56 protein-coding genes and 2 tRNA genes (2 of these 58 cut by a window edge) are annotated in these 57,671 nt (G+C 36.7%); 38 read left to right on the top strand and 20 right to left on the bottom strand.

The genetic code is table 11. The annotated features are described in order from the left end of the window. The 5 genes in view from holA to AWW83_RS02665 are tightly spaced (at most 55 nt apart) and all read right to left on the bottom strand, a layout consistent with a single transcriptional unit that may run on beyond the window. A protein-coding gene (gene holA / locus AWW83_RS02685) for a DNA polymerase III subunit delta (RefSeq protein ID WP_159421084.1) crosses the window boundary here: on the bottom strand, positions 1-46 show its 5' end (the start). 374 nt of this gene lie to the left of the window's left edge; the window shows 46 of its 420 coding nt (coding positions 1-46); it begins with the start codon at positions 44-46; the stop codon falls past the left edge of the window. Continuing rightward, a complete protein-coding gene (locus tag AWW83_RS02680; protein WP_092348134.1) occupies positions 46-1,482 on the bottom strand; it encodes an APC family permease in 1,437 nt (478 codons plus the stop codon). Before AWW83_RS02680 ends, holA begins: the two co-directional genes overlap by 1 nt. A gap of 20 nt (positions 1,483-1,502) precedes the next feature. Then, positions 1,503-2,036, bottom strand: coding sequence for a peptidylprolyl isomerase (locus AWW83_RS02675; protein WP_420021876.1), 534 nt, complete (start codon positions 2,034-2,036; stop codon positions 1,503-1,505). Positions 2,037-2,091: 55 nt separating this feature from the next. After that, positions 2,092-2,904 carry an undecaprenyl-diphosphatase UppP gene (gene uppP / locus AWW83_RS02670; RefSeq protein WP_092348058.1) on the bottom strand — a complete coding sequence of 271 codons (813 nt, stop codon included), beginning with the start codon at positions 2,902-2,904 and terminating at the stop codon, positions 2,092-2,094. A gap of 18 nt (positions 2,905-2,922) precedes the next feature. After that, positions 2,923-3,609, bottom strand: coding sequence for a hypothetical protein (locus tag AWW83_RS02665; RefSeq protein WP_143713866.1), 687 nt, complete (start codon positions 3,607-3,609; stop codon positions 2,923-2,925). A gap of 138 nt (positions 3,610-3,747) precedes the next feature. On the opposite strand from AWW83_RS02665, the gene AWW83_RS02660 reads away from it, so the two are divergent. The 11 genes from AWW83_RS02660 (at position 3,748) to AWW83_RS02610 (ending at position 12,267) form a co-directional block, all read left to right on the top strand. After that, positions 3,748-3,837: transfer RNA gene (locus tag AWW83_RS02660), tRNA-Ser, on the top strand. A 137-nt stretch (positions 3,838-3,974) separates the two neighbouring features. Continuing rightward, positions 3,975-4,718, top strand: a complete 744-nt coding sequence (locus tag AWW83_RS02655; RefSeq protein WP_092348052.1) for a hypothetical protein — start codon at positions 3,975-3,977, stop codon at positions 4,716-4,718. Between the two features lie 7 nt (positions 4,719-4,725). Then, positions 4,726-5,850 carry a DNA adenine methylase gene (locus AWW83_RS02650; RefSeq protein ID WP_234697228.1) on the top strand — a complete coding sequence of 375 codons (1,125 nt, stop codon included), beginning with the start codon at positions 4,726-4,728 and terminating at the stop codon, positions 5,848-5,850. Between the two features lie 22 nt (positions 5,851-5,872). Further along, positions 5,873-6,421, top strand: coding sequence for a thioredoxin-dependent thiol peroxidase (gene bcp / locus AWW83_RS02645; protein WP_092348049.1), 549 nt, complete (start codon positions 5,873-5,875; stop codon positions 6,419-6,421). An 11-nt stretch (positions 6,422-6,432) separates the two neighbouring features. Beyond that, positions 6,433-7,635 (top strand): small ribosomal subunit Rsm22 family protein, encoded by a 1,203-nt coding sequence (locus AWW83_RS02640; RefSeq protein WP_143713865.1) that lies wholly within the window; start codon positions 6,433-6,435, stop codon positions 7,633-7,635. 28 nt (positions 7,636-7,663) lie between these two features. Continuing rightward, complete coding sequence (locus tag AWW83_RS02635; protein WP_092348042.1) at positions 7,664-8,305, top strand: MotA/TolQ/ExbB proton channel family protein; 642 nt, start codon at positions 7,664-7,666, stop codon at positions 8,303-8,305. After that, complete coding sequence (locus tag AWW83_RS02630) at positions 8,302-8,700, top strand: ExbD/TolR family protein (RefSeq protein ID WP_092348039.1); 399 nt, start codon at positions 8,302-8,304, stop codon at positions 8,698-8,700. Before AWW83_RS02635 ends, AWW83_RS02630 begins: the two co-directional genes overlap by 4 nt. Before the next feature lie 3 nt (positions 8,701-8,703). Next, entirely contained in the window at positions 8,704-9,459 is a 756-nt protein-coding gene (locus AWW83_RS02625; RefSeq protein ID WP_092348036.1) for an energy transducer TonB family protein, read from the top strand. A gap of 30 nt (positions 9,460-9,489) precedes the next feature. Beyond that, positions 9,490-10,968 carry a DUF92 domain-containing protein gene (locus AWW83_RS02620; protein WP_092348033.1) on the top strand — a complete coding sequence of 493 codons (1,479 nt, stop codon included), beginning with the start codon at positions 9,490-9,492 and terminating at the stop codon, positions 10,966-10,968. Next, positions 10,965-11,405 carry an archease gene (locus AWW83_RS02615; RefSeq protein WP_143713864.1) on the top strand — a complete coding sequence of 147 codons (441 nt, stop codon included), beginning with the start codon at positions 10,965-10,967 and terminating at the stop codon, positions 11,403-11,405. Before AWW83_RS02620 ends, AWW83_RS02615 begins: the two co-directional genes overlap by 4 nt. Before the next feature lie 64 nt (positions 11,406-11,469). Further along, positions 11,470-12,267 (top strand): enoyl-ACP reductase FabI, encoded by a 798-nt coding sequence (locus tag AWW83_RS02610; protein WP_092348026.1) that lies wholly within the window; start codon positions 11,470-11,472, stop codon positions 12,265-12,267. 35 nt (positions 12,268-12,302) lie between these two features. On the opposite strand, the gene AWW83_RS02605 is transcribed toward AWW83_RS02610, so the two are convergent. The 6 genes from AWW83_RS02605 to AWW83_RS02580 are packed head-to-tail and all read right to left on the bottom strand — an operon-like array spanning position 12,303 to position 18,709. Further along, positions 12,303-12,596 carry a PG0541 family transporter-associated protein gene (locus AWW83_RS02605; RefSeq protein ID WP_092348023.1) on the bottom strand — a complete coding sequence of 98 codons (294 nt, stop codon included), beginning with the start codon at positions 12,594-12,596 and terminating at the stop codon, positions 12,303-12,305. Beyond that, entirely contained in the window at positions 12,593-14,914 is a 2,322-nt protein-coding gene (locus tag AWW83_RS02600; RefSeq protein WP_268761443.1) for an efflux RND transporter permease subunit, read from the bottom strand. The genes AWW83_RS02605 and AWW83_RS02600 overlap by 4 nt, the downstream gene beginning before the upstream one ends. Positions 14,915-14,928: 14 nt before the next feature. Then, entirely contained in the window at positions 14,929-15,690 is a 762-nt protein-coding gene (locus AWW83_RS10105) for an efflux RND transporter permease subunit (RefSeq protein WP_092348017.1), read from the bottom strand. 20 nt (positions 15,691-15,710) lie between these two features. Then, positions 15,711-16,751 carry an efflux RND transporter periplasmic adaptor subunit gene (locus AWW83_RS02590; protein WP_092348014.1) on the bottom strand — a complete coding sequence of 347 codons (1,041 nt, stop codon included), beginning with the start codon at positions 16,749-16,751 and terminating at the stop codon, positions 15,711-15,713. Between the two features lie 12 nt (positions 16,752-16,763). After that, complete coding sequence (locus AWW83_RS02585) at positions 16,764-18,077, bottom strand: TolC family protein (RefSeq protein ID WP_092348010.1); 1,314 nt, start codon at positions 18,075-18,077, stop codon at positions 16,764-16,766. After that, complete coding sequence (locus AWW83_RS02580; RefSeq protein WP_092348006.1) at positions 18,074-18,709, bottom strand: TetR/AcrR family transcriptional regulator; 636 nt, start codon at positions 18,707-18,709, stop codon at positions 18,074-18,076. Before AWW83_RS02580 ends, AWW83_RS02585 begins: the two co-directional genes overlap by 4 nt. Before the next feature lie 151 nt (positions 18,710-18,860). On the opposite strand from AWW83_RS02580, the gene mnmE reads away from it, so the two are divergent. The 5 genes from mnmE to mfd all read left to right on the top strand — a co-directional run bounded on the left by mnmE (position 18,861) and on the right by mfd (position 27,210). Next, positions 18,861-20,255: a tRNA uridine-5-carboxymethylaminomethyl(34) synthesis GTPase MnmE gene (mnmE, locus tag AWW83_RS02575; RefSeq protein WP_092348003.1), complete on the top strand. Its 1,395-nt coding sequence runs from the start codon at positions 18,861-18,863 to the stop codon at positions 20,253-20,255. 51 nt (positions 20,256-20,306) lie between these two features. Further along, on the top strand, positions 20,307-22,196 hold the full coding sequence (gene mnmG / locus AWW83_RS02570) for a tRNA uridine-5-carboxymethylaminomethyl(34) synthesis enzyme MnmG (protein ID WP_092347999.1): 1,890 nt from the start codon (positions 20,307-20,309) through the stop codon (positions 22,194-22,196). 68 nt (positions 22,197-22,264) lie between these two features. Then, positions 22,265-22,987, top strand: coding sequence for a 16S rRNA (guanine(527)-N(7))-methyltransferase RsmG (gene rsmG / locus AWW83_RS02565; RefSeq protein WP_092347996.1), 723 nt, complete (start codon positions 22,265-22,267; stop codon positions 22,985-22,987). Position 22,988: 1 nt separating this feature from the next. Then, positions 22,989-23,924: an N-acetylmuramic acid 6-phosphate etherase gene (gene murQ, locus AWW83_RS02560; RefSeq protein WP_092347993.1), complete on the top strand. Its 936-nt coding sequence runs from the start codon at positions 22,989-22,991 to the stop codon at positions 23,922-23,924. A gap of 10 nt (positions 23,925-23,934) precedes the next feature. Next, entirely contained in the window at positions 23,935-27,210 is a 3,276-nt protein-coding gene (gene mfd, locus AWW83_RS02555) for a transcription-repair coupling factor (RefSeq protein WP_092347990.1), read from the top strand. Here the strand turns inward: mfd and lexA are convergent. Next, positions 27,160-27,792, bottom strand: coding sequence for a transcriptional repressor LexA (lexA, locus tag AWW83_RS02550; RefSeq protein WP_159421083.1), 633 nt, complete (start codon positions 27,790-27,792; stop codon positions 27,160-27,162). The two genes, mfd and lexA, sit on opposite strands and share 51 nt — an antisense overlap. Positions 27,793-28,014: 222 nt before the next feature. Here lexA and mraZ point away from each other — a divergent pair, with 222 nt between their 5' ends. From mraZ to AWW83_RS02460, 18 genes are all read left to right on the top strand, one after another. Next, entirely contained in the window at positions 28,015-28,461 is a 447-nt protein-coding gene (gene mraZ / locus AWW83_RS02545) for a division/cell wall cluster transcriptional repressor MraZ (protein ID WP_092347984.1), read from the top strand. Next, complete coding sequence (rsmH, locus tag AWW83_RS02540; RefSeq protein WP_092347982.1) at positions 28,461-29,393, top strand: 16S rRNA (cytosine(1402)-N(4))-methyltransferase RsmH; 933 nt, start codon at positions 28,461-28,463, stop codon at positions 29,391-29,393. Before mraZ ends, rsmH begins: the two co-directional genes overlap by 1 nt. Then, the gene (locus AWW83_RS02535; protein ID WP_092347979.1) at positions 29,390-29,677 is read left to right on the top strand and encodes an FtsL-like putative cell division protein; all 288 of its coding nucleotides are present in this window, start codon (positions 29,390-29,392) and stop codon (positions 29,675-29,677) included. Before rsmH ends, AWW83_RS02535 begins: the two co-directional genes overlap by 4 nt. After that, positions 29,674-31,722 (top strand): penicillin-binding protein, encoded by a 2,049-nt coding sequence (locus AWW83_RS02530; RefSeq protein ID WP_092347976.1) that lies wholly within the window; start codon positions 29,674-29,676, stop codon positions 31,720-31,722. The genes AWW83_RS02535 and AWW83_RS02530 overlap by 4 nt, the downstream gene beginning before the upstream one ends. Next, positions 31,719-33,215 (top strand): UDP-N-acetylmuramoyl-L-alanyl-D-glutamate--2,6-diaminopimelate ligase, encoded by a 1,497-nt coding sequence (locus tag AWW83_RS02525; protein WP_092347973.1) that lies wholly within the window; start codon positions 31,719-31,721, stop codon positions 33,213-33,215. The genes AWW83_RS02530 and AWW83_RS02525 overlap by 4 nt, the downstream gene beginning before the upstream one ends. Continuing rightward, positions 33,212-34,609 carry a UDP-N-acetylmuramoyl-tripeptide--D-alanyl-D-alanine ligase gene (locus tag AWW83_RS02520; RefSeq protein ID WP_092347970.1) on the top strand — a complete coding sequence of 466 codons (1,398 nt, stop codon included), beginning with the start codon at positions 33,212-33,214 and terminating at the stop codon, positions 34,607-34,609. The genes AWW83_RS02525 and AWW83_RS02520 overlap by 4 nt, the downstream gene beginning before the upstream one ends. After that, positions 34,609-35,724 (top strand): phospho-N-acetylmuramoyl-pentapeptide-transferase, encoded by a 1,116-nt coding sequence (gene mraY / locus AWW83_RS02515; RefSeq protein WP_092347966.1) that lies wholly within the window; start codon positions 34,609-34,611, stop codon positions 35,722-35,724. Before AWW83_RS02520 ends, mraY begins: the two co-directional genes overlap by 1 nt. Positions 35,725-35,732: 8 nt before the next feature. Continuing rightward, on the top strand, positions 35,733-37,094 hold the full coding sequence (gene murD, locus AWW83_RS02510) for a UDP-N-acetylmuramoyl-L-alanine--D-glutamate ligase (protein ID WP_092348128.1): 1,362 nt from the start codon (positions 35,733-35,735) through the stop codon (positions 37,092-37,094). Next, complete coding sequence (gene ftsW / locus AWW83_RS02505; protein ID WP_092347963.1) at positions 37,094-38,185, top strand: putative lipid II flippase FtsW; 1,092 nt, start codon at positions 37,094-37,096, stop codon at positions 38,183-38,185. Before murD ends, ftsW begins: the two co-directional genes overlap by 1 nt. Before the next feature lies 1 nt (position 38,186). Beyond that, positions 38,187-39,284 (top strand): undecaprenyldiphospho-muramoylpentapeptide beta-N-acetylglucosaminyltransferase, encoded by a 1,098-nt coding sequence (gene murG / locus AWW83_RS02500; RefSeq protein WP_092347960.1) that lies wholly within the window; start codon positions 38,187-38,189, stop codon positions 39,282-39,284. Then, positions 39,277-40,668, top strand: a complete 1,392-nt coding sequence (gene murC, locus AWW83_RS02495; protein WP_092347957.1) for a UDP-N-acetylmuramate--L-alanine ligase — start codon at positions 39,277-39,279, stop codon at positions 40,666-40,668. Before murG ends, murC begins: the two co-directional genes overlap by 8 nt. Next, positions 40,661-41,578 (top strand): UDP-N-acetylmuramate dehydrogenase, encoded by a 918-nt coding sequence (gene murB, locus AWW83_RS02490; RefSeq protein WP_092347954.1) that lies wholly within the window; start codon positions 40,661-40,663, stop codon positions 41,576-41,578. Before murC ends, murB begins: the two co-directional genes overlap by 8 nt. 3 nt (positions 41,579-41,581) lie before the next feature. Then, entirely contained in the window at positions 41,582-42,310 is a 729-nt protein-coding gene (locus AWW83_RS02485) for a cell division protein FtsQ/DivIB (RefSeq protein WP_092347950.1), read from the top strand. 8 nt (positions 42,311-42,318) lie between these two features. Beyond that, positions 42,319-43,563 (top strand): cell division protein FtsA, encoded by a 1,245-nt coding sequence (gene ftsA, locus AWW83_RS02480; RefSeq protein ID WP_092347947.1) that lies wholly within the window; start codon positions 42,319-42,321, stop codon positions 43,561-43,563. A gap of 23 nt (positions 43,564-43,586) precedes the next feature. Next, entirely contained in the window at positions 43,587-44,771 is a 1,185-nt protein-coding gene (gene ftsZ, locus AWW83_RS02475) for a cell division protein FtsZ (protein ID WP_092347944.1), read from the top strand. A 19-nt stretch (positions 44,772-44,790) separates the two neighbouring features. Beyond that, positions 44,791-45,069, top strand: a complete 279-nt coding sequence (locus AWW83_RS02470; protein WP_092347941.1) for a 4a-hydroxytetrahydrobiopterin dehydratase — start codon at positions 44,791-44,793, stop codon at positions 45,067-45,069. Between the two features lie 39 nt (positions 45,070-45,108). Next, positions 45,109-45,190, top strand: a tRNA-Leu gene (locus tag AWW83_RS02465). 127 nt (positions 45,191-45,317) lie between these two features. Continuing rightward, positions 45,318-48,068, top strand: a complete 2,751-nt coding sequence (locus tag AWW83_RS02460; RefSeq protein WP_159421081.1) for a TonB-dependent receptor — start codon at positions 45,318-45,320, stop codon at positions 48,066-48,068. Between the two features lie 56 nt (positions 48,069-48,124). Here AWW83_RS02460 and AWW83_RS02455 read toward each other — a convergent pair whose 3' ends face one another. The 6 genes from AWW83_RS02455 to rplU are packed head-to-tail and all read right to left on the bottom strand — an operon-like array spanning position 48,125 to position 51,652. Then, positions 48,125-48,868 carry a TapB family protein gene (locus tag AWW83_RS02455; RefSeq protein ID WP_092347935.1) on the bottom strand — a complete coding sequence of 248 codons (744 nt, stop codon included), beginning with the start codon at positions 48,866-48,868 and terminating at the stop codon, positions 48,125-48,127. Between the two features lie 3 nt (positions 48,869-48,871). Beyond that, positions 48,872-49,798: a malate dehydrogenase gene (mdh, locus tag AWW83_RS02450; RefSeq protein WP_092347932.1), complete on the bottom strand. Its 927-nt coding sequence runs from the start codon at positions 49,796-49,798 to the stop codon at positions 48,872-48,874. A gap of 35 nt (positions 49,799-49,833) precedes the next feature. Further along, complete coding sequence (gene rpmA / locus AWW83_RS02445; protein WP_092347929.1) at positions 49,834-50,103, bottom strand: 50S ribosomal protein L27; 270 nt, start codon at positions 50,101-50,103, stop codon at positions 49,834-49,836. 26 nt (positions 50,104-50,129) lie between these two features. Further along, positions 50,130-50,945, bottom strand: a complete 816-nt coding sequence (locus AWW83_RS02440; RefSeq protein WP_092347926.1) for a coiled-coil domain-containing protein — start codon at positions 50,943-50,945, stop codon at positions 50,130-50,132. Between the two features lie 9 nt (positions 50,946-50,954). Then, the gene (locus AWW83_RS02435; RefSeq protein ID WP_092347923.1) at positions 50,955-51,335 is read right to left on the bottom strand and encodes a hypothetical protein; all 381 of its coding nucleotides are present in this window, start codon (positions 51,333-51,335) and stop codon (positions 50,955-50,957) included. Continuing rightward, a complete protein-coding gene (rplU, locus tag AWW83_RS02430) occupies positions 51,335-51,652 on the bottom strand; it encodes a 50S ribosomal protein L21 (protein ID WP_092347920.1) in 318 nt (105 codons plus the stop codon). Before rplU ends, AWW83_RS02435 begins: the two co-directional genes overlap by 1 nt. 147 nt (positions 51,653-51,799) lie before the next feature. On the opposite strand from rplU, the gene der reads away from it, so the two are divergent. The 4 genes from der to dcd are packed head-to-tail and all read left to right on the top strand — an operon-like array spanning position 51,800 to position 56,676. Beyond that, the gene (gene der, locus AWW83_RS02425; RefSeq protein WP_092347917.1) at positions 51,800-53,113 is read left to right on the top strand and encodes a ribosome biogenesis GTPase Der; all 1,314 of its coding nucleotides are present in this window, start codon (positions 51,800-51,802) and stop codon (positions 53,111-53,113) included. Positions 53,114-53,173: 60 nt separating this feature from the next. Continuing rightward, entirely contained in the window at positions 53,174-54,715 is a 1,542-nt protein-coding gene (locus AWW83_RS02420; RefSeq protein WP_092347914.1) for an ATP-binding response regulator, read from the top strand. Between the two features lie 12 nt (positions 54,716-54,727). Next, positions 54,728-56,125, top strand: a complete 1,398-nt coding sequence (locus tag AWW83_RS02415) for a sigma-54-dependent transcriptional regulator (RefSeq protein ID WP_092347911.1) — start codon at positions 54,728-54,730, stop codon at positions 56,123-56,125. A gap of 14 nt (positions 56,126-56,139) precedes the next feature. Continuing rightward, positions 56,140-56,676 carry a dCTP deaminase gene (gene dcd / locus AWW83_RS02410; protein ID WP_092347908.1) on the top strand — a complete coding sequence of 179 codons (537 nt, stop codon included), beginning with the start codon at positions 56,140-56,142 and terminating at the stop codon, positions 56,674-56,676. A gap of 85 nt (positions 56,677-56,761) precedes the next feature. Here the strand turns inward: dcd and AWW83_RS02405 are convergent, their stop codons facing one another. Beyond that, positions 56,762-57,412, bottom strand: a complete 651-nt coding sequence (locus tag AWW83_RS02405; RefSeq protein WP_092347905.1) for an adenylate kinase — start codon at positions 57,410-57,412, stop codon at positions 56,762-56,764. 17 nt (positions 57,413-57,429) lie between these two features. Then, positions 57,430-57,671, bottom strand: the end of a protein-coding gene (gene rlmN / locus AWW83_RS02400) for a dual-specificity RNA methyltransferase RlmN (protein WP_092347902.1). Its footprint extends 817 nt past the window's final position; only the last 242 of its 1,059 coding nucleotides appear in the window; its start codon lies beyond the right edge, outside the window; it ends in the stop codon at positions 57,430-57,432.

Below are 57,671 nucleotides of genomic sequence, written 5' to 3'. Positions count from 1 at the left end.
TTACCGCAAGACGCAGTGTGTCAAAGTCAAGTTTTTCCTTCTCCATCATTGTGAGGAATTATTTTTCGTTTTTGACCAGTAAATGTAAGCTGGGATTCCAATTAACACGAGCAAAAGCCCAAGCCCCGAGCTTTTCGGATCACCAACGATGATGTAAATTATAAAAAACACCGCAACTAAAATATAAACAATCGGGATCACCGGATAACCCCACGCTTTGTATGGTCTTTCACGCTCTGGATATTTTTTTCTCAAAATAAAAAGACCGATGACTGTTAAGACATTAAACAAAAGCGATGTAAATGCAGTGTATGTTAAAAGTGCTGAATATGTTCCGCTTAAAGTTAAAACACTTGACCATATTCCTTGAAGAATTAGCGAATTTACGGGAGTTTTATATTTTGGGTGAAGTTTTCCAGCACCTTTGAAGAATAAGCCATCTTTTGCCATTGCATAATAAACTCTTGGCGCTGCAAGTATCATACCGTTATCACATCCGAAAGTTGAAATCATAATTGCAATTGCGATCAATTGAGCTCCAATCACACCGAAAATTTTTTCGGCAACAGCTGCTGCAACTCTGTTGTCGGGGATAAGAGCCATTTCTTTTATTGGAATTATGTAAAGATAAGCAAGATTTGCGAGGACATAAACGAGCATAACGCCGATTGTGCCAAGAACAAGCGAGCGAGGGACTGTTTTGTGTGGATTTTTGACTTCTTCGGCAGCAAAGGTCACGGAGTTCCAAGCATCATACGCAAATAATGCTTTTGACATCGCAACTGCAAACGCTGCTAAAAATCCCATTGACACAGCATCTGGTGGTGCAATCGGTTGAAACTTGTCAATTGAAAAACTTTCAAAGAAATTTGACCAATTTCCATTTCCAATTGCAAACGCAACAAACACAAGCAAAGCGATAGCTGCAATTTTTGAAACAGTGAATAAATTTTGGACAAGAGCCCCAAATACAACGCCAAAACAATTTATGCAAGTTAAAACTGCTATGACAATAACTCCGACTATTTGAGCGCTGTTAAGTGTGTAATTCCATCCGAATATATTTAAACTCAAAATGACATTATTTTCTGAAAGAGCAGGTATGAAAACTCCGAGATATTTTGCAAATGCAATTGCAACAGCAGCGATAAACCCACTTTGAATCACGAAGAAAAGAGTCCATCCGTAAAGAAAGCCAAGCAAAGGATTGTAAGCTTCACGAAGGAAAACATATTGTCCTCCAGCTTTTGGCATCATCCCTGCAAGTTCACCGTAAGCAATAGCTCCAAAGGCGGTTAAGATTCCACCGATGATCCAAAGAAGAATCAAAAATTGAGGAACAGGCATATAGCCAGCCATAATTGATGGTGCGATGAAAATTCCCGAGCCAATCATTGAACCCATAACTATCATAGTCGCATCAAAAAGACCAAGCTTTGCTTCAAATTTAACCTCCTTTTGAACTTCAGCAACTTGAGTCATAACTCCTCCACTTTTGTTTTTCACTTGACTTTAATCTTTTTGACATAAACTTTTTTCATCTCAACTTTTTCAATTGGATTATCTCTTTTATCTCGCGGAACTTGTGCTATTTTCTCAACAACATCCATACCTTCAATTACACGTCCAAAGACAGTATAGTTGTTATCAAGATGAGGTAGATCATCAAGGCAGATGTAGAATTGACTTCCGTTTGATCTTTTCTCTGGATTTACGCTGTCGGGTTGACGAGCTGCTCCGACGAAACCTTTCTTGTGGGGCATCTTTATTTCAGCTGGAAGCGTGTATCCCGGACCGCCTCGTCCATCGTTGCTTCGGTCGTTGTCTTTTGAAAGTGGATCTCCACCTTGAATGACGAAACCAGGTATAACTCTGTGAAATGTTGTCCCGTTGTAAAATCCTTCACGTGCAAGCTTTTTGAAATTTTCAGAATGTTTCGGTGCGACATCTTCAAAAAGTTCAATCACAATGTTTCCAAATTTTGTCTCAATTACAACAACTTCTTTTTCTTTCTCCTTGCCCTGGGGATTGAGCATTGCAAGTAATATGCTGATTAAAATTGATAATGTCTTCATTTTTGCTCCACAAATTTTATTTTAGAAAAATTAAACCAAGCAAGCCAACAATTGCGCAATAATATGCAAACGTTGAGAAATTACCGCGGGAGATAATTTTCAAAAGAAATTTTATCGCAACATAACCGGTTATAAAGGCAATTAAAGATGAAAGCAAAAGCTGAGGCAATTTATCAAAAAGTGAAAATTCAATAATTTCTTTTGTCTTCAAAAGAGTTGCTCCGAAAATTGCAGGAAGCGAAAGGAGAAAGGAAAATCTCGCACTTTTCACACCATTTATCCCAACAAGCATTCCAGCGCTTATCGTAGTCCCCGACCTTGATATTCCCGGAAGAATTGCAAATGCCTGAGCTAAGCCGATAAGAAATGAAGATGAAAAATTAAAATCTTTTTCAGGTGTATTTTTTGTAAATCGTGTTGAGAAAAGAATTATTCCCGTGATTATCAAAAACAAAGAAGTTAATTTTGGACTTTGAAACACTGATTCAATTTTTTCTTCAAATAAAACACCCACAACCCCAGCAGGTATTGAAGCCCAGATTATAAGAATTGCAGTTTTAAAATTTGCATCATTTTGAAAGTTATCTTTCAACTTTCCAATTTGGAAAATTTTCGTAAAGAAAGAGCGTAAAATTTCAAAAATGTCTTTCCAAAAAATTAACACTACACTTAACATTGTTCCGAAGTGCACAAAAACTTCAAAATCAATTCCGCTTTTCTTAATCCCTAAAAGATGCTCCGCAAGCACAAGATGACCTGAACTACTTATCGGGAGAAATTCGGTCAGTCCTTGTAAAATTGCCAGAATTACGCTTTCAATATAACTCATCAGGTTTTAAATTTTGTTTTAAAAATAATAACTAAACCCAGCACGAATTGCAAGTCCGAAGAAATTTAATCTCAAATTTCTATCCTCACCAAACGGTTTGCGAATTATTAGTTTATTTCCATCTTCATCTCTTGCTTCGCTCGTCAAGCTCAACTTTAAATCTGTTGAGAGATGAACATAAACTTTTCCATCAAGCCGTGATGAGAAAATTGCTTCAAGTTTAAAAATTCCACCATTTGAGGTGTAATTTATTTCTTTGAGCGAGATTGGAAGAAATTGTTTGAAATAACCTTTCACAAACCCAATGCCCGCACCAAGTTTTATGATGTAAATTTCTTTTTCCTGAAAAACGAGATGATCTATGGAAAGGGTTGGGGAGTGAATTTGATATGTGAAATTATAGATTAAAGAAGCACCTGTTGATGTTTCTTCAACATTGTATTGTTTCGTTATGTAGGAATATTCAAGTTTTACGGATGTGTTTTTGTCAATTTTTAATTCAGGCGAGATCCAAAGTTCAAGTGCTCCATCAAATTCGTTAATTTTTTTGCCACTAATTGAAGTTATGTAATCAACAACATCGGGAACATTTACATAATCAGCTCCAATTCCAGCGGATATGCAGAGATATTTTTTGTTTTTTAAATTCAAATCTTGCGATTGAGCATTTGAGAGAATGACAAGCAAAGCGAACAAATTTATCAAAGATTTTTTCACCGCAAATTTAGATATTCATTTTTGATGTTGTAAAGATAAAAAATTGGATTTCAAATTTCAAACCTTGTTGAGATGGGAACTTTTTGACTTCAACGAATTTATTTGTATATTAGCGATAGAAAAGTCGGAGAGGTGCCCGAGTGGCCGAAGGGAGCCGCCTGCTAAGCGGTTGTACCGCCAAAAGCGGTACCGAGGGTTCGAATCCCTCCCTCTCCGCAAAATTTTTTTAAACCAGCTTTATAACGAAAAAATGTATACCGATGGATGATTATAAAGAATTTTTACACCGCTTGAAAACACTTATCTCAAAAAATCCCAATCTCGTCAAAATAACCTTGAGTAATATATTTACAATGCGACTCATTGGAAATAAAACCCACGGTGATCTTGCAGAAATAGCACTTACCGAATTTATCAATCAATACATGTATGATTACAAAGCTGAGCATATCGGAAAATCAAAGTATAGATCAAAAGAGTTTGAGGAAGATATAAAAATTATAAACGAAATCAGCAAGCAAAGTTTCCTTGTGAGCATAAAAGCTTATGGGCATGGACCTCTTCAATTATCCACCGATAAAAATTTTAAAATGTTTCCCGCATTACAAAAATTTATGGCTGGAAAGGAAGTATTAATAGGAAATGATAAAATTTTAAAAATTCTTGAAAGCGAAAATTTTGCTGTGCTTAAAAATCTTAACATATTACCGCTGGTATATGATGAAGTCGGCAAAAGATGTAACATTATGGTTTTTGATTTTGACAAAATGAAAAATGAGGTGGAAAAAATTAAGCTTGAAGGTGAAGGTAAAAATAGAAAATATCCTGTTTTTAAATTTTACAACAGGCGCGATGAATACATATGTGAAGTTAGGTATGGTGGAAAAGATGCAAATGCACTTCAGAGAGGATTTTGGACGCATACAAAGAATGCAGAAGGATATTTTGAAAGTTTAACAGGTGGTTGGATTGAATATTCGGATAATGAGGTTCTTGTTAGACTCTTTAGGTATGCTCTTGTCACATCAGGTGAGGGACATAAAAAAGCGATAAAAGTTTTAGCTAAGGATATAGAAAAATTAAAAAAGTTATCTTGAAAGCAAATTGCTAAATTTTGAATTAAATAGAACGTTGTTCGGCGAAGTTGATTTTGACAGGATAAGAACTGAAGGTATAAAATACATCGGTTCAAAGGAAAAAATAATTCCTTATATTCTTCGCGTTATCTACCGTTTAAAGCCCAAAGTTGTTTTTGATGGTTTTTCGGGAACAACTCGTGTTTCACAAGCACTTGCGAAAATGGGTTATAAAGTTATCTCAAACGATATTGCTGTCTGGTCAAAGACATTTGCAACTTGTTATCTTTTGAATAAAAAGGATAAAGGATACTATCAAGAGATGATTAATTATCTTAACAATTTACCACCAAAGTTTGGTTGGTTCTCTAAACATTATGGTGGTGATCCATCAAAAGGCGAAGCGAAGAAACCATGGCAAATTCATAATACAATGAAACTTGATGCAATAAGAGAAGAAATAGATAAAATAGCAGTAGATGAGGTTGAAAAAAGTGTCCTGCTCACAAGTTTAATTCTAGCTCTTGATAAGGTTGATAATACAATCGGGCATTTTTCTGCATATTTAAAAGATTGGGCACCGCGCTCTTACAAAGAAATGGTTTTGAAAGTCCCCAGCCTTATCATAACCGACGCCGAGCACGAAGTTTATCAAGAAGATATTTTTAATTTATTACCGTTTATTGAAGCCGATGTTGCTTACTATGATCCACCTTATGGTTCAAACAATGACAAAATGCCTCCTTCAAGGGTTAGGTATCAAGCATATTACCACATTTGGACAACCATTATAAAAAATGACAAACCAAAACTTTTCGGTTCGGCTTTGAGAAGATGGGATAGTTCGGATAAAATTAGTTATTCTCCGTTTGAAGACTTCCGCAAAAACGAAAGTGGAAAATTCATAGCGCTTGAAGCAATAGAAAAGTTAATTTCTGAAACAAAAGCGAAATACATTGTTTTTTCGTATAGTTCAATGGGACGGGTACCATTTCAGGAACTTGTTGAAACATTTGCAAAGTATGCGAAGATACTTGAAATTCAAAAAATAAACTACAAGAAAAATGTAATGACCTATATGAGATGGACAAACGAGTGGATAAAAGAAAAAGATGAACCAAACATTGAGTATCTTTTCTTATTGAAAAAATAAAAACAAAAATTGAGGGGTAAAAATGAGTGCAAAAAAGGTTAAGGCAAGCAGGACAAAAAAGACGAGCGCAAAATCAAAAGATAAATCAGTTGAATTAAAAATTGGTCAAAAAGCGCCAGATTTTACATTGCCATCTGATACAGGCGAAAAAGTTTCTTTGAAAGATTTTCGCGGTAAAAAAGTTGTTCTCTATTTCTACCCGAAAGATGATACACCAGGTTGCACTAAAGAAGCTTGCTCATTTAGAGATAACATAAATCAAATACTTGAAAGAGGCGCTGTTGTCATAGGTGTAAGTGCTGATAGCGTTGAATCACATAAAAAGTTTAAAGAAAAATATAACCTCAATTTCCCTCTTTTAAGCGATGAGAAGCACAAAGTTCTTGAAAAATATGGTGTTTGGAAAGAGAGAAATCTATACGGAAAAAAGTTTATGGGAACAGAAAGAACGACATTTATAATTGATGAAAACGGACGCATCGCATATATATTTAGAAAAGTTAAAGTTGATGGACATACGGAAGAAGTTTTAAAAAAGCTTGATGAGTTATCACAGAAAGTTACCGCTTGAATTTAATCGCTATGCTTGAGGTACCCAAATTTTATGAAAATTTTCTCGCAAAAGTTTCGGATGTAAATTTAAATTCGCCACGCCAGCTCAAGAAGGTTGCCGAAATTGTCTCCGCAATGTCTGAATACTTTACACGAAAAAACCTTCGCAAGGAATTTGTTTTTTATGACTATTTGAGCAACGGGGAAGTTCAAAAAGGATATCTTGTTTATTTCACGACGACAAATCTTTTAAAAGTTCATGTCCCACTGAATGAAATTTCTTATTCTGGTTTCTTCAAGGGGAAAAATAAATTTGAAATTCTTGACATCGGCACGGGACTCGGAACAGTTGTAATGGGAACGATAATATGGATGCACGAAAATATAAGATATTTCAAAAATGTTGAAGTTAAGTTTGTCGCCCTTGATAAAGTTGAGCAAAACATAAGAAAGTTTCAGGATAATCTTGATATTTTCCTAAACGAGTTGAAAAATCATTATCGTCAAACGATTAAAATAAGCGTTGAACCAGCAATTTTTGATATTGAACATGCGTTTGAGATGTTTCATAAAAGATTTGACTTGATAACTGTTGCAAATACGCTTAACGAAGTCGCATATGAGAAAAGAAATAAACTTCTACGGCTTATCAACGCTGGGATAAAAGATGATGGCTTCGTAATTTTGATTGAACCAGCATTGATGATTACATCAAGGGACTTGCTTGACTTTAGAGATAAAATGTTGAAGCATGGATTTTACATTTATTCTCCGTGTTTGCGAAATCTTAACTGTCCTGCCCTTGAAACGGAAAAGGACTGGTGTCATACGGAAGTTGAATGGAAACGCCCTGAATTTATAAGACAAATTGACCTTGTCTCTGGCAATTACAGAAAGACATTGAAATTTTCATACATTGTCGCAAGCAAGCGTGATGTTAATTTGATTGATTGTATCGTTGGGGAGAGAAACTTCAAAGATTATTTCAGAGTTGTAAGTCAACTTATCGTGGAAAAAGGGAAAAAGCATTGTTATCTTTGCAATGAACTCGGTAGATTTCACTGCGTTAAACTTGATAGAGTTAATTCCCCGCAGAATGAAGTTTTTGATGAAATAGAAAGATACGAGATAATTGAGATGAAAAATTTTGAAAAAAGCGGTAAAGAAATTAAAATTAAACCAGATACTCAAATTGAAAAAGTTCTCGGAAATGAAGGACAAAGTTTTCGTTGAAGGATTTAAAAACTAAACGAGATTTCAGATGCGACTTCTTGATCTTTATCTTAAAGGTGGCGTGATAATGCATTTGATAACGATTTCGCTTGTATTGATGATTTATGTTGTGATTGAAAAATTTCTCACTTTGCGGAGGGCAAAAGCAAATGTTAAGGAATTTATAATCAGCATCAGAGGATTGGTCAAATCTGGGAGCATTCCTGAAATTATTGATTACTGCAACACGCATAACACTCCAATTTCAAGAATTTTCAAACAGGGAATTTTGAAACTTGGATTTGGTGATGAAAAAGTTCGTGAAGCAATTGAAATGGCGGGGAGAAGCGAGGTCTTTGGGCTTGAAAAGAGATTGAATATACTTGCAACGATTGCTGGCGTTGCACCTTTGCTTGGATTTCTCGGGACGGTGACGGGTATGATAAACGCTTTTATGACAATTCAAGCACTCGGTGGAATTGTCTCACCTTCTGATCTTGCTGGCGGAATTTGGGAAGCACTTTTGACAACTGCTTATGGTCTGATAGTTGGAATTCCAGCATACGGTCTTTATAACTATTTCGTCACGAAAATAAATCGCCTTGTTCACGAAATTGAAATTGCGACGGCAGAATTCATTGATATTTTAAGTTCGGAAGAATTCAAAAATCAGGTGAAATCAGATAAATGAGATTTGAAACGAGAAATAAACCATTGACGATTTTCACATTTGCTTCTTTGACTGATATAGTTCTTTTGTTGTTAATTTTTTTCCTTTTGACATCGTCATTTATAACTCAATCTGGGATAAGAATTCAACTTCCGCTCTCGGAAACAAAGGAGCAAGTAAGCGACAGGCATATCATCATCACTTTGACTGCGGAGAAGGAAATTTATGTTTTCAATGAAAAAGTTTCAAAGGAAAATTTGTCTCAAAAGTTGAAAGAGATTTCACGGGATGAGAAAAATAAACTTGTTGTTCTGCGTGCGGATAAAATTGTCCCAATTCAAGAAGTGATTGATGTTATGGATATTGCAAAATCATCTGGGTTAACGAGATTTGTTGTGGCAACACAGGTTAAGTGAAAAATGGAGGAAAGAATTCAATTAAAGTCCGCAATTTACACCGCTATAATTTGTTTTATCGTTTTTCTTTTGATGCTGATTTACAAAGTTACGATTGATGTTGGGGAAAGTGTTAAGTTCACAGAGGTTATTTTTGTTCCGCCGATTGAAGAGCAAATTCAGAAGGTATCAACTGGAGGAGGAAGTTTCGGAGCGGGGAAGACATCACCGACCGCTGTCAGAACTGTTAATTTGCCGAAGATAAATTTGCCGACGAGATTTACGATAACAGAAGAGGAAATTTTGCCTCAAAAATTTGCCGAAAAAATTGATGTAATTGAAAAGAAGGGAGATATTCTTGGAGCAAATTACGGTGCTGGGAAAACTGGGTTTGATGCAAGTTTGGGAAAAGAGATAAAGCCAGAAGTTGGAGTTTCAGGTTCGGGTAAAAGCGGAATTGGTGAGTTGAAAAAAGATTTTTCTGGCGTTGGCGCTTCTCCAACGCTTTCTTACAGGATTGAATGGGAGGGAAAGATAAACCGCATTAAGGTAAGCGGTGAAATGCCAAGATTTCCGCAAGGTGTGAGAGAATCAGCAATTGTTAAGTTCAGAGTTATTGTTTTGCCAGATGGAAAAATTGAGAGAATTTTTCCAGTTGAGAAAGCAAATCCAGAATTTGAACGCTCTGTGTTTGAGGCGTTGCAATCGTGGAGGTTTAATGCGATAAGTGAAAATGTTAAGCAAAGCGGGGTGATAATTTTCAATTTTAGAGTTGAATGATTTTAATTCAACAAAAACGGAGGTGTAAAATTGGATTGGGTTTATGCGGTTCTTCTCGTGCTTTCAATTTTTGGAGTTATTGGGGTTTCTGAAATTTTGAGAAAAATTTTTCGCTTTGATCCCGAAGTTACACGAAAGGTAATTCACATTTCTGTTGGGGTTGCGGTTTTCCCTGCACCACTTATTTTTTCAAGTTCAATTCCTGTAATTGCGGTTGCGATATTTTTTATCGTTGTTAATTTTTTGAGTTTGAGGGTAAAACTTTTCAAAGGGATGGATTCTGTCGCAAGGCAAACATATGGAACTGTTTATTATCCGCTTGCTTTTTTGATTTTGGTTATTTCTTTTTGGAGAAATTATCCTGCTTTGATTTCAATCTCAATGGTTATACTTGCCATAGGTGATGCGGTTGCTGCGATAGTTGGGGCGAGTGTTAAGAGTCCAAAAGTTTACAATCTCACTGGTGATAAGAAGTCGCTTCAGGGCTCGGTTGCGATGTTCGTTTCTTCGTTTTTAATTGTTTTCGTCTCTTTGATTTTTATGAGTGCTTCAAAATTATGGTGGAGCGATGTTTTGAATCTTTCGGTTGATAAAATTTTTTTAATTTCATTTCTTACAGCACTTTTTGTTGCAGTTGTTGAAGGGCTTGGTTCATATGGATTTGACAATCTTTTTGTCCCGCTTGCTTCTGCTTTTATGCTTCACGCACTTGTCATCGCTGATAAACTAAATCAGTTTTTATTTGCCTTTTTGCTTGCTTTTTTAATTGCGGTGATTTCTTACAAATTGAGATTTTTATCTCTTAACGGTTCTGTTGGGACATTTGTGCTTGCGGTTGTAATTTTTGGAGTTGGTGGATGGAAATGGACTGTTCCAATTCTTGCGTTTTTTGTTTTGTCAAGTTTGATTTCAAAGATTGGGAAAGAAAGGAGAAAAAAATTTGATTTGATTTTTGAAAAATCAAGCACGAGAGATATTTATCAGGTTTTTGCAAATGGTGGAATTGCTGGCGTTGTTGCTTTGATTTATCATTTTTATCCGAGCGAAATTTTTTATTATGTTTATCTTGCGACTGTTTCATCGGCGACATTTGACACATGGGCGACGGAGATAGGAACTTTGCTTCTTTCAAAACCAAGGTTGATAACAAATTTAAAACAAGTTGAGCCAGGGACATCGGGCGGTGTTTCAATTAAAGGAACTTTTGGTGGAATAATCGGCTCAATCGTTATTTTTGCGAGCGCAACATTTTGGATCAAATGGGAACTTGTTAAACTTCTTATCGTTGTCGTCGCTGGCTTAATTGGAAGTTTCGTTGATAGTTTTCTTGGTGCAACTTTACAGGCGCAGTATAAGTGTAAAGTTTGTGGCAAGATAACGGAGAAAAAATTACATTGTGATGGCTTTGCAGAATTAATCCGTGGTAAAAGATGGTTGAATAATGATTTTGTTAATTTCGTCTGCACAAGTTCAGGTGCATTTGCGGGATTAATTTTGATGGTGATTTGAAAATAAAAAAATTTGAAATGATGCCTTTTAAATTTAACGAAGATATAGCGATCGCAGATGTTGCTGTTGAAGTTTGGGCTAATACAATTGAAGAGTTGTTTTGTGATTCTGCGCTTGCTTTGAGCGAGGTTATGGTTGATACGAAAACGGTTGAGCCACGGATTGAAAAAGAGATAAATTTGAGTTCAAACTCGCTTGATATGTTGCTTTATGATTTTTTGAGTGAGATAGTTTATTTCAAAGATGCTCAATCTCTGCTTTTCTCAAAGTTTGAAGTGAAGATAGATAATTTAAGTTTGAATGCTAAACTCTGGGGGGAGGAAATAAATAGAGAGAAACACGCTTTGCGAATTGATGTAAAAGCGGTGACGCTTTACAGATTTGACCTTCGCAATGAAAACGGCATCTGGCGAGCGGAATTTGTTCTTGACATTTGAAACGAAGTTGAAAAAATTTTAAAAAGATTTTATCTTTAACAAAAACAAAAACGAAGGGAGAGAATTGGCACAGGAATTAAAAAAATGGGCATTGATACTTGGCTCATCAAGTGGATTTGGAGCTGCGACTGCAATTGAACTTTCAAAAAATGGTTATAATATCTTCGGCGTTCATCTTGACCGAGCAGCTACGATGCCAAATGTTGAGAGGGTAATAAGTCAAATTAAGGAAAACGGAGTTGAAGTTGAATTTTTCAATGTAAATGCAGCTGACCATGAGAAGAGGAAAGAAGTGCTTGATGCAATTGAGAAGAGATTTGCACAGGAGCCGTCAATAATAAAAGTTGTGCTTCATTCACTTGCCTTTGGGACGCTGCGACCTTATATTGCGGAGAATCCAGAAGAACAAGTGACCCCAAAGCAAATGGATATGACGCTTGATGTTATGGCGCATAGTTTGGTTTACTGGGTTCAGGATTTGTTTCACAGAAAATTGATAGGTAAAGGGACAAGAATATTTGCGATGACAAGTGAGGGTTCAACTCGTGTTTGGGCTTATTACGGACCTGTATCAGCAGCGAAAGCAGCTCTTGAATCACACATAAGACAACTTGCTTATGAACTTGCGAAGTATGGTATAACTGTAAATGGAATAAGAGCTGGAGTTACGGATACACCAGCGTTGAGAAAAATTCCGGGAAATGAGCAAATGATTGAATATTCACTTAAAAGAAATCCATCAGGTAGATTAACAACGCCGGAGGATGTCGCAAAGGCAATTGTTCATTTAAGCCACGATGATATGCAGTGGGTTACGGGCAATATCATAGGAGTTGACGGTGGTGAATTCATAGCGGGTTAATTTTAAATGGCGGGCTTTTTAAGCCCGCCTCTTCTTTAAATCATTTTTTCAACATTTAAAACGAACGCATGCATCCCTTCATCTTCAAACCTTCTGTCAAGAATTTTCACCTCGTTCAAAAGATTTTCAACTTTTTCATCCTCAACGACAGTTAAAATTAAAGTGTTAATTTCTGGCCATACATGCGTTCCCATATGTGGCTCACCATTGTTTGAACCTTGTCCATAGACATCGTTTAATTTCGTGTATCCGCGAATTTTTAACTTTTCAAAAACATCTAAAACTTCATCTTCAAGCGCTTGATTGAATACAAGAATTACGAGTTTCATTTAACCTCCACCTTTTTATGTTCAAAAATTGAATAAATTGTTGGAACAAGAACAAGCGTTATCAAGGTTGAAAATGTCAATCCACCAAGCATTGTTATACCAAGCGGACGCCAGAGTTCCGAACCTTCGCCTCTGAAAATTGCAAGCGGTAAAGTTCCAAGAATTGTCGTCAAAGTTGTCATAAGCACAGGGCGAAGTCGCGTTCTTCCTGCTGTCACCAGAGCTTCATAAACTTCATACCCTCTTGCTCTTAAAAGGTTTGTGTAATCAACGAGAACTATCGCATTATTTACGACAATTCCAACAAGCATTATAAGTCCCATAAATGCGGTAAGACCAAATGGAACTCCGAACAAGAGAAGTCCAAGGACAACACCTGTAAAAGCAAACGGAACTGCAAACATTATGACAAACGGATGAAGCAATGATTCAAACTGTGATGCCATTATCATATATGTCAAAATGATTCCAAGTATCAAAACCTGGAAAAGGTCTGAGAAAGCTTTTGCTTGTTCTTCAACTTGACCTGCAAATTTTATTTCAACCCCTGGCGGTATGTCAAGATTTTTTATTCTTTCCTGCAAATCTTTCACAACATCTCCAATCGCTCTGCCTTCAACATTTGCTCCAACAGGTATAATTCTTTGTCTATCTCTGCGTTGGATTTCAATCGGCGAATATGTGTCATAGATTTTTGCTATATCTTTAATCTTGACGATGTTTCCTGTTAATGTCCTAACAGGTATCTCGCTCAAATACGATATACTGTTTCTCAAATCCGAGCCAGGTTGAATTGTGATATCGTATTCATCGCCAAGTTCTTTATAACTTGTTGCTTTAAGACCGTAAATGCTTGATCTTATCGTTGTAGCTATCATTGCAGTGTTAAGTCCGAGAGAAGCGCTCTTTTGCTTATCAATTTCAATCCTTATCTCAGGAGTTAGACCACTTCTTCCAATCTGGACATCTTTTGCACCTGGAATTTTTTCAAGTTCTGATTTTATTTGTTCCGCAACTTTTGAAGTCAAATTCAAATCGTATCCTGTAACCTCAACTGTTAAAGGTTTTCCACCGCCGAAAAGCAGAGCTTGAAAGTCCGAACCGCGCGAGATTTCAAATTTTTCAATTCCGGGAATTGATTTAACTCTTTCTCTAATTTTGGCACCAAGTTCTTGCACCGTCATCGTTCTCTCCTTTAAAGGAACCAATCTCGCACCGACGGTTATAACATTATTTCCTTCAACCTGACCTGTTATCGTCGCAAAACCTTGCTCAGTTGTTCCTGCTCTCATAAAGATATATCTTCTCCATTTTTCGGGGATTTCTTCGCGGACAATTTGTTGAATTTGCTCACCAACTTTAATTGATTCTTCAAGTCGCGTTCCAACTGGAAGTTGAGCGACAACCTGAATTTGTCCCGTGTCGCTTGCTGGGAAAAATTCAAATCCAACAAATCTAAAAATTATAAACGAACCAGCGAAAAGAACAAACGCAATTAAGACGACAATTAACTTATGTCTCAAAGCCCAAGATATTATTCCGCCGTAAAAGTTTTCAATTGATTTGAACCATCTCTCGCTTGCATCAAAAAGATTTGAAAGAAACCTGTTTTTTATTTTTTCTTGTGGTTTTAGCCATTTTGATGCAAGTGTTGGGGTTAAAGTAAGCGATGCAAGAAGTGAAGTTATAACCATAACCGTCACAAGATAACCGAGCTCTTTGAAGAGAAATCCCGCAATTCCAGTCAAGAACGCAAGTGGAAAGAAAACAGCTATGTTTGTAAGCGATGAAGCCGAAATCGCAAGTCCAATCTCATTAGATGCGATGACAGATGCTGTCTTCGGGTTTTCGCCTCTTTCAATATGTCTCGTTATGTTTTCAAGAACGACGATCGCATTATCAACGACAATTCCAACCGCAATCGCAAGAGATGAAAGCGAAATGAGATTTATCGTTCCACCAATTAAATAAAGCGTTATAAACGCAACAATAAGTGAGAATGGGATTGTAAGGATGATTATTAAGCTTGCTCTGATTTTTCTCAAAAAGAGAAGAACAATCAAAATGACGAAAACAGCACCGTAGACAACCGCATTGCTAAGGTTTCTGATTGAGTTTCTGATGAAATCGGATGAGTCAAAAGCTATGTTAAGTTTCACATCTTTTGGAAGTGTTTGCTGAATTCTGGGTAAAACTTTTTTTACAGCTTCAACGACCTCAATTGTATTTGCAGTTGCCTGCTTTTGGATGAAAAGCAAAACACCCGGCGTATTGTTAATTTTTACATAAAGCGTTTGCTCTTTTATAGTATCAATCACATCTGCAACATCTCTTAAATAAACAAGAGCACCCTGATAATTCCCGATAACGTTGATTTAATTTCTTCAATGTTTTTGAATTCTCCGGGTACGCGAACATTATATTCTTTCAAACCAACTTTGATGACGCCCGCAGGTAGAGATAGGTTTTCAGCCTGAAGGACTTGCGCAATTTGTGGGATTGTTAAGTTGTATGCTTCAAGTTTTTTCGGATCAACTTTGATCAAAATTTCTCTTTGCGGACCGCCGATGGCAAATACTGCACCAACTCCCGGAACCTGACGCAATGGTTGTGCAATTTTGTCTTCTATAATTTTGTTAATCCCTGGGAAACTTTCACTTGAATTAATTCCGATCATCATAACCGGTAATGTTGATGTGCTGAACTTAAAAATTGATGGCTCTTCTGCATCATCAGGCAATCTTCTTTTAACTCTATCAATTGCGTCTCTTACATCATTTGTCGCTTCAGCTATGTCTGTTCCCCAGTTAAATGTTATCGTCACAATTGATATGTTATCTTTTGAACTTGAAGTAACTTTTGAAACATTGTTGATTGTGCTGACTTGTTCTTCAATTAGTTTTGTCACTTTTTGTTCAACATCTTCAGCAGATGCGCCGGGGTAAATTGTAACGACACTTATTGCAGGCGGTTCAAGTTTTGGAAGCAGGTCAACCGCAAGTCGCATAAACGCAAATGCTCCTAAAACCGCAAGAGCCATATAAAACATTATAACTGTGACAGGTCTATTTACAGCAAGTTTTGGTAAATTCATTTTTGCACCTCCATAATTTTTTATTCAACGATTTTAACTTTCGTTCCATCGGCAAGTTTTGCTTGACCAGATGTTACAACAAAGTCATTCTCATTGACTCCATTTAAAATCTCAACTTCACCGTCAAACTTTCTTCCAAGAGTTACATTTCTTCTTAACGCTGTCTCGTTTTGAACGATAAAAACATAATTGACATTTGATCCCGGAAGCGGAACAATGGCAGATTCTGGAACTATAATCCCACGACCTTGCCCAATTTTAATTCTAACTCTTGCAAACATACCGGGTCTGAGCAAAAGTTGCGGATTCGTGACTTCAATTTCTGCTGTGAAAGTTCTTGACAATGAACTTACAGCCGGATTCTTTTGAGCAACCTTGCCGATGAAAACTTTATCCGGGTATGCATCAACATAAACTTCCGCTGGTTGATTTAATTTTATCAATGGGAAATCTTTTTCAGCGATGCTTAATTTAATTTTAACAACATCCATTCTCATCAATGTGATTATCCCGGGACTTCCTCCGCCAGCCGGGACAAGTGTGAAGACCTCGCCTTCGTTCATGAGTTTTTCTGTAACTATCCCGTCAAACGGAGCTCGTATCTGCGTGTTTGAAAGCATGAGTTCATAAGATGCTTTTGCGGATTCATAGGTTGCCTTTGCTCTTTCAAGCTGTTGCTCGGGAATTGAACCAGTTTCAAAAAGTGATTTCATTCGTTTATAATCAGATTCAGCAAGTTCATATTGAATTTTCGCCTGTGTTAATTGCTGTGTGTTCATTTGAACGAGCAATTGTCCCTCTTTAACAAAGTCACCTTCTTTAACATAAATTTTCTCAATTGTTCCAGACATCTGCGCACCAATTCTGGCTTTCTGATACGGTTCAACAGTTCCAGCATATTCAAGGATTATATCGTAATTTTTCATCGTTGCTTTTGCGACTTTAACTGGCACGGCTTCGTCATTCAGGTTATTTGCCTTCGGATTTTCTCTTTTTGATGCGCATCCAAAAATTGAAATTGCAAAGATAAAGAGCAAAGTGCTTAAAATTAGTTTTTTCATTTTTCACCTCAATTATTTTGTTTTGCCTGTTAATCTTTCAAAATCGCTCAAAGCGGTCAAATAATCATAAATTGCCTGTTGATAATTTAACTTCGCCTGCGCAAGATTTACTTCTGCATTGCTTACTTCAAGCTGTGTTCCAACACCGCTTTCAAACCTTTTTCGTGAAATTTTATAGCCAAGTTCAGCAAGTTCAACTGCTTTCTTCTGTGCTTCAATTCTTTTCTTTGATTGTTCAATTTTGTAAATGGTGTTTTTTAGCTCGTTTTCAAGCGCCTGTTTTGTAAAACTTAATCTTTCAAGCGATTGTTGAAGCGATGCCCTGGCTTGATCAACCCTTGCCTGCGTCCCAAAACCTCTGAAAATTGGAATCTGAATTTGTAATCCAACAGAGGTTGTCCTTATCCATCTGTATTGATTAAAGTTGAAATGATTCGCCTGTGTTTGATATTGAAAGTTTCCCGTAAGAAGAAGCATTGGCATATGACCAGAAAGTTCAAGAGAGACGAGCTCTCTTGAAAGCTCAACTTGATATTCAACCTGTTTCAAGTCAGGATTATTCTCGTAAAGTTCTTTAAGAGCAGTTTCAAAGTTAAGTTCAGGGAAATTGTTAATTTCCATTTCTCCAGATACATCAATATCTTCTTTAACATCTAACCCAAGAGCAAGTTTAAGTCCATTCCTCGCAATTTCAAGATTATTTTCCGCTTGAATTAAAAGAGGTTGCAAATTTTGATATTGAACCTGTGCGTTGACATAATCGTATTCGGATGCAATTCCTTGGCGATACATTTTTTCAACATTTTTGAGATTATCTTCCGCAAGTTCAAGTCGCATCTTTGTGATTTTATATACTTCTTTTGCAAGCAAGACACCATAAAAAGCTTTCTTTACATCGCTTGTCGTTTTTAAAATTGCACTTTTGTAAGCTTGCTCTGCGATCAACCTGCTTTTGCTCGCACTTCTTATGCTTGAATAAACACTCCACGAAAAAATTGGCATTTGAAGTGAAATTGAGCCAAGGTATGAATTATCTGAACCGATTTCAATAACTCCACCTGTCATTCTTCCAAATGGCGAGTCAGGAGGGAGAAAGAGAACTGGCTTTTTCAGATATCTTGAATAAGTGCCTGATGCGTTGATTTGAGGTATTAACCCAGCTCTTGCCTCAACGAGCTTTTCATCTGATTTTATAAGTTCAAGTTGTGCGATTTTAACTTGATTGTTGTTTTCAAGTGCTATTTTTATCGCATCATCAAGCGTGAGTATTTGAGTTTGTGCGAACAAAAATATCGGAAACAATGAGAGAAAAATTAATTTTTTCATTTTGCTTTATCCTTTGTTTTTGAAATTCCTTCAAAAATGATTTCAAGTATCATTTCAACAATTTCATCTGTTTCCAAATTAACAGTGTTTCCGTGGAGACATCCGTATATCACATCACGAAGCATTCCGTTGAAAGCCATAATTATCAAATTCGGGTCAATGTTTTTCACTTTGCCGTTTTTTATGTCGGTTTTAATTATATCAGTTAAAATTTTTGAGATTTGATGAAGCCGTTCCATAACATAAGCTCTTGTTGTCTCTTTTTCTTCTGCTTCCATCTGCATTATCGCTTGCATCATCACATGAAATGAGTATTTGCCTTCGTTGAGAAAATAATTCATTGTGTTAAGTGCATAAACTTTTAATTTTTCTCTTGCGTCGCTTTTTATGTTTTTTGCTTCAATTGCAAATGATTCAACCTTGTCAAATAGAGATTTCAAAATTTCGTCAAAGAGATGTTTCTTGCTCTCAAAGTAAGAGTAAATTGCTCCTTTGCTGAATTGAGCTTCCTCGGCAATTTCTTCAATTGTGGTGTTTTTATAACCTTTGCTTCCAAAGAGCCGAATTGCTGATTCCATTATTTCCTGTTTGTGCCTTTCCTTGATTATTTCTCGTCTTTTTGATTTCGCCAATTTTTAATCTCAACTTTGTTTAACTTGACCTAATATAATACATTTTGACTAAAAAGTCAAATTTTGACCAATAAGTTCATTTTGATTTATCGCTTTTGTTTTTTAAATTGAAAACAAAAACATACCAAAAATTTTTAATCCTTTTTAGGAAATGAAGTATCTTGAAGATACAATTGCAGCGATTTCAACGGCGATAGGGGAGGCAGGAATTTCGGTGATAAGAATAAGTGGAAAAGATGCGATAAAAATTGCGGATAAAGTTTTCAGAGGGAAAAGGAAACTTGAAGAGGTTAAAACGCACACTGCACATTACGGAAAGATAGTTGATGCATCAGGCAGGGTTGTGGATTATGTTGTTGCGACTGTTTTTAGAGCTCCACACTCTTACACAGGTGAAGATACAGTTGAGATAAGCTGTCACGGTGGAATTTTTGTCACAAGAAAAGTTCTTGAGACAATTCTTGAAGCTGGAGCACGACTTGCACAACCCGGGGAATTTACAAAGAGAGCTTTTTTAAACGGCAGGATTGATTTATCGCAAGCGGAAGCGATAGCTGATTTAATAAGGTCTGCGACAGAGCTTGCGTATCAAAGTTCTCTTTCACAACTTGAGGGCTCTATCTCAAACAAGATCAAAAAGATGAGAGATGATCTTATAAATCTTTGTTCGCTTGTTGAGCTTGAACTTGATTTTGCTGATGAAGACCTTGAATTTGTTGATAAACCGGAGCTTGCGAAAAAAATAAAAGATGCTATTTCAGAGATTGATGAGTTAATTGAAACATTTAAATTTGGGAAAATTTATCGCGAAGGAATTAAGGTTGTGATAGCTGGAAAACCAAATGCTGGAAAATCAAGTTTGTTAAACGCCTTGCTGAATGAAAATAGGGCGATCGTAAGCGATATTCCCGGGACAACACGTGATATAATTGAAGAGAGTTTGAACATTGAGGGCGTTCTTTTTAGAGTTATTGACACGGCTGGTTTAAGGGAAACTTATGACATCATTGAACAGGAGGGTGTAAGAAGAGCGGAAGAGCAGATGAAAAAATCCGATATGATACTCCTTGTCATAGATTCAACAGATGAGATTGATGAAGATGACATTAAACTTTATAATCGTGTTTTGGACCTTGCGATGAATGAATCAAAGAGATGCATTGTTGTTTTTAATAAAGTTGATCTTCTAAATGGTAAGCAGATTCAAAACGAGAAAGTTTTGGGAGATTTTCCTGTTGTTTATGTATCTGCTTTAACAGGTCAAGGGCTTGATAAACTTAAAAAGCTTATGGTTGAGCAATCATTTCTTGGAACGAACAGGACGGATGCGAGCGTTGTAGTGACAAATGTAAGACATAGAGATGCACTTGTCAAAGCGAAACAGAGTTTGCAGTATGCTTTGAAGTCGCTTGAAGAAGGAATGAGCGGTGATCTCGTTGCGGTTGATTTAAGAGCTGGGCTTAATCATCTTGGCGAGATAATCGGTGAGGTGACAACCGATGATATTTTAAATAACATTTTCTCAAAGTTTTGCATTGGCAAGTAAAAAAGTGTTTCACGTGAAACATTTTGAAAACAAAATCTATTTGTTAAAGAGATGATAATAAACCCAACAATAGATGAAATTTACGATGTCATAGTCGTCGGCGGTGGGCACGCCGGAATAGAAGCAGCGCTTGCTTCAGCAAGAATGGGAATGAAGACACTTCTTATGACAATGGATATAACCGCAATTGGACGTATGTCTTGTAATCCAGCGGTGGGTGGAACTGCCAAAGGACATCTTGTCAGAGAAATTGACGCTTTAGGTGGTGAAATAGGGAAAATCGCCGATGCAACTGCAATTCAATATAGAGTCCTGAACAAGTCAAAAGGTCCAGCAGTTTGGTCGCTGAGAACTCAAAACGATCGCGAACTCTATTCGTTGGAGGCAAGAAGGAGAGTTGAGGCACAAGAAGGACTTGATATAATGCAAGATGTCGTCACTGAAATTTTTGTTGAAAATGGGAAAGTTGTGGGTATAAGGACTGGGCTTGATATAAAAATTGCGTGTAAAGCTTTGATCATTGCAGCAGGGACATTTTTAAATGGGAAGATGTATACCGGTCTTGTAAGTAGAGTTGGAGGTAGATTTGGTGAGCCAGCTGCAACTGGTTTGACTGAATCGCTCGTAAAACTTGGTTTTGTAAGCGGAAGATTGAAAACAGGAACTCCACCAAGAATTGATGCGCGAACCGTTGATTATTCAAAAGTTCAGGTTGAGCCCGGTGATCCAGATGCTGAACCATTTTCTTTTCAGACAAAAGAGATAATAAAAGATCAAATTCCGTGTTATCTAACTTACACAAACGAAGAGACACACAAAATACTTGAAAAGGGTTTTGACCGTTCTCCGCTTTTTACGGGTTTGATAAAAGGTCGTGGTCCAAGATATTGTCCATCAATTGAAGATAAAGTTTATCGCTTCAGGGATAAAGAAAGACATCAGATATTTCTTGAGCCAGAGGGCAGGAACACACATGTTATGTATGTTAATGGTTTTTCAACAAGCTTACCTGTTGAAATTCAACTTGCGGGTTTAAAAACGATCCCTGGGCTTGAAAATGTAAAAATGCTTCGTCCAGGTTATGCTGTTGAATATGATTTCTTCCCACCTCACCAGTTAAAACTTACTCTTGAAACAAAACTTGTTGAAGGTCTTTATTTCGCTGGTCAAATAAATGGAACATCAGGATATGAAGAAGCAGCAGCCCAAGGTATAATTGCAGGGATAAACGCTGCTCTCAAGATAAAAGGCGAGGATGAATTTATCTTGAAACGAAGTGAAGCTTACATCGGCGTTTTAATTGATGATTTGATCAACAAAGGCACAGATGAACCTTATAGAATGTTCACATCAAGGGCTGAATATCGTTTGATGTTAAGACAAGATAACGCGGACAGGAGATTGATGAAGTATGGTTATAAATTTGGTTTAATTCCGAGCGATGTTTATCAGCGATTGCTTGAAAAAGAAGAGATGATAAAAGAGGCACTTTATTTTGTCAAAAATAGAACTGTCAAACCTGCGGAGGTGAATTCTTATCTTGAAAGGATAGGTTCAAAACCACTTGAACAAAATGAAAAACTTGACCAGTTGATAAAGCGTCCGGAGGTAAATATAAGTGAATTGTTTGAGCTTGAAGTATTTAAATCTGATAACATCTTACAAAGAGTTTTGAAGAGAAAAGATGTTCTAAGGCAGGTTGAGATTGAAGTTAAGTATGAGGGTTATATCCAAAGACAGCTTGAAGAGATTGAGAAATTTGAGAAATATGAAGCGATGGAGATACCCGAGGATTTTGATTATACGAAAGTGAAATCGCTTTCAAGTGAAGCACGAGAAAAGCTTATGAAGGTAAGACCAAGGTCAATAGGTCAGGCGTCAAGGATTTCTGGGGTTTCACCAGCGGATATATCTGTTTTGATGGTTTATTTGAAAGGTTAAAAGTGTTTCACGTGAAACACTTTTGACATTTGATGTCCTACGCTATTAAGTAAAATTTGAGCAGAGGTATGGAAGCTGAGGAATTTGTTGAGGTATGTGAGTTAAACGGGTTGAAATTTAGCCGAGAAAAAATTTCGCTGTTTGAGGAATATGTCAAACTTTTGAAAGAGTTTAATCAAAGGATAAATCTAATTTCACGGAAAGAAACGGACATCTGGGGGAGGCACATACTTCACTGCATTCTGCCGTTGTTTAAAGTTGAAATAGAATCAGGGAAATTAATTCTTGACCTTGGAACGGGCGGAGGGTTGCCCGGAATTCCATGGGCAATTTTAAATGAAACTTCACACTTCGTCCTTCTTGATGGAACAAAAAAGAAAATTGATGCTCTTGCACAGATTATCAAAGAGTTAAATCTAAAAAATGCGGTTGCGGTTTGGGGAAGAGCAGAAGAGATTTCAAAAGATGAAAATTATAGAGCTAAATTTGACTATGTTATCTGTCGCTCTGTTGCGGAACTCAAAAAACTTGTTAAGTGGAGCATTGACTTTTTAAACCCTGCAAATTTCCACAAAAATTTCTTGGATAAAATCGGTGAAAAACATTATCTTCATTCTGGTTGTCTTATCGCTTTCAAAGGTGGCGATGTAAGAAATGAAATTGAATCGGCAATTAAAACAAAACTTGTTTCAAATGTTGAAGTAATTGATTTGAATTTTAAAGGCGAAGAAAAAGTTAATCTTGAAGATAAAAAAGTCGTTCTTCTGAAATTAACAACAAAGCAGGTATAAAATGGCGAAATCCGGAAAAGAACTTTTTGATGAACTTCTGAACTTAACCACAGAGCAAAGAAATCCAGCAAGTATGGACATTGATTCAAAATCAACAATTGAAATTTTGAAGATAATAAACGATGAGGACAAAAAAGTGCCATATGCAGTTGAAAAAGAAATTCCTTACATAGCTCAGGCAGTTGAACTTGTGGTGCAGGCTTTCAAACAAGGTGGAAGATTAATTTATGTTGGAGCTGGAACAAGTGGTCGTTTGGGAATACTTGACGCTGCTGAGTGTCCCCCAACTTTTGGAACAGATCCTGAAATGGTTCAGGGAATTATCGCAGGTGGACCACAGGCGGTTTTCAGAGCACAGGAAGGAGCAGAGGACAGAGAAGAAGATGGAGCAAGAGATATTGAAGCAAAAAATGTAAATGAAAAAGATGTAGTCTGCGGAATTGCAGCAAGCAGAAGAACTCCTTATGTCGTTGGAGCTGTAAGAAGAGCAAAAGAACTTGGAGCGAAAACAATTTTCATAACCACAAATCCAAGAGAACAGTTTAATTATCCGTTTGTTGATGTCGCAATTTGTCCAGAGGTTGGACCCGAAGTTATAATGGGCTCAACAAGAATGAAATCAGGAACAGCACAAAAGTTGATTTTAAATATGATATCAACAACTGCGATGATAAGAATTGGCAAGGTTTATGAAAATCTTATGGTTGATCTTCAAATGACGAGCGAAAAGTTAAAAGAGAGAGCCAAGCGTGTTGTTATGATCGTCACAGGTGTTGATTACGAAACAGCGGAGAGATACTTGAAAGAAGCTGGTGGGCATGCGAAAACAGCAATTGTCATGATAAAAACTGGTTGTTCCGCTGAAGAAGCACGTGAAAGGTTGAGAAAAGCAGATGGCTTTGTAAGAGCAGCAATTGAAGGAAAAACTTTAATTTAATTTTTCGGTTATGAAGTTTATTGAAAGAGTTTTTCAAATAGATAATTTCGTTGAACTTGGCAAGTTTTTTAAAGGCGGTGGAGAAATTTTAAACCTTAAAAATGTCGCTGGTTCTCTTTTTGGTTTTATTGTAGCGTATGCGTTTGAGATGACAAAAGATAAAATTATGGTTGTAGTTCAGGATGAAGAATTTGGGAGGAAAATTGCTGATGATTTGGGCTTAATCATTGGTGAAGAAAATGTTTTTGAGTTCATCCCTGAGGAGGATATGCTTGCAGATGATGTTGATGTTTTGAAGTTGAAATTTGCTTATGAATATACTCAGGGACGGAAAGTTTTTATAGTTTCATTGAATCAACTTGAGGAGGAAATACCTTTAAGCAAAGAACTTAACACATTTTCATTCGTCGTATCGGTGGGTGAAAAAATTGGCTATGAGAAATTGTTATCTTATCTTGCAAGAAATGGGTTTGAGAGGAAAAAATATGTTGAATCAAGGGGTGATTATAGCGTAAGGGGAAGCATCGTTGATGTCTTCGGATTTACAGGAGAGTTTCCTCTGAGAATTGAATTTTTTGATAATGAAATTGCTTCAATCAGAGAATTTGACATTTTCACACAAAGATCGTTGAGAAATTTGAACAGGGCGGTGATAATGCCGAAACTGTTTGAAAAAGGTTTAACATCTGGTGCAAAATTGGAAATGGTCAAAGTTTATGAGACGCTTGACGATTCAATCTGTATAGTTGAAGATAAAAATCTGATCGTTCAATCACTTGATGAAGATATTTTTAATGGACGCAAGTTTAAAAAGTTTATCAATGTTTTAAGGTTGGAAGCAGGGGAGTTTGATGGGGAATTAATAGATTGGGCTTCAAAAAGTCAACCATTTTTTAACAGCAGTATTACTTTGTTTTCGGAGGAAGTTTTAAAATTGCTGAAAAATGGCTTTGATATTTTCTTGCTTTGTGAAGGGATTGAGCAAGTTGAGAGAATGAGAGAACTTCTTGAAGAAACCATTGGATTTGAGAATGTTGGGAAGATTATTTTTGAGCCGAGAGCGTTGAATTTTGGCTTTATTTTAACACGTGATAAAGTTGCAATTTTAACAGAGCATGAAATTTTTAACCGAATAAAATCTCGCAATTTCCTCAAATATAGAAAATTCAAAGGTATAACTTTACACGAACTTGACATGCTCAAACCTGGCGATTTCGTTGTTCATGTTGATTATGGAATTGGGAAATTTGCTGGGCTTCAAAAGATAAAAGTTAATGGCATTGAACAAGAAGCAGTCCGACTTGAATATGCAGATGATGGGGTTTTATATGTGAATTTGAACTATATCAACAGGATAAAAAAATATCGTGGTGAAGAAGGTATTCTCCCGAAACTTAACAAACTTGGTTCAGGTGAGTGGGAGAAATTAAAAGAGCGAACAAAAGATAGTATCAAAAAAGTCGCAAGGGATTTAATCTGGCTCTATGCGAAGCGAAGTTATGTAAAAGGTTTTAGATTTTCGCCTGATAATTATCTGCAAAAAGAAATGGAAGCATCGTTTATTTATGAAGATACGCCTGACCAAAAAAGAGCAACGATTGAGGTAAAGCAGGATATGGAAAGCGATAAACCGATGGATAGATTGATTTGTGGTGATGTTGGATTTGGGAAAACGGAAGTCGCAATAAGAGCATCTTTCAAAGCTGTCCTTGATAAAAAGCAGGTTGCAGTCCTTGTCCCGACGACGATCCTTGCGCATCAACATTATAAAACTTTCACCGAAAGATTGAAAAATTATCCAGTGCGAGTTGAGGTTTTGTCAAGGTTAGTCCCAAAATCAAAACAGCTGAAAATAATTGAAGATTTACAAAACGGAGAAGTTGATATAATTATTGGAACTCACAGGTTGCTTTCAAATGACATTAGATTTAAAGACCTTGGTTTGTTGATAATTGATGAAGAGCATAGGTTTGGGGTTGAGGCGAAAGAAAAGTTAAGAAAGATGAAAGTAAATGTAGATACATTGACTTTGAGTGCGACGCCTATTCCGAGGACGCTTTATTTTTCGCTTATGGGAGCAAGGGATATGTCAATAATTAACACGCCTCCGCCGAATCGTCTGCCGATAATCACGAAAATTATAAGCATTGATTCTCCGAAATTTAAAGATATTGTTAGAAATGCAATTTATTTTGAAGTAAGTCGTGGGGGACAGGTTTATTTTGTAGTTGATAAAATTGCAGAGATTGAAGATATTGCAAAATTTTTGAAAGAGATTGTCCCAGATTTGAAATTTGACATCGTTCACGGTAAAATGAAACCATCTGCGATTGAAAGGGTAATGTTGAAATTTCTTGAACAAAAATTTGATATTTTGATTTCAACTAAAATAATTGAAGCGGGGATTGACATACCAAATGTTAACACAATTTTTATTTACAATGCACATACATTTGGACTTGCGGAAATTTATCAACTTCGTGGAAGGGTTGGGCGTTCAAATAGACAAGCATATGCTTATCTTTTGATACCACCTGTTGAATCTATCGGGACAAATGCAATCCGCAGATTATCCGCAATTGAAGAATTTACGGAACTTGGTTCAGGATTAAATCTTGCTTTAAAGGATATGGAAATACGTGGAATTGGAAATTTATTCGGAAAAGAGCAAACTGGATTTATAAATTCAATTGGGTTTGACCTTTATTGTAGGATACTTGAAGAGGCAATTGAAGAGTTGAAAGAGCAGGAATTTAAGGACATTTTTAAAAATGAGAGAAAGATCAAGAAAAAATTTGACGCAATCGTCTCCGCAGATGTAAGCGCCTTTATTCCTGATTATTATGTTGACCTTGATTCCGAAAGATTTAATTATTATCAGAAACTTTATGATGCCGAAGACCTTGACGAAATTGATGCGATAAGAGAAGAACTTGAGGATAGGTTTGGGAAAATTCCTGATGAAGTTGAGAATTTGATTTTAATTTCAAAAGTCAAATGTCTTGCGGAAAAATGTGAAATTCAACGTGTTGAGGTTGGGAGAGAAAATGTGGTTGTTGTTTTAAGAGATGAAGTTATGAATTCGGAAATTTTCAAAGAAATAGTTGATGTTTTTTCAAGGGGTTCAAGTTTGAAATTTGAGAAAAAGGGAAAAGAGACGAGGTTAGTTTTGAAATTCAGATATTCAACTTCGGTGAAGCAAAATCTTGTTAAGTTTTTTGGATTGCTTGAGGAGTTAATGACTCAATTTTCTGATAATGAAAGACACTTCGCCACCAATCCATAGATTTTCATCACCTTCTTTAAATTTCAGCGTCTCATAACTTCTGCTTGAGGGAATGAGATTTATCTCTCCGTTTTCGTTTTTGAAGTATCTAATTAAACCTTCGTTTCCTGCAACTGCGAATATGACACTTCCGTTTTTGGGATTTGATTTTTGATTTATGATCGCAATGTCACCTTTGAAAATTCCAATTTTATGCATTCCGTCGTCAGTGACTTCAACTGCGAAAGAAGAGGATGTGCTGTGGAAAATTTTTGGATCAAGTTTCAAAGTGCCGTTTAAATTTGTGAACATTGCAAATGGATTTTTAGCGTTAAAGTTTGAGATAATTGGTATTTCAACAAAATCATTTTGTGTGGAATTTATTTTGAAATTGTTGATGATTATGTTTCGTGCTTTTGAGTCAGGTTTTTGGATGTAACCTTTTTTTTCAAGTGCTTTTAAAATTGAGTAAACTGCATTTGTTGATTTAATGTTAAATTTTTTGCAGATTTCACGAACCGTTGGAGGTTTTAGATTTTTCAGTGTGTATTCTTTGATAAATTCCAAAACTTGATTTTGCTTTTTCGTGAGCGTTTTGTTCAATTCCGCTTCCAAAGTTTATTTTCATTGCTGACAAAATATACTGAACATTTGTTCAAAAGTCAAGATTTGCATCGGGGATTGCTGGGCTTGAAATTGTAAAAGCGAAATAACGCTTTTAGGCGTTTGCTTTTAGGTATCGTCTTGACAAATGCGCATAAAAATATATATTTAAAGTGCAGTGGTAAATTGTGGTGAATTGTGGTAGAACAAAAATAAATTTTTATGTCATCGTTTAAAGGAAGTTACATATACGCAGTAGACGAAAAAGGAAGAGTGAGTATTCCAGCGAGGATGCGGAAATATCTTTCGCCAGAAGCAAATGAGACATTTGTGATAACGAGAGGAACGGAGACATGCCTTTTTCTTTTTCCGCTGGATGAGTGGGAGAAACTTGAGAGAAGATTAAAAGAATTAAATACATTTAATCCGCAGCATCGTTTGCTTGTGAGAATTCTTTTGATGTGGGCTGTTGAAGTCACGCTTGACAATCAATCAAGGATAATGATACCGAAAAATCTTCTTGAATTTGCAAAAATAGAGAAAGAGGCGTTGATAATTGGTGCGCTTGATAGAATTGAGATATGGAATCCAAATGTATTTCAGGAATATGTTAACACGCAACCTGAAAGTTATGAAAGCATTGCAGAAAAAGTTCTGGGAATGAAATGATGGAAAAAACTTTTCACATACCAGTTTTGCTTGAGGAAACGATGAAGTATTTGATAACAAGAAATGATGGAATTTATGTTGACGGGACAATTGGAGCTGGTGGACATAGTGAGGAAATTTTAAAAAGAACAAATGCGAAGGTAATTGGTTTTGATATTGATCCGAAAATTGTGAAGATAGCGCAGGAAAGATTGAAAAATTACGGAGACAGGGTTTTGATTCTTAACAGAAATTATGCGAGTGTTAAGGAAAGTTTGAAAGAACTTGGGATAGAAAAAATATCTGGCTTTTTGCTTGATCTTGGTGTTTCATCTTATCAACTTGATCAAGGTGGTGGTTTTAGTTATAGGTTTGATGAAAAACTTGATATGAGGATGGATAGAAGTTCGGATTTAACAGCAAGTGATATTTTAAATGAGAGCTCGGAAAAAGAAATAGCGGATATAATTTTCAAATTTGGTGAAGAGCCAAAGGCAAAAATTATAGCCCGTGAAATCATAAGATACAGGCAAAGGAAAAGAATAGAGACAACAGGCGAGCTTGTTAAAATTATTGATAAAGTTGTGGGTAAAAAATATAGGTTGAAGGTTCTTGCAAGGGTTTTCCAAAGTTTGAGAATCGCTGTTAATAAAGAACTTGACAATTTAAAGATGGGGCTTGAGTCAGCAATTGATGTTCTTGAAAAAGGCGGGAGAATCGTTGTGATCTCGTATCATTCGCTTGAGGATAGGATTGTAAAAAATTTTTTTAAAAGCAATGAGAAAAAGTGTATCTGTCCGCCAGATGTAGGAGAATGTAAGTGTGGAAAAGTTCAGGTTGTGAAAATTTTAACTAAAAAGCCAATTACTCCAAAAGAGGATGAGATAAGCTTAAATCCACGTGCAAGAAGTGCGAAATTAAGAGCTTGTGAAAAAATTCTGGAGTTAGAATGAAAAGTCCAAGAGAAAAAATAAGTGGTGTCAAAATTTTGGTGTTTTTAATTCTTGTTGGAATGCTGGGAGTTGCGTATATATGGAATTCGTTTGTGGTTGATAAAAGGGCTGATGAGATGATTAAACTTGAAAAACAGCTTGAGCAATTGAAAATGGAGAAGCTGTTTCTTGAGGCAAAGTATGAAAAGCTCATTTCAGTAAATTACATTGTTCCATATGCGAGGCAAAAACTTGGACTTGTTTTCCCAAAGAAAAACCCGAAAGAAATTGAGTTGAAAAGATGACTTTTGATGTTAAAAATAGCGATGTTAGACGGATTTCAAATTCATTTTATGCGAGGTTGAATTTTTTGTTTTACCTTTTCACTTTCTTCCTTGTGCTTATTGTATTGAAGCTTGTTAAGGTTCAAATTTTTGACCATTCGTATTATGCGTCTATTTCAAATGTTCAGTATTACACAACGATAGAGTTGCCCGCAAAGCGTGGATTGATTTTTGATAGAGAAGGCAAAATACTTGCCACGAATCTTATAAGCGCTGATATAGGTGCTGATCCATATTATTTGAAAAAAGTTGGTGCGAATTTAAACGATGTTGCGGAAAATCTGGCAAATATATTTGGTGGGGATAGAAAGTATTATCTTGAAAAATTGAGAAGTGGTGAGAAAAGATTTGTCTGGCTTGTAAGGGACATTTCCCCAGAGGCGTTTGAAAAGTTCAATTTGTTTTTAAGCAGGTTGAAAACAAGAAAAGAAAAAGAAATTTACAAAGGGATTATAAAGGTTGAAAAATTTAAACGATTTTATCCGTATGATAATCTCGCAAGTCATGTTATTGGTGCGGTCAGCGGTGAGGGAAAGGCGTTGATGGGAGTTGAAGTTAAGTTTGATGAGATTTTAAGAGGGAAAAATGGTTTTATGAAATTAACACGTGACGCACTTGGAGATGCAAGAGCTGAAGTTAAATTTGACAGGGAAGAACCAATTGACGGGTATAATTTGAAATTAACGATTGATGTCGGAATTCAAACGATAATAGAATCAGAACTTGAAAAAGCGGTGAAGGAGTTTGAAGCTGAAAGTGGTGTTGTTGTAGTTGTTGACCCATGGACTGGTGATATTCTCGGACTTGCAAATTATCCAAGTTTCAACCCGAACAATTATTGGATTTATAATTCAGAAAATTTCAAAAACAAGGCGATAATTGATGCTTTTGAGCCGGGTTCAACATTCAAAATTGTTCCTGCGTCACTTTTGCTTGAAAAAGATACGATGAAGTTATATTCAAAGGTTGATGTTGAGGGCGGTAAAAGTTTAATTCGTGGTGTAAGAGTGATTGATTACAAGCCAAACGATGTTTTGAATTTTAGGGAGGTTTTGAAGTATTCAAGCAATATAGGTATGGCGAAGTTAAGTTTAGATCTTGACAAGTTGGAATTTTACAAGCATATTAGAAATTTTGGTTTTGGCTCTTACACGGGTATAAATTTGCCTGCTGAATCAAGGGGTGAATTGAAAACGCCGGATAAATGGACACCGGCAACGAAAATTTTTATGTCTTTTGGTTATGAGTTAAGAGCGACGCCAATTCAAATAGCAATGGCTTACTCTGTTATAGCAAATGGCGGAATTTTGTTTCAGCCAAGAATTGTGAGTGAGATATTGAATTCAAAAGGAGAAGTTGTTAAGAGCTTTCCAGTTGTTATGGTAAGAAGAGTTATCTCGGAGAGGACATCTAAAATTTTAACATCAATACTTGAAGATGTTGTAAATGATGGGACGGGAGTTCAAGCGAAGGTTGAAGGTTTAAGAATTGCTGGGAAGACGGGAACTGCTCAAATGTATGAGTTTGGATTTTATTCAAAGTCGCATTACAGAGCGTCTTTTGTTGGGTTTTTCCCGGTTGAAAAGCCAAAGTTTGTTTGTTTTGTTATGCTTGAGTCACCAAAGAAAAATTATGCAGGTGGAGTTGTTGCAGCACCTGTTTTTAGAAAAATTGCGGAACAATTGATTAAATTATCACCGGTTGAAGTTGAACCAGCAACATCTTCATTGAAGATTGTCCAAAATCAAAATTCAAATTTTAATTCCACAAAATCATCTCAATCTCAAAAAGACGAAAAAAATAGAGGCAAACAAATGCCTGATTTGAGAAGTTTAAGTGTTCGCTCCGCTCTTGCTAAAATTTCTGTGTTTAATTTGAAAGTTAAAATCATCGGTTCTGGCTGGGTTGTTGATCAAATTCCAAAGCCAGGAGTAAAAATTAACGACGGAATGGAGTGCGTTCTTTACTGTCGTGATGATTTAAAAGAAATTTCGGCTGAAAAATGAAACTTAAAGAATTGCTTAAACATATTAAAGTTGTAAAATTTCTCGGAGATGAAGATGTTGAGATAAAAGGCATTGTTTATGATTCTCGTGAGGTAGATGAGGGTGATTTATTCGTTGCGATAAAAGGATTAAATGTTGATGGGCACAGGTTTATTCCAGAAGCAGTGCTTGCTGGTGCTGTTGCAGTTGTGCTTGAAAATGATGGGTTGATTGATGATAATTATTTTGTTGAGAGAGGTGTTGCAAAAGTTGTTGTAAATGATTCAAGGAAGGCGCTTGCTTTGCTTTCTTCCGCATTTTATGAATTCCCATCAAAAAAATTAAAACTTGTTGGGGTTACTGGAACAAATGGTAAAACCACAACGACGCACCTTATAAAATCAATTCTTGAAACCGCTGGATTAAAAACAGGTTTGATTGGAACGATAAATTATGTAATCGGGGATGAGATAATTCCCGCAGGTCAAACGACGCCAGAATCACTTGAAATAAACAGGTTTTTGAAGAAAATGGTTGATAATGGATTTGGTGCGTGTGTGATGGAAGTTTCATCTCATGCGCTTGCTCTTGATAGAGTTTATGGACTTGAGTTTGATGTTGGGGTTTTTACGAATTTAACGCAAGATCATCTTGATTTCCATCGGACATTTGAGGCATATTTTCAGGCGAAGAAAATTTTATTTGATTCGTTAAATCAAAATGCGTATGCGATTTACAATGTTGATGACCAATATGGAGAAAGAATTGTTTCTGACACGAGGGCGAGCAAATTATCGTATGGAAAAAGTGATAAGGCAGATGTAAAGGTTAAAGATGTTAAGTTAAGTTTCAATGGGACAAGTTTAATTGTTCAAACTCCAACGGAGAAATCGCTTGAGATAAATTCAAAGTTGATCGGTGAGTTCAATGTTTATAACATTTTGTCTGCTGTTGCGGTTGGCTATGTTCTTGGCGTTGAGTATGAGGATATAAAAAATGGAATTGAGAAAGTTGAAAATGTCAAAGGAAGGTTTGAAAAAATAATCTCTCCTGATGATTACACCGTTATAATTGATTATGCACATACTCCAGATGCGTTGGAGAAGTGCATTGATACTATTTTGAGGTTAAAGAAAGAAGCAGGTGGTGGAAAACTTATCACTGTTTTTGGTTGTGGTGGTGATAGAGATAAAACGAAAAGACCGATAATGGGAAGGATTTCAACAGAAAAAAGCGACATCACGATTATAACATCGGACAATCCAAGATTTGAAGACCCAGAGAAAATTATTTCTGATATAGTTGAAGGTGTGAAGAAGGATTCAGTTTATTATGTTTTCGTGGATAGAAAAGAAGCAATTGAGCGGGCGCTTGAAATGGCTCAAAAAGGAGACATCGTTTTAATTGCTGGGAAAGGTCATGAAGAGTATCAAGTAATAGGTGATGTTAAAGTTCCATTTAGCGATAGGCAGGTTGTTATGGAATTTTTTAAAACAAAGGAGAAAACGACTTGATAGAAATTGAGCACATAAAAAGAATGGGTTTCGTTGCGGAGTTGAACCTTGATAAAATTGTGAAGAAGAAAATCAAAGGAGTTTCAACTGATTCACGAAAGATAAAGCATGGTGAGATATTTTTTGCCATAAAAGGAGAAAGATTTGATGGACACGATTTCGTTGGTTCTGCTTTTAAAAAAGGTGCTATCGCTTGCGTTGTGAATTATGACTGGTTCAAAATGAACCAAGATAAATTTAAAACTAAAACTTTGATCGCTGTTGATGATACATTGAAATCGCTTGGAAAACTTGCAAATGCTTATAGGAAAGATTTTAACATTCCAATTATTGCAATTGCAGGGAGCAATGGGAAGACGACGACGAAAGAGATGATCGCACAAGTTCTGGGGCAAAAATACAAAGTTTTAAAATCGGAAGGGAATCTAAATAATCAAATTGGCGTTCCATTGACGCTTTTTAAATTGAGGAAAACGCATCAGGTTGCGGTGATTGAGTTCGGGACAAATCATTTTGGTGAGATTAGATATTTGTGTGAAGTTGCAGAGCCAGATCATGGCTTGATAACAAATATCGGTAGAGAACATATTGAGTTTTTCAAAGATATAAAAGGTGTGGCAAAAGAAGAAGGTTCATTGTTTGATTATATTTTTGAGAAGGATGGTTTTGTTTTTGTCAATTTTGATGATGTTTTTGTTAGAGAGATGGGAGAGAAATTCAGGAATAAAATTACATTCGGATTTTCGGATGGTGCGGATGTGAAAGGTGAAATTCTTGAAGTTGATGACTTTGCAAGGTTTAAGTTTAAAGTTAAGTTCAATGGGAAGGAGCAAATTTTAAAATTGAAAATTTCGGGTGAGCACATAGTTATGAATGCTGTTTCTGCATTTGCGGTGGGGTTGAAATTTGGAGTTTCACCTTCGCAGATGAAAAAAGCGTTGCAATCTTATGAGCCATTTTCAAAGCGAATGGAAATTTTGAAGGTCAAGGGTATAACGATAATAAACGACACATATAATGCGAATCCAGATTCAATGATAGCATCTCTCAAAACTTTAAAACAGATGAAAAATTCGGGGAAGAAAATTGCGGTTCTTGGAGATATGCTTGAACTTGGTGATTATACCGAAGAAGCGCACAGGGAAGTTGGTCAGAAGGTTGTTGAGTTTGGGATTGATTATCTTTTAACATACGGGAATGCGATGCGTTTTGCTTATGAGGTTGCGTTAAATGGAGTTAATCACGCAATTCATTTTGATGATAAAGATATGCTTGTGTATCATCTTTTTGAGATAGTTGAAAGAGGAGATGTCGTTCTTGTTAAAGGTTCAAGAGGAGTTGCGATGGAGGAAGTCGTTGAAAAATTTACAAATAAAGTTAAGGGTTCGCATTAATGTTATATTATCTTTTTGACTGGATAAACAAGTTATACGCACCGCCGGGATTTGACGCATTTAGATTTATAACATTTAGAAGTGGTCTTGCTGTTTTGACTTCTTTGATCATTTGTTTCTGGCTTGGACCGAAGATAATTAAAAAATTGAAAGAGCATCAAATTGGCGAAACGATAAGAGAAGATGGACCAGAAAGACACAAAGCGAAGGCTGGAACTCCGACGATGGGCGGATTGATAATTCATCTTGGAATTCTCGTTCCTGTTCTTCTTTGGGGAGATTTGAAAAATATGTATGTCTGGTTGATTATTCTTGTAACGGTTTGGCTTGGTGTGGTTGGGTTCATTGATGATTATCTAAAAGTTGTTAAGAAATATCCAAAAGGTTTGATAGCAAGATACAAGTTGATGGGGCAAATAAGTATAGGTTTGATAGTTGGGGTTATACTTTACAATTCGCCTGAATTTGATGGGATTGAGACGATAACAACTTTGCCATTTATAAAAAATTTGAACTGGGATTATGTTTACTGGTGGATTTACATTCCAGTGATAGTTTTCATAATAACTGCGACATCAAATGCTGTGAATTTAACAGATGGACTTGATGGACTTGCGATTGGAACGGTTGGGATTTCTGCTTTGACATTGACGGTTATGGCTTATGTTTCAGGGCATATTGAGTTTAGTAGGTATTTGAGCATAATTTATCTTCGTGGTTCGGGTGAGCTTGCTGTTTTTCTTTCTGCGCTTGTCGGTGCATCTCTTGGTTTTTTGTGGTTCAATGCTTATCCTGCGCAAGTTTTTATGGGAGATACGGGCTCGCTTGCTCTGGGTGGGATAATTGGAGCTGTCTCGGTTATGATAAAAAAAGAGCTTCTTCTTCCTGTTTTTGGTGGGATTTTTGTAATTGAAACATTGAGCGTAATAATTCAACGACTTTATTTCAAATATACGAAGCGAAGGTATGGAGAAGGAAGGAGAGTTTTTAAGATGGCGCCAATTCATCATCATTTTGAACTTCTGGGCTGGGCTGAGCCGAAAATCGTAATCAGGTTTTACATTGTTGCGATAATTTTTGCAGTTTTAAGTTTGGTTACATTTAAAATCAGATGAAAAATTTTATGAGCGGAGAAAATATCAAAGGCAAAAAAATTAGCGTTATAGGTGGAGCAAGAAGCGGTCTTGCGGTTGCTAAACTTTTAAAAAAGTTCGGTGCAGATGTTTTTATAAGCGATATGAAGAAGCCAGAAGAAATAAAATATGTCAAATTCACATTGCAAGAGCTTGATGAGTTAGGGATCAAGTATGAATTTGGAGGGCACAGTGAGAGTGTCTTTGAGTGTGATTTTATGGTAATAAGTCCTGGGGTTCCGTCAAATTCTGAAGTTGTTAAGAAGGCAGTTGAGCGAGGTTTGAAAGTGTTAAGTGAGATTGAGGTTGCATCATGGTTTTGCAAAGCTCCAATTGTTGCTGTAACAGGGACGAACGGAAAGACGACGACAACAAGTTTGATAGGTCATATTTTTAAAACAGCCGGTTTTAAAACGATCGTTGCTGGAAATATCGGAAGCCCATTTTCGGATTATGTTTTGGATGTTGATGAGGAAAGCGTTGTTGTTTTAGAAGTTAGCAGTTTTCAACTTGATCATATTGAAAGTTTTAAACCCAAAGTTGCGGTTCTTCTCAACATAACACCGGATCACCTTGATAGATATGCATCGTTTAGCGATTACATTCTTTCAAAGTTTAGAATTTTCAAAAATCAAAGAAGTGATGATTTTGCAGTTTACAATTACGATGATGAGATAGTTCAACCTTATGTTGAGCAACTTGATGTGATAAAGATGCCGTTTAGTGTTTTGGAGAAATTATCTTGCGGTGCTTTCGTTGAGGATGATTATTTGGTTTTTAATTTTAAAAACAAAAAAGAGAGAATTCTCAAAATGAGCGAGCTCAGATTAAGGGGAATTCACAATGTTTATAATTCTCTTGCAGCTGCTCTTGCTGCAAGGGCTATGGAGGTAAAGGATGAGATAATAAGAGAGAGTTTAAAGAGTTTTGAGGGGGTTCCGCATCGCCTTGAATTTGTGCGTGAGATAAACGGTGTAAAATTTATTAACGATTCAAAAGCGACAAATGTTAATTCGCTTTGGTATGCGCTTGAAAGTTTTGATGAGCCGATCATCTTAATAGCTGGGGGAAGGGACAAAGGAAATGATTATTCAAAGGTTTATGATTTGGTGCGAAGGAAAGTTAAACTCATTCTTGCTATTGGTGAGTCAAGGGAAAAAGTTTATAACGAGTTTAAGAATTTAACAAGGGTTATAAAAGTTGATTCAATGGAGGAAGCGGTCAGAAGAGCATATGAAGAAGCCAGACCGGGCGATGTTGTTCTTCTTTCCCCGGCTTGTGCAAGTTTTGATATGTTTGAGGATTTTGAGCACAGAGGCGAAGTTTTTAAAAAACTTGTAAATCAATTGTGATGAAATATCGTGAGCAACATATTGACAAAGTTCTTTTTATGTTTGTTTTAGCGTTGATGTTTATCGGAATTTTGCTTGTTTTCAGCTCAACGGTTTATATTGCAAATTTGAAATATGACTCCGCCACTTATTTTCTTGAAAATCACATTCTTCGTGTTTTGATTGGTTTTGCGGTGATGGTGTTTTTTATTGTTTTCGTGGATTACAAAAAATTGAAAGATTGGGCATTTTATATTTTTGCGGTAAGTTTGATTTTGCTTGTTCTTGTTCTGTTCATTGGAAAGGGGACAGCGAAAAGATGGCTTGTCTTGGGTCCTGTGAGCGTTCAAGTTTCTGAACTTGCGAAGCTTGCTCTTATAATTTATCTTGCTTATTTGGTTGAGAAAAATGCTCATAGATTGACAAGTTTTAAACTTGGTTTTCTTCCGTTGTTTGCAGTAATTGTTGCTGTGTCTGGTTTGATAGTTCTTCAAAAAAGCTTTACGATGGCGTTTATAGTTTTTTCTACGGGAATGATTTTGCTCTTCCTTGGTGGAGTAAGGATCGGACATCTTTCGGTTGGGTTGGCTTTAGGTCTTGTTGTTTCTGCTTTGATGTTAATTATTGAGCCGTATCGTTTTCAAAGGTTACTTGCTTATCTTGGATTTGAAGACGCAAGGCAGGGTGTAAAGCATCAAGCGGTTCAAGCTTTGATCGGGCTCGGGAACGGTGGTTTATTTGGAGTTGGGCTCGGGCATAGCAAACAGCGTGAGCTTTATTTACCGCTTGCTTATGATGATTACATATTCTCAATCTTTGGGGAAGAATACGGGTTCATCGGTTCTCTTGTGCTGATTTTTATCTTTTTTGTGATTTTTTATCGTGGAATTAGAATTGCTAAATATACGCCTGATGAGTTTGGGAAAATTCTTGCAAGTGGAATTACCTTTGTTATTTTCTTGACCGCTGTCGTTCATATTGCGGTTGTTTCAGGGATTTTGCCACCGACGGGAATACCACTCCCGTTTGTAAGTTATGGTGGCACTGCGATGATTGTAAATTGTGCAAGCGTTGGAATTTTGCTTAACATTTCAAAGCAAATTAAACATTGAAATGGTAAAGATAATGATTTCAGGTGGTGGAACAGGCGGACACATTTTTCCGGGAATAGCGATTGCAGATTCAATTAAGAAAATTAAACCTGATGCGAGAATAATTTTCGTTGGAACAAAAGGCAAAATTGAAGAAAGGGTTGTGCCAAAAGCAGGATATGAATTTAAAGCAATTTGGATTTCGGGATTTATGCGCTCGCTTGATATTAAGAATTTACTTTTTCCATTCAAGCTTATTGTGAGTTTAATTCAATCTTTTTTGCTGGTTAAGAAGTTTAAACCAAATGTCGTCGTTGGAACCGGTGGCTATGTGAGCGGTCCTGTTGTTTTTGTTGCTTCTTTGCTTGGAATTCCGACCTTGATTCAAGAACAAAACAGTTATCCGGGTGTGACAACACGATTTCTTTCATCACTGGTTGATGAAGTTCATATAAGTTTTGATGCGACGAGGAAGTATCTCAAACGAAAGGATAATGTTTTTCTTTCAGGTAATCCTGTAAGAAGCACATTGAAAATTTATCAAAAAGATGAAGCTTTGAAATTTTTTAATCTTGAAACTGGAAAAAAGACATTGTTTGTCTTTGGTGGAAGTGCAGGTGCGAGGTCAATAAATAACGCAATGCTTGAGATAATAGATGAAATCGTTGATAAAGGAATTCAGGTGATCTGGCAAACTGGAGCTTTGGATTTTGAGAGAGTGATGGAAAAGTGTAAAGATAAAAAATCGGTTAAAGTTTTCAAGTTTATTGACGAGATAGATTATGCTTATTCTGCGTGTGATCTTGTGATTTGTAGGGCTGGAGCAACGACGATAGCGGAGATAACTTATTTCGGGCTTCCGGCGATATTTGTCCCTTATCCATTTGCGACAGCGAACCATCAATATGAGAATGCTAAAGTTTTATTTGAGGCGGGAGCAAGTGAAATTATACTTGATGATAAATTAAAAGCGGAGCTGAGGGAGAAAATTTTTAAATTAATTGATGATGAGCGAAGATTGAATGAGATGAGAGAAAAGGTAAAAGCATTTTCAAATCCGAATGCAGGTGAGACGATAGCGAAAGCAATTTTAAAATTAGCAGAAAGAAGAAATGTTTAGCACGGTTAAAAAAATACATTTTGTCGGAATTGGAGGAATAGGAATGAGCGGAATTGCTGAAATTTTGCTTGATCAGGGTTTTAAAGTCACCGGTTCTGATAAGCAGTTATCGGAGATAACGGAACGACTTGAAAAGCTTGGAGCGAAAATTTACGAGGGACATTCGCCAGAACATATAGATGAAGATGTTGATGTGGTTGTTTATTCATCCGCTGTTAAGATGGATAATCCTGAAATTCAGGAAGCCATAAGGCGTAAAATTCCGTTAATACGTAGAGCTGAAATGCTTGCAGAACTTATGCGTTTAAAATATGGCATCGGGATCGCTGGAACTCACGGCAAAACGACGACTACATCAATGGTCGGACTTGTGTTAATTGAAGGAGGATTTGATCCAACTGTAATCGTTGGTGGAGTTTTGCGTGATCTTGGCGGAACGAATGCACGGCTTGGTCATGGGAATTTTATAGTTGTTGAGGCGGATGAATTTGACAAATCTTTTCTTCAACTTACACCGACAATTGCGGTCATCACGACACTTGAGCCAGAACATCTTGATTGTTATGGAAGTGTTGATGAATTGAAATCAGCGTTTGTTGATTTTGCAAATAAAGTTCCTTTTTATGGATTTGTGGTTTTGTGTCTTGATGAGCCGATGATTCAGGATATAATTCCGCAGATCAAGAAGAAAATCATAACCTATGGCTTAAATGCACAAGCAGATGTTCAAGCAATTGATCCAGAGTTTAAAGAAAGAACATCGTCATATACCTTGATTTATAAAGGGAAAAATTTTGGGCGTGTGAATTTGCAGGTTCCCGGAATTCACAATGTTAAAAATTCGCTTGCAGCTGTTGCGGTTGGAATGGAACTTGGAATTAATTTTGAGAAAATAAAAAATGCAATTGAGAAATTTAAAGGTGTTTATAGACGCTTTGAAATTCGTGCGGAGATAAATGGAATTATGGTTGTTGATGATTATGCTCATCATCCAACGGAGATAAAAGCGGTTTTACAGGCTGCAAAGGAAGGATGGAAAAGAAGAGTGGTTGCTGTTTTTCAACCGCATCTTTATTCAAGGACGAGAGATTTTTATCAGGACTTTGGGCGTTCGTTTTTCAATGCGGATGTTTGTGTCTTAACAGATGTTTATCCAGCAAGAGAAGAGCCAATTGAAGGAGTAAGCGGAGAATTGATCGCTGATTCAGCTAAAAAATTCGGACATAAAGAGGTTCACTATGTCCCGGATAAAAAACAAATTCCAGAGTATCTGATGAAACTTGTTAAGTCAGGAGATATGGTGATATTTATGGGAGCTGGCGATATAACGAAAATTTGCGGTGAGTTCATTAACAAATTGAGTGAAAAGTTTAAAGATGATTAATCTTGAAGAAATAAGAGAAATAGTCAAAGGGAAGATTTTGCTAAACGAACCGCTTGCGAAGTATTCAACATTTAAAATTGGTGGACCCGCTGACATTTACATTGAGCCGAGAAATGTGGATGAGCTTTTGAATTTGTTGAGGTATTTAAAGGAGAAGGAAATTGATTTTGTGATTCTCGGAAACGGAAGCAATGTTTTGATAAGCGATGAAGGTTTCAGAGGCGCAGTGATAAATCTTGAATCAGGTTTGAACTTTATAAAAGTTGAGGCTGAGTTTGTCGTTGCTGGAGCAGGTGTTAAGTTAGCAAGGTTTGTTGATTTCTGTATTGAGAATGGTTTTCGTGGTGTTGAAATGCTTGCTGGAATTCCGGGAACGCTTGGTGGTGCAATCATTATGAACGCAGGAGCTTACTCAGGAGAGATTTCAGATTATCTTGTTGATGTTGATGTGATAAGGGATTTCAATCTTGTGCGACTTAAAAAAGACGAGTGTGGATTTGGATACAGGACATCAAAATTGGCAAATGATGTTGTCGTTCAGGCAAGGTTTAAATTTCCACCCGGAGATATAGAGGAAATGAAAAAGATAAGGCGTGAAATTTTGATAAAACGAAATTTATCTCAACCTGTTAATTTCCCGAACGCTGGAAGTATCTTTAAAAATCCGCCCGGAGATTATGCAGGAAGATTGATTGAGCATGCAGGTTTGAAGGGTGTTCAAATTGGAGATGCCCAAATTTCAGAAAAACATGCAAACTTCATAATTAACAAAGGAAATGCTAAGGCAAAAGATGTGCTTGAACTTATAAATCTTGCACAATCAAAAGTTTATGAGAAATTCGGAGTTAAGCTTGAACTTGAGATCAGATTGATTGGATTTAAGGAAGAAGAAATCAAAAGTTTGGTGTGAAAGGTGAAACTTGCGGAAAGAGAAATAAATAGGTGGATGTTTTTCACTATTGCTGGAATTTTCCTCGTGTTAATTTTTGGAGCTATGAACTGGCGTGAGAACAGGGTGATAAATAAAATTATAGTTAAAGGAAACGAAACGATTCCTGATGATATAATTTTAAATCTTGCGGGTGTGAAAATTGGCGAAAAATTTACACTTGTAAATCTTTCCGAATTAAGACGAAAGGTTGAATCTCATAAGTTCATAAAGCAAGCGAATGTTTATACAAATTTGCCCGATGTTCTTTTGATTGAGGTTGAGGAAAGAAAACCAATTGCGATGGTAATTTTTCAAGGAAAAATTTACTATGTTGATTATGATGGTTATGTCATACCGTATGACGATGTCAAAAGAATTTTTTCTGTTCCTTTGTTGAATCTGGATTATAAGCCCGTTAATGTTTTTGCCGACTCAGCTGGTGCATTGAGAAAGCAGTATGAACTTGTGAAGCTTGCGATTGAAAAAGATGTTTACAATTTGATTTCGGAAGTGAAATTTAAAAATGGTGAATTTATCATTTTTGCTGGTGATAGTGCTGTTGTGGTTTTTCTTGGTGAAGGAAATTTGGATAAAAAATTTTTAGCCTTAAAAAAATTCTGGGCGCAAGAAGTTCAAGGTAAGGCGTCGCCTGTGTATGTTGATTTAAGGTATGAAGGAAAAATTTATGCAAAGTTTAAATCAAAAAATTAACAAAGAATATGTCAGAGATAATAGTTGGACTTGATGTTGGTACAAGTAAAATCTGCGCACTTGTTGCGTCGCTTGAGGATAACGGGAAGGCAAATATCCTCGGGCTTGCGAAAGTCCCCTCAGAGGGATTGTTGCTTGAAGGCAATGTTGTAAACATTGAAAGAACAGCTGAATCAATTCGCAAAGTTATTAACATGGTTGAAAATCAATCTGGTGAAAAGGTAAAAAGTGTTGTGGTTGGAATTGCAAGCGGTGATCTCAGAGGAATGGAAAGCGTAAGTGTTATAGCGACAAGACCTCCAAAGCACATAATTACGCAGGATGATGTCGTTCGTTTGGTAAATGAAGCCAGAAACATAAGACATTCTTCGGATACGGAAATAATTCATGTGTTGCCACAGGAGTTTAAGGTTGACGGTGTTAAAATTGAGAAAAGTCAGGATCTGATTGGAATGGTTGGTATAAAGGTTGAGGCGAGAGTTCATATAATTCTTGCGAAGTTAAGTGCGGTTGAAAATTTGAGACAGGCGGTTATGAGGGCTGGGTATGAAGTTGAGGATTTTGTTTCTGAACCACTTGCTTCTTCTTATGCTGTTCTTGATCCAGAAGAAAAAGAAATAGGCGTTGTTTTGATTGACATCGGCGCAGGAACGGCGGATATTTCAATTTTTGAAGATAATGTTTTGAAATACACGGGCTCGCTTCCAATCGCAGGAAATCAAATAACAATGGATATAAGAAAGGCATTTACCATACCAAAAGAACTTGCAGAGAAATTAAAGATAACGGAGGGTTATGCTTATTTAAATGAAATTATGGAGGATAAAATCATCACGGTTCAAGGTGTAGGTGGGAGAGGACCTTTTGAGATAACAAGGTCAATGCTTTGCAGAGTAATTCAGCCAAGGGTTGAAGAAATTTTTGAGTTGCTTTATAAAGAACATTTGAGGGAATATGTCAGGTCGCAGAATTTATCCGCAGGCATAGTTTTAACAGGAGGAACATCTCTTTTGAAGGGAATAGATAAACTTGTTGAAGATAAGTTTGAAATGCCTGTACGAGTTGGAATTCCAAGCAGATCAAAATTTTCTGGTGGGCTTGTCAATGAAATAGAAAATCCGATTTATTCAACTGTTGTTGGTCTGGTTCTATACAAAATTGACGAGATACAGAAAAGCAGGGAAAGGTCCGGTCGTGGTTTAAGTGATGCGGTGAGAAAACTTATGGAATTTTTCAAAACGATTTTTCATTAAAAAATTAACACAGGAGGTTTGCCGTGATTACATTAGCAGATGAATCATCAGGTAGAGCAAGTGGTGCCGGTGCAAAGATTAAAGTTGTTGGAGTGGGCGGTTGTGGATGTAACGCAATTAATAATCTCGTGAAGAAGGGAATCACAAACGTAGAATTAATTGCGGTAAACACCGACATTCAATCTTTATCCGAATGCAGGGCGCAGATAAAAATTCAAGCTGGCAAGAATTTAACTAAAGGACTTGGTGCTGGAGCAAAACCTGAGGTTGGTCAAAAAGCAGTTGAAGAGGTCAGCGATGAAATAGCAAAATTTATTGAAGGAAGTGATCTTGTCTTTGTCACCGCAGGTATGGGCAAGGGAACGGGAACAGGTGGAGCGCCAGTTGTTGCAAAAATAGCGAAAAGTTTGGATGCTCTTGTTATAGGGCTTGTTTATACACCTTTTGATTATGAGGGCTCAATTAGAGCAAGGATTGCAGAAGAAGGACTTAAAAAATTAAGAGAATCGGTTGATACGCTCATCGTAATTAGCAATCAAAAATTATTGATGCTTGCGGGAAACAATGAGATTTTATCGGCTATTGAATATGGGAATGAAGTTCTTAACAATGCTGTTCGCGGTATAACCGATATAATAACGAAGCCGGGAATTATAAATGTTGACTTTAATGATGTCAAAACAATTATGCGTGACATGGGAGATGCTTTGTTAGGGACGGGTGTTGGTCGTGGTGAACATAGAGCAACGGAAGCATCTCAAAAAGCGATTTCAAATCCACTCGTTGAAGGTCTGTCAATCGTTGGAGCCAAAGGCGTTTTAATTAACATTGTCGGTAATAAAGTTACATTGAAAGAGATTGACGATGCGATCAAAGTAATAACTGAGAAAACGGGTGAGGAAATTAACTTAATTTATGGAGTTGTTCTTGATGATTCAATGAATGATGAATTGATGGTTACGGTCATAGCCACGGGACTTGGTTCAACAATTTATCCAACTCCTAAGACACCACCGCACGGCACAAAAAAAGTAATCTCGGTTTATGATTCGGATGAGAAAAGTAGCCAAGTTGAGAAAAATTTGCGCGTTCCCGCTTATCTACGCAAAGGAGTTATAATAAGTGAAAACAAAAGTGCAACGAGGATTGAAGGAAACATAGCAGAAGAGGATGATAAGCCATCATTTTTAAAGCAGGTGATAGATTAAAAATAAAAACTCGGATGGAATGAAACTTAACAAAGTGGAAATAGAGTCAAATCTTAAAAATTTCAGCGGATGGTTTTACGACGAGAGTAGCGATGCAATAGTTAAAGATTTTAAATTTAAAAATTTTCAGGAAGCGATGGCATTTGTTTTAAGAGTTGCTTTTGAAGCTGAAAAGATGGATCATCATCCTGATATTTTGATTGAATATAATCGTGTTCGTTTGACTTTGCGAACACATAGTGAGGATGGTGTAACGCTGAAAGATTTTGAACTTGTTGGTAGGATAGAGAAAATTTGATTTTGAAGTTTCAAAATTTTATATTTGTAGTTGAAGAGAGCCGAGGTGGCGGAATTGGTAGACGCGCACGTTTGAGGGGCGTGTGGGGAAACCCGTGCGGGTTCGAGTCCCGCCCTCGGCACTAAATTTTTTCCTTCCGAAAAATTAAATTTTTTTTAACCCTTCTTTTTTATCGCTTCTCTCTTGACTTTTCAAAAATGGCTTTTTAAATTTTTAATGCCAAAATAAAAACAAAAATGGCATCTACCATGCGTGTTCTTACAATCCTTTCTTTACTTTTAATCGCATTTAATCTATCATTCGGTCAGGGAAGCGGGGCTTACACCGCATCTGTTACAGGTAAAATAGTTGACAATGAGGGTAAACCAATTCCTGATGTTGAAGTTATTGCAAAAAATGTTGAAACTGGTTACACCCGTGGTGCAATTACAACATCTTCGGGAATTTACAACATTTTATCAGTCCCGCCGGGGAAATATGAAATAAGCGCTCTCCATGTTGGATATGGTAAACAGACAAAAATTGTTGAGTTAATGGTTGGCGAAAAAGTTACGGTTAATTTCACACTTGTCCCAAAAGAAATCCAGGTTGGCGAAGTTGTTGTAACAGCTGAGGCTTTGGATTATGAAGTTAAGAAAACGGAACTTTCAGTGCCGTTAAGACCTCAACAAATTTCTGAGCTCCCTGTAAATACTCGTAATTTCCTTGAGCTTACTGCTCTTGTCCCGGGAATGAAACCGATAGGTTCAACCTTTGGAAGTGGTGCAATGCAACCGACTTGGGTTGGTTTTTATTTTGAAGGAACTGAGTTTAAAAATGAGATAGTTGAAGGTGGTCTTTCAGGACAATTTTTAAGTGGAGGCAATCCATTTCCGCTTGATGCTGTGAAGGAAGCAAGAGTTATAACACAACTTTACAAAGCGGAGTATTCAAAAGCTGCCGGTGGAGTTGTGACTGCAGTTTCAAAAACTGGAACAAATGAATTTCACGGCACAGCATTTTTCACATATCGTGATAGGAATTTGAATGCTCTTGGCGTTTTTGAAAGAGAGAAACCCGGGTTCAAGCGTCGTCAAACTGGTTTAAGCCTTGGTGGACCAATTATAAGAGACAAACTTCATTTCTTTGTATCTTATGAAGGAACTTTTCTTGATAAGTTCGCAACCGTTGTCGTTGGACCTCAATTTTCACAATACGCAGGGACTTATCATGTGCCATTTGCGGGACATGTTGGTGTTGCAAGGTTAACATATCAACCATCTATCAATCATTACTTTGACTTCACTTACTATGGAAGGTATGACAGAGATTATATGGGTATCGGTGGCTTATCTGTTTATGAAAGAGGACGATTGTTCCACAATAGAGTTTATAACTATGTTTTGAAGCATCAGTATATAATTTCGCCAAACTTGATGAACGAGGCAAGAATTAACTTCCAACGCTATAATTGGGAGATTGCAAACATAGCTCCTTATCCAACGCCTGGCAAAATCTATCCAAGTGCTTACATAGGTGCATTTTCTCACGCACCACAGAATTGGTTCCAGGATCGTTATGCTTTTTACGATGACATAACCTATACAAGAGAAAATCATGTTTTCAAAGCTGGATTTTTCATTCAAAGATTGAGATATGAAGCAAATCAAAAACTTTATTTGCATCCGATTTTCTATTTCAGAACGGACACAAGCACCACGCCATGGCAGGCAAGAGTTGGCGTTGGAGTTCCAACAGTTGAAAAATGGAACACGCAGTTTGGTGTTTATATCCAAGATGATTGGACGGTTACTCCGTATTTGACATTGAACCTTGGGATAAGGTGGGATTATGAGACGAATATGATTAACAACGATTTTGCAGTTCCTGACACTGTTAGAAGAGATTTAATTAATTTCTTTGGAGAAAAATATTTCTCAACTGGCAAAGATAGAAAGCCGTATTGGAAAGCATTTCAGCCGAGGTTTGGATTTTCATACGACATAAGCAAGGAAGGTAAGACAGTTATATTTGGTGGAGCTGGGGTTTATTATGATAGGCATGTTTGGAATGTTGCTTCTGATGAAATTTTGAGATACACCTGGAAAGTTTATTATCTCTATTTTGGAACTGGTGCAGGACAGATCCCGTGGGATAATAGGTATTACAACAGGGATGAATTGTTGAATTTAATTTCTCAGGGTAGAGTTCCAGCTCCGGAGATATTTTTAATTCCGAACGACTTAAAACCACCGATGACAGTTCAATATAGCCTTGGTCTCAGGCAGAGGTTTGGTGATATTATTTTGAGCTTGAGCTATACAGGAGTTCGTGGCTATAATGAAATAACAACTTACAACGCAAATGCAAGATCAAGATTGAGCACCAAATACGGACCGATTCAAGTTTGGACAGATGCGGGAAACTCATGGTATGATGCTATATACTTTACATTTGACAAGCCGTATAAACCTGGTTCATGGGGCTTTAACATTGCTTATACGCTTTCCTGGACATACGATGAATTTGACAACACGATTTACTACGGTTATTCATACTATACAAATCCAGATATGTTGAAGAAAGCTCCATCTACGCTTGACGAGAGACACAGAATTTCAATCAATGGTACATTTGATTTGCCATTCGGATTTAAATTAAGTGGTTGGGGAACATTTGCAACCGGAAGACCATATCTTGTCTACTATGGAACGGATGTTAATAATGACGGTGTGATAGGAAATGATTATCCTGCGGGATTGGGTAGAAATGCAGGAAGAGTTCCGGGGCAAAGATTTATCTTTAAGTATGTATTTGCTGAAAGAAATGTTAATCTGCGTTTGTCAAGAGATTTCAAATATCGGGGCTTTACATTGACATTGATGGTTGAAGCGTTTAACGTGTTTAACTGGTCAAACTTCGGTAGTTATGTTGGGAATATGAGCTCACCGCTTTTTGGTAATCCAACGACCGCAGGACCCAAGAGACAAATTCAACTTGGGACGAGAGTTAGTTTTTAAGTGAGTGATTTTTAATTAAAAACCCCGAGGGAAATCCTCGGGGTTTTTTTTATTTTTCAACTTATTCGGTATCCCGTGAGCTCACGCCTTATTCCTCGCTCTGCAGGTGTTGCTGGGGTTTCGTGTTTGACTGGACCTATGTTCGGGGAAAGCCAGATATAATTTTTTGATGTGAAGCTTGTTACTACAATACCTCCAACGCTTGCTGAGCCAGTAACTGTGGCTTCAAATTTATATGCGACGAATTTTCCAGCCGGAGTTTGAACCTCTTCTTTTACGCTGATATTTCCTGTTATAGCAACTTTTATGTTTAAAGGAATCGTCTGTCCTTGATAATTTACGACAAGCGTGGTATCAAGGTTTAAAATCGTGTAAGGTTCGTTTAAGTTTCCAGATGTTTTAATAAACGGGACCCAGCGTCGGTATTCAAAACCGGGAATGCCAACTGTGTTAGTAAGGTCTATCCACGCATATAGATAATCCCCTTCAAGATAAATTAACAAAGTGTCAACTTCTGTGCTCCTTTGATATTTTAGTGAATCAATCACAACAAATGGATTTTTACCTTCAAATTGGATTTGACCGACAATTGTAGTGGAAGATGAAAAATCTGTCCCTGAGATTTTCACGCCAGCTGTGTCAATTTCATAACCAGAATAAGACCAAGCATTGCCAATTTTTAGAGGGAAAAGGTTTGATGGTATTGTTTCAACCGGGCTTACAGTTTCTTTTTTGCAACTTGAGATAAAAAGCAAAATTAAAATTGCTGAAATTAAACTTAAAAATTTTTTTCGTTCCATAGTTTAATCAAATTTTAGTGAGTCAGTTATCTTCTTAACTCTTGAAGCCGAAGCGTAAAGCGCTTCTTTTTCTTCATCTGTAAGTTTAAGCTCAATTATCTCCTCAACACCTTTTCTTCCAAGTTTAACTGGAACTCCGACAAATACATCGTTCAAGCCATATTCTCCTTGAAGCAAAACAGAGCAAGGCAAAATTCTCTTTTTATCTTTTACAATTGATTCAACCATCTCAACTATCGCAGCTGATGGGGCGTAGTAGGCGCTTCCAGTTTTGAGATAACTCACGATTTCAGCACCACCTTCACGAGTGCGTTTTACAAGTTGATCAATTTTTTCCTTTGGTAAAAGTTCAGAAATTGGAATTCCTGCAACCGTTGTATATCTTACAAGTGGAACCATATCGTCGCCATGTCCGCCAAGAACAAAAGCATAAACATCCTCAACCGAAACATTTAGCTCCATAGCGATAAAAGTTCTAAATCTTGCGGTGTCAAGAACGCCAGCCATTCCAATAACTCTATGTCTTTCAAATCCGCTCACCTTCCATGCGGTGTAAGCCATAACATCAAGCGGATTCGTTACGACGATAATGATCGCATTTGGAGATTTTTCAATTGATTTTAAAGTTGCCTCTTTTACAATTCCAAAGTTCGTGTTCAAGAGGTCTTCCCTGCTCATTCCCGGCTTTCTTGCAACGCCAGCAGTGATGATGACAATATCAGAGTTTGCGGTTTCTTCATAACCGTTTGTTCCTATGACCTTTACATCTGCTCCAGTTATTGGTGTTGACTCATACATGTCAAGTCCTTTACCCTGCGGTATTCCTTCAACGATATCAACAAGGACGACCTCATTTGCGAGTTCATTATCAATGATTCTTTGTGCAGTTGTTGCTCCTACATTTCCGGCGCCGATGATTGTTATCTTCATTTTAATTCCTCCTTGAAGTTTATTTTTAAGGTGCTTTAATTTGCAAGCGAGTCAACCGGGTAGACGCTTACAATTTGTTTGTCTTTTGTTAAGTATTCAAATTTCACAATGCCGTCAATCTTCGCAAATAAAGTATAATCCTTTCCCATTCCGACATTTAAGCCGGGTTTAAATTTTGTCCCTCTTTGTCTTACGATTATATTTCCGGCTCTTACAAATTCACCGCCGAATTTTTTTACGCCAAGTCGCTTTGAATGGCTATCTCTTCCGTTTTGTGATGAACCGCCACCTTTTTTATGTGCCATTGTTAATTCACCTCCTACTTTTGTTTTTATTTTATTAAAGAAGCAACTTTCGTTTCAAGCGCAGCAAGTCGTTCTCTTATCTGAATTGCTATGTCAATTTTTTCATCAAGCCGTTTGATCTCGGTTCTGAACTCATTCTTGAACGATTCCAGCTCTTTCTGCAATGAGTCAAACCTTGCATTTATCTCGCTTCTAAAAGAAGATGATTCAGCGTGGATAGCGTTGATTTCAGTTTTAAATTCTTTCTGCGAGGCATCAAACTTAGCATTTACTTCGTTTTTGAAAGATGCTAATTCAGTGCGGAGAGCATTGATTTCAGTTTTAAACTCCTTTTGCAATGCGTCAAATTTTGCATTTGTTTCATTTTTGAACGAGGTTAATTCAGTGCGGAGAGCATTGATTTCAGTTTTAAACTCCTTTTGCAATGCGTCAAATTTTGCATTTGTTTCATTTTTGAAAGAGGTTAATTCAGTGCGGATACTGCTGATTTCTGTTTTAAATTCTTTCTGCAATGCGTCAAATTTTGCATTTGTTTCATTTTTGAAAGATTCAAATTCCTTCCTCATTGAATCAAATTTTGCATTCATTTCATTCTTAGCCGATTCAATTTCATTTCTCATAGTGTCAAATTTAGCACTTGTCTCATTTTTAAATGTGGCTAACTCATTTCTTACAGAATCAATTTCAGCCTTGAGCTCAGAGCGGACAAGGTCAATTTTTTCATCAAGCCGTTTGATCTCGGAATTAAACTCAGCCCTAAACTCGCTTATGCTTGATTTTATATCCTGAAGCTCGGGGACGATCAATTCCTGAATTATTTTCTTTACATCTACCTTCGGCATTTTAGTTTGCTATTTTATTAAAGAAGCAACTTTTGTTTCAAGTGCAGCAAGTCGTTCTCTTATCTGAATTGCTATGTCAATCTTTTCATCAAGCCGTTTGATCTCAGTTCTGAACTCATTCTTGAACGATTCCAACTCTTTTCTCAAAGAATCAAATTTGGTATTTGTTTCATTCTTAAATGATTCCAACTCAGCTCGTAGAACGCCAATTTCAGATCTTATTTCATTGTTTGACGAAGTTAATTTTGTCTCAATCCTTTTCATCTCAATATCAACCTTCTCATCAAGCCGTTTAATTTCAGTTCTAAGCTCGCTTATGCTTGATTTTATATCCTGAAGTTCGGGGACGATCAACTCTTGAATTATTTTCTTTACATCTACCTTCGGCATTAACTTTCAATTGAGATTTTGTTTATTTCAATTTGCGTATAATTTTGCCTGTGTCCTTTTGTAACTTTATAACCTTTGCGACGTTTCTTCTTGAAGACGATAATTTTTTCTCCCTTCACATGCCCAAGGACTGTTGCTTCAACGAATGCACCCTGCACGAATGGATTTCCGATGTAAGTTTTTCCATTTTCTTTAAGCATAAGAACGCTTGAGAATTTAACTTTGCTTCCAGGTTCTGCATCAAGTTTTTGGACGAAAATTTTATCTGCTTCCTTAACCTTATACTGGTGACCACCGATTTTAACAACAGCGAGCATCTTTCCCTTTCTTTTGTTTTAAATTCATCTTGAGCAAAGATATTTAAATTTAGCAAATCAACCCCAAAAAAACAACACAGCAAGTTTGGTTATCTTGGGCTTCTTTCTTAATTTTAAATTAAACTAACCTTAATTTTGAGCCAGAAAATGGGCAGAAACATAGTCGCAATAGTTGGAAGACCAAATGTCGGAAAATCAACGCTTTTTAACAGAATAATTGGAGAAAGAGACGCTATCGTTGACCCTAAAAGTGGTGTCACACGAGATAGACATTACGGAACTGCAGAGTGGAACGGGAAAAAATTCACAATTATAGACACAGGTGGCTATGTCCCTGATTCAGATGACATATTTGAAACGGCTATAAGAGAACAAGTTCAAATAGCAATTGATGAAGCAGATGTTATAATTTTCGTCGTTGATGGCGTCTCGGGAGTTACTCCTCTTGACCTTGAAATTGCGAAAATTTTAAGGCAGACGAAGAAAAAAGTTATTCTCGCAGTGAATAAAATTGACAACGAGAGAATGGAACTTTATTCAACACAATTTTATGAACTTGGAATTGGTGAGCCATTTCCGATTTCAGCGCTTCACGGGAGAAAAGTTGGCGATTTCCTTGATGAGGTTGTAAGAGACCTACCAGAAACAAGCGATGAAATAGATGAGAATAAAAATCAAATAAAAGTTGCTATCGTTGGGCAACCAAATGTCGGCAAATCATCTTTCGTTAACGCAGTCATTGGTGAGAATAGAATTATTGTAACCGATATACCTGGCACAACTCGTGATTCAATTGACACAACTTTTGTTTACAATGGGACTGAATTTGTTTTAATTGACACCGCTGGATTGAGAAAGCGAAGCAAGATAAAGGAAAGTATTGAATTTTACAGTGCCATAAGGGCTTTGAAGGCAATTGAAAGATGTGATGTTGCTGTTGTTATGCTTGATGCAACCTGTGGGCTTGAAAGACAAGATTTGAGGATTATAGGAGAAACAGCGGATTTGAAAAAAGGAATTGTGATAGCAGTTAACAAATGGGATTTAATTGAAAAAGATTCAAATACCGCAATTGAATATGAACACGCTTTGAGAGAAAGATTAAAAGTTTTTGATTATGTTCCGATTTTGTTTATTTCTGCAAAGACAAAACAAAGAATTTTCAAAGTTCTTGACCTTGCGAAAGTTGTTTACGATGAGAGAAACAAAAGAGTTAAAACGAGCGAATTAAACAAAGTTTTCTTTCCAATTTTCAAAGACACGCCACCACCTGCGGTTTCGGGGAAGGAGATAAAAATTAAATATGTAACGCAAGTTAAAACTTCTCCACCTGTTTTTGCTTTCTTTGCTAACTTCCCCGATGATATTCCAGAGCATTATAAAAGATTTCTTGAAAACAAACTTCGTGAGCATTTTGGCTTCGTTGGCGTCCCGCTTACGCTTGTGTTTAAGAAAAAATGATTGACAATTTCCAAGCCATTTTCTATATTTTTATGTGTCAAAATTTTACAGCGAAAAACTATGAAAATTTTAATTGTTGATGATGTTCAGGAAAGCCTTGAACTTTTGAAAGAAGTTTTTGAATCAATGGGTTATTCCGTTTTGACCGCAAGAAATGGAATTGAAGCGATGGAAATTCTCGGGGAGGAAATTGTAGACCTTATAATTTCCGATGTCTTGATGCCGAAAATGGATGGTTTCCAACTTTGTAGAGAAGTCAAAAAAATCAATCGCTTGAAAAACACGCCGTTTATTTTTTACACCGCAAATTATACTGATCCAGAAGATGAAAAATTTGGACTTGGGCTTGGAGCAGACGCTTATCTTATGAAACCAGTTGATATACAAGTTCTTATCAACACTGTTGAAAAACTTCTTCATAAAAATCGTTTCACCGCTGATGTGCAAAATGAATCAATAAGCGATGATGTGCAGTATTTGAGGGAGTATAACACTGTGTTAATTAGAAAACTTGAAGATAAAATGTATGAACTTGAACGGGCGAACGAAATGTTAAGGCGAATGAACGAGGAACTTCAAATTTCGCACGAGCAATATAAAAGTTTATTTGAAAATGCGGGAAAACCAATTTTCATAGTTCAACCTGAAACATGGATGGTTCTTGACGCAAACGATCAAGCAGAGAATTTATTGAAATGTTCAAGGGATGAAATTTTAAATTTGAGTTTTGAAAAGTATAAAAAATTTTTCCAGCCACTTTTTGAAGGGCAAAGGGTTGTGAATTTTGAAACGACGATGATTGATTTTGAAGGTGTTGAAAAATTTGTTGAGATGACCGCAAACTTAATTGGTTATGCGCACACAAGCACAATTCAAGTTATAGTTTCAGATTTGACCGAGAAGAAAAAAATTCAGGATGAATTAATTCAGACCGAAAAACTTGCTTCGCTTGGGAGATTGTCCGCTGCGATTGCCCACGAGATAAGAAATCCGCTCTCTGCGATAAGTGTTAATCTGCAATTTTTGCAGAGAAGATTTGCAGATGATACCCCAGAGAGAAAATATCTTGATCTTGCTATTGAAGGTGTTAGGAGAATTGAAAAAATTGTTGAAGCGACATTAAACTTCGCACGCCCAAGTAAGCCAGTTGTCAAAGAGGAAGATATAAACGAAGTCATCAATGCAACCCTTCCGCTTGTGGAAATTTCAACTTTGAAAAAGAAAATTCAAATCATCAAAAAACTTGAACCTAATCTTCCAAAAGTGAAGATTGATTTTAAACAAATTCAACAGGTCATTTTGAATATCTTAACAAATGCAGTTGATGCAATTGAGAAAACGGGGGAGATAAAGATAAAGTCGTATCTTGAGAGTGATTTTCAAAACTCTTTTGTCGTTGTTTCAATAAGTGATACTGGTTGCGGAATTCCAAAGGAAGATATTCCAAAAATTTTTGAGCCATTTTTCACTAAAAAAAGCGATGGCACTGGACTTGGTCTTGCAATTTGCAAGCAGGTTATGAACAATCACGATGGAAAAATTGAAGTTGAAAGCGAATTAAACCGAGGAACAACATTTTATTTGAAGTTTAAAGTAAAATAAGGAGGTGAAGAAATGAAGTTCAAAGTTATGGTAATTGATGATGACGAACTTTTCAATCGTTCCATAACGCAGGTTTTGAAGGATTCAGGTTATGATGTTGTTTCTTATCTTTCTGGTGAAGAAGCGTTGAAGAATTTGCAAGACGATCAACCAGATATAATTTTGCTTGATATTTTTCTTAAAGATGAAAATGGTCTTGATGTTTTGAAGAAGATAAAAGCAGAAGATTCACTACTTCCTGTTTTAATGATAACTGCTTATTCAGATGTAACTCTTGCTGTTCAGGCGATAAAACTTGGTGCGGATGATTTTATACTCAAACCGCTTGATTTTGAACAGCTTGAGGTGGCGATGCAAAAAGCGGTCAAGAATTTGAAATTACAGCGTGAGGTTCAACAATTAAAAGAACAATTATCCGAGCAAGCAAGCGAATATAAAATAATAGGGCAGAGCAAGGGACTTCGCGAAGCTTTATCTCTTGCTGAGAAATATGCGCTTGGCGATGACACAACGGTTCTGATAAGCGGGGAAACAGGAACAGGGAAAGAGTTAATAGCAAGATACATCCACGAAAAAAGTTCAAGGCGAGATGGACCATTCATTGCTATAAATTGTGGCGCAATTCCGAAAGATTTGATTGAAAGCGAGCTTTTCGGATATGAACGTGGGGCTTTCACGGGTGCAACGGATAAAACGAAGCAAGGAAAATTTGAGCTCGCCCACGGCGGAACTATCCTGCTTGATGAAGTTGGTGAGTTAAGCCCGGAAGCACAGGTTAAACTTTTGAGAGTTCTCCAGGAAAAAAAATTTTATCGTCTCGGTGGGACAAGAGAAATTTCTGTTGATGTTAGAGTTATCGCATCAACGAATAAAAATTTAAAAGAAGAAGTTGAAGCAGGGAGATTTAGAAGTGATCTTTACTATCGTTTGAATGTCGCCACAATTCATCTTCCACCTTTAAGAGAGAGGAAAGAGGATATACCTTTGCTTGCGATGTTTTTTATGGATGAGTTCAATAAAAAGTTCGGCAAAAACTTTACAGAAATTGATGATAAAGCGCTTGAAATTCTCAAATCTTATCCTTGGCCTGGAAACATAAGAGAATTGCGAAACACGATTGAAAGAATAGTCCTTGTTGAAAACGATACGAAAATAAAAGCAGAGCATTTAAAACATTTGCAACCGGTTGAATTTAAGCACGAGATGCAGGACGGAATGGACGATTTCGTTTTGAAAATTCCACCGACAGGTGTGACAATGGATAAAGTTTTGCGTGAGCTTATAATTCAAACATTGCGAATAACAAACGGAAATCAAATTCAAGCAGCTAAAATTCTTGGCATCACACGCTCAAAGTTAAGATATAGAATGGAGCAGTTGAAAATTGAGCAAAAGAAAATTTTAAAATAATTTCAAGGAGGGAGATGATTTTAAGCGACAAACGAATTCTTGAAGAAATTGAAAAAGGAAACATCGTCATTGATCCATTTGATATAAACTGTCTTGGCACAAATAGTTATGATGTTCATCTTGGTGAATGGATGGCTGTTTATAAGAACGAAATCCTTGATGCGAAAATTGAAAATGAACTTGAATACTTCAAAATCCCACCGGAGGGAATAATTTTATATCCGAATAAACTTTATCTTGGCGTTACGCTTGAATATACTGAAACGCACGGGTTTGTCCCATTTCTTGAGGGCAAATCAAGCGTGGGTCGGCTTGGAATTGACATACATTCAACCGCTGGTAAAGGTGATGCTGGATATTGCAATCACTGGACACTTGAAATCTCGGTTAAGCAACCTGTGAGAATATATGCGGGGATGCCAATTGGGCAATTGATATATTTTGAAATCTCTGGTGAGATTTTAACACCATACAACAAAAAGAAAACTGCGAAATACAATCAGCGTTCAAACAAGCCAATTGGCTCAATGATGTGGAAAAATTTTTTATGATTTTAAAACCTTCGCAACCTCTTTGAGAAGCGTTAAGGCATCTTTAACATTTTTGAAATGAACAAACATAACCTTCGCTTAATTTTTATGCTTCAACGCCTATGCTTTCAAGAATCTTTTTCGTGATCTGGCTTATTTCGCCGATGCCGTTTATCGTTTTCAGAATTCCTTTCTTTGCGTAGTAATCAAGAACGATTTGCGTTGATTCTCTGTAAACTTTTAATCTATTTTTTATGACTTCTGGATTATCGTCGCTTCGCTGGTATAATTCACCACCACATCTTGGGCATTTGTTATCATTGGGTATTCTATCAATTAAAAGGTTAAACACAGCGCCACAATTTCTACAAACACGACGATTTGTCAGTCGTTTTATAATTTCTTCATCGTTGACCTCAATGCTTATGACAAAATCAAGTTTTATATTCAACTCATTGAAAATTTTGTCAAGCGCTTCCGCTTGTGCGATTGTCCTGGGGAAGCCATCAAGAATAAAACCATCTTTACATTTTTCAGAAGATAAAACTTCTTTTATGATTCCAATCATCACATCATCCGGGACGAGTTCTCCTTTGTCCATATACGATTTTGCTTTAAGACCGAGCTCAGTTTGGTTTTTAACCGCTTCTCTTAACATATCACCTGTTGAGATGTGCGGGATGTTAAATTTTTCAGAAAGAATTTGTGCTTGAGTTCCTTTTCCAACGCCAGGTGGACCGAAGAGAATAAGTCGCATAAATTTTCTCCTTTTGTTTATTGATTTAAAATTGCAAGTTGTCCGCAAGCTGCTTTTATATCTTCGCCAGCATTGCTTCTGACAAAGACAGTGAGATTGTTTTCACGAAGTTTCTGGACAAATTCATCAAGCTTTTTTGATGGCTTCAAAATTTTTAAAATTGGATCTTTTCTTATGAAATCAACGGGATGAAATTGAATTATGTTAATTTTACACGGTATAACCTTGGCAAGTTCAACAAGTTTTCGCACATCTTCAT

The sequence above is a fragment of the Candidatus Chryseopegocella kryptomonas genome (genome assembly GCF_001536065.1).
GTDB lineage: Bacteria > Bacteroidota > Ignavibacteria > Kryptoniales > Kryptoniaceae > Kryptonium > Kryptonium kryptomonas.
The sequence above is the reverse complement of the archived record's forward strand: the minus strand, read 5'-3'. Positions and strand labels throughout refer to the sequence as shown.

Coding starts and splice junctions, on each gene's coding strand:
- AWW83_RS02460 (WP_159421081.1), top strand. CDS start 45,318: ATGCGTGTTCTTACAATCCTTTCTTTACTTTTAATCGCATTTAATCTA.
- AWW83_RS02635 (WP_092348042.1), top strand. CDS start 7,664: ATGCGACTTCTTGATCTTTATCTTAAAGGTGGCGTGATAATGCATTTG.
- mfd (WP_092347990.1), top strand. CDS start 23,935: ATGAAGTTTATTGAAAGAGTTTTTCAAATAGATAATTTCGTTGAACTT.
- mraY (WP_092347966.1), top strand. CDS start 34,609: ATGTTATATTATCTTTTTGACTGGATAAACAAGTTATACGCACCGCCG.
- murQ (WP_092347993.1), top strand. CDS start 22,989: ATGGCGAAATCCGGAAAAGAACTTTTTGATGAACTTCTGAACTTAACC.
- AWW83_RS02625 (WP_092348036.1), top strand. CDS start 8,704: ATGGAGGAAAGAATTCAATTAAAGTCCGCAATTTACACCGCTATAATT.
- AWW83_RS02535 (WP_092347979.1), top strand. CDS start 29,390: ATGAAAAGTCCAAGAGAAAAAATAAGTGGTGTCAAAATTTTGGTGTTT.
- uppP (WP_092348058.1), bottom strand. CDS start 2,904: ATGAGTTATATTGAAAGCGTAATTCTGGCAATTTTACAAGGACTGACC.
- mnmG (WP_092347999.1), top strand. CDS start 20,307: ATGATAATAAACCCAACAATAGATGAAATTTACGATGTCATAGTCGTC.
- der (WP_092347917.1), top strand. CDS start 51,800: ATGGGCAGAAACATAGTCGCAATAGTTGGAAGACCAAATGTCGGAAAA.
- rplU (WP_092347920.1), bottom strand. CDS start 51,652: ATGCTCGCTGTTGTTAAAATCGGTGGTCACCAGTATAAGGTTAAGGAA.
- AWW83_RS10105 (WP_092348017.1), bottom strand. CDS start 15,690: ATGAATTTACCAAAACTTGCTGTAAATAGACCTGTCACAGTTATAATG.
- mdh (WP_092347932.1), bottom strand. CDS start 49,798: ATGAAGATAACAATCATCGGCGCCGGAAATGTAGGAGCAACAACTGCA.
- AWW83_RS02680 (WP_092348134.1), bottom strand. CDS start 1,482: ATGACTCAAGTTGCTGAAGTTCAAAAGGAGGTTAAATTTGAAGCAAAG.
- AWW83_RS02435 (WP_092347923.1), bottom strand. CDS start 51,335: ATGCCGAAGGTAGATGTAAAGAAAATAATTCAAGAGTTGATCGTCCCC.
- murG (WP_092347960.1), top strand. CDS start 38,187: ATGGTAAAGATAATGATTTCAGGTGGTGGAACAGGCGGACACATTTTT.
- AWW83_RS02420 (WP_092347914.1), top strand. CDS start 53,174: ATGAAAATTTTAATTGTTGATGATGTTCAGGAAAGCCTTGAACTTTTG.
- AWW83_RS02640 (WP_143713865.1), top strand. CDS start 6,433: ATGCTTGAGGTACCCAAATTTTATGAAAATTTTCTCGCAAAAGTTTCG.
- AWW83_RS02525 (WP_092347973.1), top strand. CDS start 31,719: ATGAAACTTAAAGAATTGCTTAAACATATTAAAGTTGTAAAATTTCTC.
- ftsW (WP_092347963.1), top strand. CDS start 37,094: ATGAAATATCGTGAGCAACATATTGACAAAGTTCTTTTTATGTTTGTT.
- rpmA (WP_092347929.1), bottom strand. CDS start 50,103: ATGGCACATAAAAAAGGTGGCGGTTCATCACAAAACGGAAGAGATAGC.
- AWW83_RS02655 (WP_092348052.1), top strand. CDS start 3,975: ATGCGACTCATTGGAAATAAAACCCACGGTGATCTTGCAGAAATAGCA.
- AWW83_RS02455 (WP_092347935.1), bottom strand. CDS start 48,868: ATGGAACGAAAAAAATTTTTAAGTTTAATTTCAGCAATTTTAATTTTG.
- murB (WP_092347954.1), top strand. CDS start 40,661: ATGATTAATCTTGAAGAAATAAGAGAAATAGTCAAAGGGAAGATTTTG.
- AWW83_RS02470 (WP_092347941.1), top strand. CDS start 44,791: ATGAAACTTAACAAAGTGGAAATAGAGTCAAATCTTAAAAATTTCAGC.
- ftsA (WP_092347947.1), top strand. CDS start 42,319: ATGTCAGAGATAATAGTTGGACTTGATGTTGGTACAAGTAAAATCTGC.
- mraZ (WP_092347984.1), top strand. CDS start 28,015: ATGTCATCGTTTAAAGGAAGTTACATATACGCAGTAGACGAAAAAGGA.
- rsmG (WP_092347996.1), top strand. CDS start 22,265: ATGGAAGCTGAGGAATTTGTTGAGGTATGTGAGTTAAACGGGTTGAAA.
- murC (WP_092347957.1), top strand. CDS start 39,277: ATGTTTAGCACGGTTAAAAAAATACATTTTGTCGGAATTGGAGGAATA.
- dcd (WP_092347908.1), top strand. CDS start 56,140: ATGATTTTAAGCGACAAACGAATTCTTGAAGAAATTGAAAAAGGAAAC.
- AWW83_RS02405 (WP_092347905.1), bottom strand. CDS start 57,412: ATGCGACTTATTCTCTTCGGTCCACCTGGCGTTGGAAAAGGAACTCAA.
- AWW83_RS02585 (WP_092348010.1), bottom strand. CDS start 18,077: ATGAAAAAATTAATTTTTCTCTCATTGTTTCCGATATTTTTGTTCGCA.
- rsmH (WP_092347982.1), top strand. CDS start 28,461: ATGGAAAAAACTTTTCACATACCAGTTTTGCTTGAGGAAACGATGAAG.
- AWW83_RS02605 (WP_092348023.1), bottom strand. CDS start 12,596: ATGAAACTCGTAATTCTTGTATTCAATCAAGCGCTTGAAGATGAAGTT.
- AWW83_RS02590 (WP_092348014.1), bottom strand. CDS start 16,751: ATGAAAAAACTAATTTTAAGCACTTTGCTCTTTATCTTTGCAATTTCA.
- AWW83_RS02440 (WP_092347926.1), bottom strand. CDS start 50,945: ATGCCGAAGGTAGATGTAAAGAAAATAATTCAGGAATTGATCGTCCCC.
- AWW83_RS02630 (WP_092348039.1), top strand. CDS start 8,302: ATGAGATTTGAAACGAGAAATAAACCATTGACGATTTTCACATTTGCT.
- AWW83_RS02530 (WP_092347976.1), top strand. CDS start 29,674: ATGACTTTTGATGTTAAAAATAGCGATGTTAGACGGATTTCAAATTCA.
- mnmE (WP_092348003.1), top strand. CDS start 18,861: ATGAAGTATCTTGAAGATACAATTGCAGCGATTTCAACGGCGATAGGG.
- AWW83_RS02675 (WP_420021876.1), bottom strand. CDS start 2,036: ATGCTCAATCCCCAGGGCAAGGAGAAAGAAAAAGAAGTTGTTGTAATT.
- AWW83_RS02415 (WP_092347911.1), top strand. CDS start 54,728: ATGAAGTTCAAAGTTATGGTAATTGATGATGACGAACTTTTCAATCGT.
- bcp (WP_092348049.1), top strand. CDS start 5,873: ATGAGTGCAAAAAAGGTTAAGGCAAGCAGGACAAAAAAGACGAGCGCA.
- murD (WP_092348128.1), top strand. CDS start 35,733: ATGAGCGGAGAAAATATCAAAGGCAAAAAAATTAGCGTTATAGGTGGA.